This is a genomic window from Kribbella pratensis (assembly GCF_004366075.1).
Classification (GTDB): Bacteria; Actinomycetota; Actinomycetes; order Propionibacteriales; family Kribbellaceae; genus Kribbella; species Kribbella pratensis.
Window position 1 is genome coordinate 1 of sequence record NZ_SODU01000006.1, and the last position, 57222, is coordinate 57222.

57 protein-coding genes are annotated in these 57222 nt (G+C 69.0%); 23 read left to right on the top strand and 34 right to left on the bottom strand.

Annotated features, from left to right (window positions below; translation table 11 throughout):
* From EV137_RS39475 to EV137_RS39485, 3 genes are all read left to right on the top strand, one after another.
* Window positions 1–902: biotin/lipoyl-containing protein (locus EV137_RS39475; RefSeq protein WP_134133282.1), on the top strand; the 902-nt coding region annotated here is incomplete at its 5' end.
* Window positions 902–1306 carry a VOC family protein gene (locus EV137_RS39480; protein WP_134133284.1) on the top strand — a complete coding sequence of 135 codons (405 nt, stop codon included), beginning with the start codon at window positions 902–904 and terminating at the stop codon, window positions 1304–1306. The genes EV137_RS39475 and EV137_RS39480, both read left to right, overlap by 1 nt.
* A gap of 109 nt (window positions 1307–1415) precedes the next feature.
* Window positions 1416–2267 (top strand): peptidylprolyl isomerase, encoded by an 852-nt coding sequence (locus EV137_RS39485; RefSeq protein WP_134004047.1) that lies wholly within the window; start codon window positions 1416–1418, stop codon window positions 2265–2267.
* A gap of 86 nt (window positions 2268–2353) precedes the next feature.
* Here EV137_RS39485 and EV137_RS39490 read toward each other — a convergent pair whose 3' ends face one another.
* The 3 genes from EV137_RS39490 to EV137_RS39500 form a co-directional block, all read right to left on the bottom strand.
* The gene (locus tag EV137_RS39490; protein WP_134133285.1) at window positions 2354–3520 is read right to left on the bottom strand and encodes a glycoside hydrolase family 76 protein; all 1167 of its coding nucleotides are present in this window, start codon (window positions 3518–3520) and stop codon (window positions 2354–2356) included.
* Between the two features lie 110 nt (window positions 3521–3630).
* Window positions 3631–4815, bottom strand: coding sequence for a SpoIID/LytB domain-containing protein (locus tag EV137_RS39495; protein ID WP_134133286.1), 1185 nt, complete (start codon window positions 4813–4815; stop codon window positions 3631–3633).
* Window positions 4812–6185, bottom strand: a complete 1374-nt coding sequence (locus tag EV137_RS39500) for a peptidoglycan recognition protein family protein (protein ID WP_134133288.1) — start codon at window positions 6183–6185, stop codon at window positions 4812–4814. The genes EV137_RS39495 and EV137_RS39500 overlap by 4 nt, the downstream gene beginning before the upstream one ends.
* 175 nt (window positions 6186–6360) lie before the next feature.
* Between EV137_RS39500 and EV137_RS40930 the strand changes: the two genes are divergently transcribed.
* Window positions 6361–7206 (top strand): hypothetical protein, encoded by an 846-nt coding sequence (locus EV137_RS40930; protein ID WP_166680157.1) that lies wholly within the window; start codon window positions 6361–6363, stop codon window positions 7204–7206.
* Between the two features lie 57 nt (window positions 7207–7263).
* On the opposite strand, the gene EV137_RS39510 is transcribed toward EV137_RS40930, so the two are convergent.
* The 5 genes from EV137_RS39510 to EV137_RS39530 are packed head-to-tail and all read right to left on the bottom strand — an operon-like array spanning window position 7264 to window position 11396.
* Entirely contained in the window at window positions 7264–7863 is a 600-nt protein-coding gene (locus EV137_RS39510) for a hypothetical protein (RefSeq protein WP_134133289.1), read from the bottom strand.
* A gap of 48 nt (window positions 7864–7911) precedes the next feature.
* The gene (locus EV137_RS39515) at window positions 7912–8154 is read right to left on the bottom strand and encodes a hypothetical protein (protein WP_134133290.1); all 243 of its coding nucleotides are present in this window, start codon (window positions 8152–8154) and stop codon (window positions 7912–7914) included.
* A 23-nt stretch (window positions 8155–8177) separates the two neighbouring features.
* Entirely contained in the window at window positions 8178–9068 is an 891-nt protein-coding gene (locus EV137_RS39520) for a hypothetical protein (protein WP_238175867.1), read from the bottom strand.
* 21 nt (window positions 9069–9089) lie between these two features.
* Window positions 9090–9965, bottom strand: coding sequence for a hypothetical protein (locus EV137_RS39525; RefSeq protein ID WP_238175868.1), 876 nt, complete (start codon window positions 9963–9965; stop codon window positions 9090–9092).
* A 51-nt stretch (window positions 9966–10016) separates the two neighbouring features.
* The gene (locus EV137_RS39530; protein ID WP_134004039.1) at window positions 10017–11396 is read right to left on the bottom strand and encodes an NAD(P)H-quinone dehydrogenase; all 1380 of its coding nucleotides are present in this window, start codon (window positions 11394–11396) and stop codon (window positions 10017–10019) included.
* Between the two features lie 31 nt (window positions 11397–11427).
* On the opposite strand from EV137_RS39530, the gene EV137_RS39535 reads away from it, so the two are divergent.
* Window positions 11428–11889: a gamma-glutamylcyclotransferase family protein gene (locus EV137_RS39535; protein WP_133785189.1), complete on the top strand. Its 462-nt coding sequence runs from the start codon at window positions 11428–11430 to the stop codon at window positions 11887–11889.
* 9 nt (window positions 11890–11898) lie between these two features.
* On the top strand, window positions 11899–13533 hold the full coding sequence (locus tag EV137_RS39540) for a phospho-sugar mutase (protein ID WP_134133292.1): 1635 nt from the start codon (window positions 11899–11901) through the stop codon (window positions 13531–13533).
* A 38-nt stretch (window positions 13534–13571) separates the two neighbouring features.
* Here EV137_RS39540 and EV137_RS39545 read toward each other — a convergent pair whose 3' ends face one another.
* The 4 genes from EV137_RS39545 to EV137_RS39560 form a co-directional block, all read right to left on the bottom strand.
* On the bottom strand, window positions 13572–14021 hold the full coding sequence (locus EV137_RS39545; protein ID WP_133785185.1) for a hypothetical protein: 450 nt from the start codon (window positions 14019–14021) through the stop codon (window positions 13572–13574).
* Between the two features lie 155 nt (window positions 14022–14176).
* Window positions 14177–15139: a neutral zinc metallopeptidase gene (locus tag EV137_RS39550; RefSeq protein ID WP_134004033.1), complete on the bottom strand. Its 963-nt coding sequence runs from the start codon at window positions 15137–15139 to the stop codon at window positions 14177–14179.
* A 112-nt stretch (window positions 15140–15251) separates the two neighbouring features.
* Window positions 15252–16148, bottom strand: a complete 897-nt coding sequence (locus tag EV137_RS39555) for an alpha/beta hydrolase (RefSeq protein WP_238175869.1) — start codon at window positions 16146–16148, stop codon at window positions 15252–15254.
* Between the two features lie 7 nt (window positions 16149–16155).
* Complete coding sequence (locus EV137_RS39560) at window positions 16156–16716, bottom strand: PH domain-containing protein (protein WP_134133293.1); 561 nt, start codon at window positions 16714–16716, stop codon at window positions 16156–16158.
* Between the two features lie 46 nt (window positions 16717–16762).
* Here EV137_RS39560 and deoC point away from each other — a divergent pair, with 46 nt between their 5' ends.
* From deoC to EV137_RS39580, 4 genes are read left to right on the top strand one after another with little or no spacing between them, the layout of a single operon-like run.
* Window positions 16763–17719, top strand: a complete 957-nt coding sequence (gene deoC, locus EV137_RS39565) for a deoxyribose-phosphate aldolase (RefSeq protein ID WP_134004029.1) — start codon at window positions 16763–16765, stop codon at window positions 17717–17719.
* Between the two features lie 5 nt (window positions 17720–17724).
* Window positions 17725–19161, top strand: coding sequence for an aldehyde dehydrogenase family protein (locus EV137_RS39570; protein WP_134133294.1), 1437 nt, complete (start codon window positions 17725–17727; stop codon window positions 19159–19161).
* A complete protein-coding gene (locus EV137_RS39575; protein ID WP_134133296.1) occupies window positions 19151–20035 on the top strand; it encodes an aldehyde dehydrogenase family protein in 885 nt (294 codons plus the stop codon). The genes EV137_RS39570 and EV137_RS39575 overlap by 11 nt, the downstream gene beginning before the upstream one ends.
* Complete coding sequence (locus EV137_RS39580) at window positions 20036–21049, top strand: S66 family peptidase (RefSeq protein ID WP_134133297.1); 1014 nt, start codon at window positions 20036–20038, stop codon at window positions 21047–21049. It begins immediately after the preceding gene.
* A 408-nt stretch (window positions 21050–21457) separates the two neighbouring features.
* Here EV137_RS39580 and EV137_RS39585 read toward each other — a convergent pair whose 3' ends face one another.
* Complete coding sequence (locus EV137_RS39585) at window positions 21458–22054, bottom strand: hypothetical protein (RefSeq protein WP_134133298.1); 597 nt, start codon at window positions 22052–22054, stop codon at window positions 21458–21460.
* Window positions 22055–22071: 17 nt separating this feature from the next.
* Window positions 22072–23082 (bottom strand): serine/threonine-protein kinase, encoded by a 1011-nt coding sequence (locus EV137_RS39590; RefSeq protein ID WP_134133300.1) that lies wholly within the window; start codon window positions 23080–23082, stop codon window positions 22072–22074.
* A 49-nt stretch (window positions 23083–23131) separates the two neighbouring features.
* Here EV137_RS39590 and EV137_RS39595 point away from each other — a divergent pair, with 49 nt between their 5' ends.
* The gene (locus EV137_RS39595; RefSeq protein WP_133785166.1) at window positions 23132–23671 is read left to right on the top strand and encodes an RNA polymerase sigma factor; all 540 of its coding nucleotides are present in this window, start codon (window positions 23132–23134) and stop codon (window positions 23669–23671) included.
* 8 nt (window positions 23672–23679) lie between these two features.
* Here EV137_RS39595 and pepN read toward each other — a convergent pair whose 3' ends face one another.
* Genes pepN through EV137_RS39610 form a run of 3 tightly spaced genes read right to left on the bottom strand, consistent with a single transcriptional unit; the run spans window position 23680 to window position 27630 of the window.
* Window positions 23680–26121, bottom strand: a complete 2442-nt coding sequence (pepN, locus tag EV137_RS39600) for an aminopeptidase N (RefSeq protein ID WP_134133301.1) — start codon at window positions 26119–26121, stop codon at window positions 23680–23682.
* Window positions 26122–26136: 15 nt separating this feature from the next.
* On the bottom strand, window positions 26137–26520 hold the full coding sequence (locus tag EV137_RS39605; protein WP_134133303.1) for a hypothetical protein: 384 nt from the start codon (window positions 26518–26520) through the stop codon (window positions 26137–26139).
* A 9-nt stretch (window positions 26521–26529) separates the two neighbouring features.
* The gene (locus EV137_RS39610; RefSeq protein WP_134133304.1) at window positions 26530–27630 is read right to left on the bottom strand and encodes an FAD-dependent oxidoreductase; all 1101 of its coding nucleotides are present in this window, start codon (window positions 27628–27630) and stop codon (window positions 26530–26532) included.
* Between the two features lie 71 nt (window positions 27631–27701).
* On the opposite strand from EV137_RS39610, the gene EV137_RS39615 reads away from it, so the two are divergent.
* Window positions 27702–28403, top strand: coding sequence for a TetR/AcrR family transcriptional regulator (locus tag EV137_RS39615; protein WP_202871356.1), 702 nt, complete (start codon window positions 27702–27704; stop codon window positions 28401–28403).
* Here EV137_RS39615 and EV137_RS39620 read toward each other — a convergent pair.
* Window positions 28400–29275: a LysR family transcriptional regulator gene (locus EV137_RS39620; protein WP_134133305.1), complete on the bottom strand. Its 876-nt coding sequence runs from the start codon at window positions 29273–29275 to the stop codon at window positions 28400–28402. The two genes, EV137_RS39615 and EV137_RS39620, sit on opposite strands and share 4 nt — an antisense overlap.
* An 82-nt stretch (window positions 29276–29357) precedes the next feature.
* Between EV137_RS39620 and EV137_RS39625 the strand changes: the two genes are divergently transcribed.
* Together EV137_RS39625 and EV137_RS39630 are read left to right on the top strand one after the other, a co-directional pair.
* Window positions 29358–30101, top strand: coding sequence for a sulfite exporter TauE/SafE family protein (locus EV137_RS39625; RefSeq protein WP_134004011.1), 744 nt, complete (start codon window positions 29358–29360; stop codon window positions 30099–30101).
* Window positions 30098–30355 (top strand): hypothetical protein, encoded by a 258-nt coding sequence (locus tag EV137_RS39630; protein ID WP_134133307.1) that lies wholly within the window; start codon window positions 30098–30100, stop codon window positions 30353–30355. Before EV137_RS39625 ends, EV137_RS39630 begins: the two co-directional genes overlap by 4 nt.
* Here EV137_RS39630 and EV137_RS39635 read toward each other — a convergent pair whose 3' ends face one another.
* The 8 genes from EV137_RS39635 to EV137_RS39670 all read right to left on the bottom strand — a co-directional run bounded on the left by EV137_RS39635 (window position 30356) and on the right by EV137_RS39670 (window position 37910).
* The gene (locus EV137_RS39635; protein WP_134133308.1) at window positions 30356–30850 is read right to left on the bottom strand and encodes a YkvA family protein; all 495 of its coding nucleotides are present in this window, start codon (window positions 30848–30850) and stop codon (window positions 30356–30358) included.
* Window positions 30851–30871: 21 nt separating this feature from the next.
* Entirely contained in the window at window positions 30872–31171 is a 300-nt protein-coding gene (locus EV137_RS41715) for an aldo/keto reductase (protein WP_166680158.1), read from the bottom strand.
* Between the two features lie 133 nt (window positions 31172–31304).
* Window positions 31305–31721, bottom strand: coding sequence for a DUF3592 domain-containing protein (locus EV137_RS39645; protein WP_134133309.1), 417 nt, complete (start codon window positions 31719–31721; stop codon window positions 31305–31307).
* Entirely contained in the window at window positions 31722–33170 is a 1449-nt protein-coding gene (gene xylB, locus EV137_RS39650) for a xylulokinase (protein WP_202871357.1), read from the bottom strand.
* Between the two features lie 10 nt (window positions 33171–33180).
* Complete coding sequence (locus EV137_RS39655; protein WP_134133310.1) at window positions 33181–34647, bottom strand: mannitol dehydrogenase family protein; 1467 nt, start codon at window positions 34645–34647, stop codon at window positions 33181–33183.
* A complete protein-coding gene (locus tag EV137_RS39660; protein ID WP_134133312.1) occupies window positions 34644–35489 on the bottom strand; it encodes a carbohydrate ABC transporter permease in 846 nt (281 codons plus the stop codon). Before EV137_RS39660 ends, EV137_RS39655 begins: the two co-directional genes overlap by 4 nt.
* Window positions 35490–35565: 76 nt before the next feature.
* Window positions 35566–36531: a carbohydrate ABC transporter permease gene (locus EV137_RS39665; protein ID WP_134003997.1), complete on the bottom strand. Its 966-nt coding sequence runs from the start codon at window positions 36529–36531 to the stop codon at window positions 35566–35568.
* An 11-nt stretch (window positions 36532–36542) separates the two neighbouring features.
* Window positions 36543–37910 (bottom strand): ABC transporter substrate-binding protein, encoded by a 1368-nt coding sequence (locus EV137_RS39670; protein WP_134133313.1) that lies wholly within the window; start codon window positions 37908–37910, stop codon window positions 36543–36545.
* A 185-nt stretch (window positions 37911–38095) separates the two neighbouring features.
* On the opposite strand from EV137_RS39670, the gene EV137_RS39675 reads away from it, so the two are divergent.
* A complete protein-coding gene (locus EV137_RS39675; RefSeq protein WP_202871358.1) occupies window positions 38096–39043 on the top strand; it encodes a sugar-binding transcriptional regulator in 948 nt (315 codons plus the stop codon).
* A 6-nt stretch (window positions 39044–39049) separates the two neighbouring features.
* Complete coding sequence (locus tag EV137_RS39680) at window positions 39050–39838, top strand: phosphotransferase (RefSeq protein ID WP_134133314.1); 789 nt, start codon at window positions 39050–39052, stop codon at window positions 39836–39838.
* Here EV137_RS39680 and EV137_RS39685 read toward each other — a convergent pair.
* Window positions 39795–40229 (bottom strand): hypothetical protein, encoded by a 435-nt coding sequence (locus tag EV137_RS39685; protein ID WP_134133316.1) that lies wholly within the window; start codon window positions 40227–40229, stop codon window positions 39795–39797. The two genes, EV137_RS39680 and EV137_RS39685, sit on opposite strands and share 44 nt — an antisense overlap.
* Window positions 40230–40288: 59 nt before the next feature.
* Here EV137_RS39685 and EV137_RS39690 point away from each other — a divergent pair, with 59 nt between their 5' ends.
* Together EV137_RS39690 and EV137_RS39695 are read left to right on the top strand one after the other, a co-directional pair.
* Window positions 40289–40888, top strand: a complete 600-nt coding sequence (locus EV137_RS39690; protein ID WP_134133317.1) for an ATP-binding protein — start codon at window positions 40289–40291, stop codon at window positions 40886–40888.
* 49 nt (window positions 40889–40937) lie between these two features.
* Window positions 40938–41600, top strand: a complete 663-nt coding sequence (locus EV137_RS39695; RefSeq protein ID WP_134133319.1) for a hypothetical protein — start codon at window positions 40938–40940, stop codon at window positions 41598–41600.
* Between the two features lie 4 nt (window positions 41601–41604).
* Here EV137_RS39695 and EV137_RS39700 read toward each other — a convergent pair whose 3' ends face one another.
* The 6 genes from EV137_RS39700 to EV137_RS39725 all read right to left on the bottom strand — a co-directional run bounded on the left by EV137_RS39700 (window position 41605) and on the right by EV137_RS39725 (window position 48474).
* On the bottom strand, window positions 41605–42882 hold the full coding sequence (locus EV137_RS39700; protein ID WP_202871359.1) for a thymidine phosphorylase: 1278 nt from the start codon (window positions 42880–42882) through the stop codon (window positions 41605–41607).
* Entirely contained in the window at window positions 42879–43286 is a 408-nt protein-coding gene (locus tag EV137_RS39705) for a cytidine deaminase (protein ID WP_134133322.1), read from the bottom strand. The genes EV137_RS39700 and EV137_RS39705 overlap by 4 nt, the downstream gene beginning before the upstream one ends.
* Window positions 43264–44553 carry an ABC transporter permease gene (locus EV137_RS39710; protein WP_134003981.1) on the bottom strand — a complete coding sequence of 430 codons (1290 nt, stop codon included), beginning with the start codon at window positions 44551–44553 and terminating at the stop codon, window positions 43264–43266. The genes EV137_RS39705 and EV137_RS39710 overlap by 23 nt, the downstream gene beginning before the upstream one ends.
* Window positions 44550–45752, bottom strand: coding sequence for an ABC transporter permease (locus EV137_RS39715; protein WP_134133323.1), 1203 nt, complete (start codon window positions 45750–45752; stop codon window positions 44550–44552). The genes EV137_RS39710 and EV137_RS39715 overlap by 4 nt, the downstream gene beginning before the upstream one ends.
* Entirely contained in the window at window positions 45752–47302 is a 1551-nt protein-coding gene (locus EV137_RS39720; RefSeq protein WP_134133324.1) for an ABC transporter ATP-binding protein, read from the bottom strand. The genes EV137_RS39715 and EV137_RS39720 overlap by 1 nt, the downstream gene beginning before the upstream one ends.
* A gap of 95 nt (window positions 47303–47397) precedes the next feature.
* Complete coding sequence (locus EV137_RS39725) at window positions 47398–48474, bottom strand: BMP family lipoprotein (RefSeq protein WP_134003975.1); 1077 nt, start codon at window positions 48472–48474, stop codon at window positions 47398–47400.
* Between the two features lie 300 nt (window positions 48475–48774).
* Here EV137_RS39725 and EV137_RS39730 point away from each other — a divergent pair, with 300 nt between their 5' ends.
* The 3 genes from EV137_RS39730 (at window position 48775) to EV137_RS39740 (ending at window position 51001) form a co-directional block, all read left to right on the top strand.
* Window positions 48775–49956, top strand: coding sequence for an amidohydrolase (locus EV137_RS39730; RefSeq protein WP_238175870.1), 1182 nt, complete (start codon window positions 48775–48777; stop codon window positions 49954–49956).
* Between the two features lie 383 nt (window positions 49957–50339).
* Window positions 50340–50624, top strand: coding sequence for a hypothetical protein (locus EV137_RS39735; protein ID WP_134133325.1), 285 nt, complete (start codon window positions 50340–50342; stop codon window positions 50622–50624).
* A complete protein-coding gene (locus EV137_RS39740; protein ID WP_134133327.1) occupies window positions 50621–51001 on the top strand; it encodes a hypothetical protein in 381 nt (126 codons plus the stop codon). Before EV137_RS39735 ends, EV137_RS39740 begins: the two co-directional genes overlap by 4 nt.
* Before the next feature lie 132 nt (window positions 51002–51133).
* Here the strand turns inward: EV137_RS39740 and EV137_RS39745 are convergent, their stop codons facing one another.
* On the bottom strand, window positions 51134–52708 hold the full coding sequence (locus EV137_RS39745) for an acyl-CoA mutase large subunit family protein (protein WP_134133328.1): 1575 nt from the start codon (window positions 52706–52708) through the stop codon (window positions 51134–51136).
* A 154-nt stretch (window positions 52709–52862) separates the two neighbouring features.
* Between EV137_RS39745 and EV137_RS39750 the strand changes: the two genes are divergently transcribed.
* On the top strand, window positions 52863–55958 hold the full coding sequence (locus EV137_RS39750) for a M14 family metallopeptidase (RefSeq protein ID WP_134133329.1): 3096 nt from the start codon (window positions 52863–52865) through the stop codon (window positions 55956–55958).
* A 123-nt stretch (window positions 55959–56081) separates the two neighbouring features.
* Window positions 56082–57206, top strand: a complete 1125-nt coding sequence (locus tag EV137_RS39755) for a glycosyltransferase family 4 protein (protein ID WP_202871362.1) — start codon at window positions 56082–56084, stop codon at window positions 57204–57206.
* Window positions 57207–57222 lie beyond the last annotated feature (16 nt).

The window sequence follows — 57222 nt, forward strand, 5'->3', positions numbered from 1 at the left end:
TCGAGGTGAACACGCGACTGCAGGTCGAGCACCCGGTCTCCGAGGAGGTCACCGGGCTCGACCTGGTCCGGGAGATGTTCCGGATCGCCAACGGCAAGGAGCTCGGATACGGCGACCCGGAGATCTCCGGGCACTCGATCGAGTTCCGGATCAACGCCGAGGACGGCGGGCGCGGATTCCTGCCCGCTCCGGGGACGTTGACGCGCTGGCACGCGCCGTCAGGTCCGGGTGTCCGTCTGGACGGCGGGTACGACCAGGGCGAGAGGGTGCCGGGCGCGTTCGATTCACTGGTCGCGAAGCTCATCGTCACCGGGCGGGACCGGACGCAGGCGCTGGAGCGGTCGCGCCGGGCGTTGCGTGAGTTCGTCGTCGAGGGCATGCCGACGGTCATCCCGTTCCACGCCGCGGTCGTCTCCGACCCGGCCTTCGTCGGGACGGACGGGTTCAAGGTCCACACCCGCTGGATCGAGACCGAGTACGACAACCAGCTCACGCCGTACGAGGGCCCGACCGCCGAGGCGCCGTCCGACGCCGAGCGCGAGAAGGTCACCGTCGAGGTCGGGGGCAAGCGGCTCGAGGTCGTTCTGCCCGCCGGGCTCGGTGCGATCGGTGCCGCACCCGCTGCCGGCGGGTCGAAGAAGAAGCCGTCGCGGCGGGCGGGCGGGACGAAGAGCTCGGCCGCGTCCGGCGACGCGCTGACGTCGCCGATGCAGGGCACGATCGTCAAGATCGCCGTCGAGGAAGGCGCGACCGTCGCCGAGGGCGACCTGATCGTGGTCCTCGAGGCGATGAAGATGGAGCAGCCCCTGAACGCCCACAAGGCCGGCACCGTTACCGGCCTCAGTGCGGAGGTAGGCGCCACGGTCTCGGCGGGCGCCGCCATCTGCGAGATCAAGGACTGATGCCCTCCGAGCCCGTGCAGGACGCCGACGACGGTGCGGCGTACCTGCCGGTGCCGGTGATCGATGCGGTGGCGATCGACTGTACGGATCCGGAGCGGCTCGGGCAGTTCTGGCAGGCACTGCTCGGCGGCGAACTGCGTCCCGAGCACGACGGCGTCGTCGAGCTTCACGGCGGACGGGTGCGACTGGACTTCGCGCGGGTCTCCGAAGGCAAACGGGTCCGCAAGAACCGCCTCCACCTGGATCTCTACGTCCCTCCGGACACCAAGGACCGCTCCATCGCCCACGCCCTGAGCCTCGGCGCCACCCGAGCCGACGACATCTACGACGGCGGCCTCTGGCAGGTCCTCCGCGATCCCGAGGGCAACGAGTTCTGCCTGGTCTGGGGCGCCGGCTCGCCCTGACAGCGCCTGTGGTGACCCCCGCTGGGAATTGGTCTGTCGGGATTGACAGACAGTTCTCAGGTTTTCGCTGTAGGTTCCCTGCAGGTGTCTCGGTGAGGAGGGTTACTGCATGTCCAAGAAGACCCATCAGCAGCAGCTGGCGGCGCGGAAGGCGAAGCGGCAGGCTGAGCGGGAGCTCGAGCGGCGGCGACAGCGGCGGAATCTGGGGATCACCATGACTGCGGTCGCGGCGGTGGTCGTGGTTCTCGTGGGGGTTTTCGTGGTGTTCGGGGTGGGTGGCGACGACAAGCCGGCCGCCTCCTCCGCGTCGGCGGCGCCGGAGAACAAGCCGGCCAGCATCCCGACCGCGATGGCACCGGCCCCGAAGCGCGCGACGCCGCTCGCGTCCGAGGTCAACTGCACGTACAAGAAGTCCGCCGAGCCGGCCGCGAAGAAGGTCAACGCGCCGGCCGACGGGAAGGTCAAGGCGTCGGGTACGTCGAAGGTCAGCCTGAACACGTCCATCGGCGACCTGCAGCTCACCCTGGACAGCGCACTCGCGCCCTGCACGGTGAAGAGCTTCCTGAGCCTGGTCGGCCAGAAGTACTTCGACAACACGAAGTGCCACCGGCTGACAGTCGGTGAAGGCCTGCAGGTGCTGCAGTGCGGCGACCCGAGCGGGAGCGGCTCCGGCGGACCGGGCTACAGCTTCGCGGACGAGGTGTACCCGACCCTGAAGTACGGCCGCGGCACCCTCGCGATGGCGAACTCCGGCGCGAACACGAACGGCAGCCAGTTCTTCATCGTGTACGGCGACGCCTCCGGGCTCACCCCGCAGTACACGGCGTTCGGGACGATCGACGAGCCGAGCGTGAAGCTGATCGACAAGGTCGCGGAGGCCGGCGTCACGCCGCAGAACGGCCCCCAGGACGGTACGCCGATCACGCCGGTGGAGATCAAGACAGCATCAGCAGCAGCCTGAGAGAGAACCACCGCGCCGCTCGCCCCCTGCGGGGACGGGCGGCGCGGTGTTGTCAGGCGCGGTGGGTGTTGGCTGTTTCCTTGGCGTCAGGCCAGCAGGTGGTACTGCGAGCGCGGCCACGCCAGGAGCGCGTGGACCTGGGTGATACCGGACTGCTGAAGGAGCTCGACCGATCCCTCACGGAACTTGTAGAGGTTCGTCGCGGGGTCCCGGGTGGTGTTCCAGTTGTAGTCGGCGTACGACTGCATCGCCTTGCGGTAGCGGGGATCCGGCGCGACCGAGTCCAGGATCAACAGGTTCTTGAACCAGATCGAGTTGAACGCCGCACCGTTCTTCGCCAGGATCTCGGGCGTGTTGTAGAACGCCAGCGAGGCGTTGGCGACCGACTTCGCGTCGCGCAGGTACTGGACGTTACCCGTTGCCTTGAACAACAACACGCCGGCGCCGAGCATCACGCCCTGGTTGTAGCTCCACTGCGTCTTCTCGATGTTGCCGGCCAGGTCGATGTGGTCCCAGTACAGCCCGTTCGGCGCGAGCATGCAGTCCTGCGCCCACTGGTACATCCGCTGGGCCCAGGTCAGGTACGACTTGTCCCGCGTCAGCAGGTACAGGTGCGCCCCGAGCTCGGCACCCGGGCCGTTCGACACCGTGTTGCGGTCCTGGCTCCACGGCGCCTGGGTCCAGTACACGCCACCGGCGCACGGGTGCGACGGATCCGTGTCCCAGCCGTGGACGACGAGCGCGAAGATGTCTTTGGCGCGAGCGAGTGCAGCACGGTCACCAGTCCGCTTGAACCGCTGGATCAGGTTCAGCCCGATCCACTCGTTGTCGTCGTAGAACTTGTCGCCGCCCTGACCGTTCGGCGGCCGGACGTACGAGTCGTACCCGGGCGGCGTCGTCCCGGCGTTCCAGTAGAACTCGTACGCCGCGAGCCGCCGATCGGCCTCCGCGGAGCCGGCGCGGCCCGCACCCGGTACGCCGGCCAGGTCCTCGGCCGCGATCGCCGCCTGCGAGTACGGCCAGACGTACGAGTACGGGTTGCTCTGGGTGTTCGGGTACTCCTCCAGCAGCAGCCCCTTGCCGGCGTCGAAGTACTTGTTGATCGCGTCGTACGACGCACGCGCCCGAGCGGCTGCGGTCGGGTCGGTCCCGGCGTCGGCGGCACTGGCCGTGGTCATGTTCAGCGACCCGAGGACCGCGACCGCGAGTACTCCGGCGGCCAGACGAGTTGATATACCAATCTTTCTGCGCATCGGCCTGCTCCTCCTGGGCGGTGGTTGACAGCGATGTCATGTTTAACCGGAGCACAGACACCCCGTCAATGCCTCAGCCATCAGGCACTCGGAGCAGAACGGTTGGTATATCAAGGCGTGCGGGCCGGGAAGCTGATCCACGCGGACCGCAGGTGGAGCCGGATCCGCACCTGGTCGGCCGTCAGCACACGTTTTCCGCGCGACCCGGCCGCCTCGACGGTGAGTGCCCGCCCGCCGCCCGGGCCGACACCGGTCCGTTTCAGGACACGGACGTAGCGGATCGAGCCGACGTCGAAGACCGCCTGCATCTCGGCGGCCGTCCGGGTCACGGTCCACGTCACGTTCGGGTTCCCGTTCTTCGGGTACGCGTCCCAGCCGTCCACCTTGGTGAGCTGGTACGGCGCATCGCCCGCCGCCGTCGCTCCGCCGTTCGACGAGGAGAATTCCGCGATGATCGGATTGCCCTTGTAGAGCCGGACCTGTCCCGCGGTCGCCGCGATCGCGTTGTTCGTCGACGTCTCCTCCGAGTCGTATCCGCCGTACACCTGGCAGGACGTCGTGTCGCACAAGTCATACGCTTTCCGCGCCGCGCGGGCCCGGTGGAACACCGAATAGGTGCGGGCGGCAACGGCCTGCGCCTGCAACGCGGCCGGCCGCCAGCTCGACACCGACTCCCGGGGTACGACACCCCGCAGGTAGTACTCGAGCGGCAGCACGTTCACCGTGTCCAGATGCGCCCCGGACACGTCGATCGCCCGCAGCGCACCGCGATACCGGCGTACGGCGCCACTCGGCAGGACCAGCCCGATCACGGCCGCGCCCTCGAACTGCGCCATCCCCGTGAACGTCTTGTAGAGCTTCCATTTCCGGGTCTTCGCGTCGTACGAGCTGACCTTCGCGCCGTGCTCGCCGTTCGGGTCGATCGACCACTGATTCCTGGTCGATGCCCTGGGCAACGCGTACACCTTGCCGGTGGCCAGCGAGCGGACCGCGAGCCCGCTCACCGCACCGACCCGCACGCCGTCGGTCGTGTCGGCGCTGACCCGGACCCTGATGCTGCCGGTCGCCTTCCCGGTCGTCGTCCCCGGGTAGTAGAAGTCGAGGATCTGCTTCGCCGGCTTCCCCGCCAGCGCCGCACCCTGCGCGCCGTACTGCGACAGTCCGCGGCCGTGCCCGAATCCACGCCCGTTGATCGTCGTGTCCGGCGCCGCGTCCGGGACGACCTCGCGCGCCTGGGCCGTCGCACTGATCGCCGTGGACGACAGCACCACCAGCGCGATCGCACGTTTCCTCATGATGGTCTCCCGTAGACAAGATGGACCTGACGGTCGCGCCGGTCCCAGACCAGCCAGCCACGCTGGAACTTCTGCCGCGCTCCGCCCGCGACCTGATAGGCATCCGTGATCGGCAGCCCGAGCCGCGCGCTGCCGGCCCCGAGCCGCCGGTACCGGGTCCGGAAAGCGCCGGACGTGGAATGCGGGCCGGTGGCAACGGAGTAGAAGACGTCGCGGGTGCCGAAGTACGTCGCCCAGCCGGTCCGGGTCCGGTGCTCGCCCCAGAACGGCTGGCCGAGGCTCCGGAAACCGAGTTTCCGTGCGTACTCGTAGATCGGGGTCGAGAAACTCCCGCTCATCAAGGTGTTCACGCGCTGCTTCAGCCAGCCGAGCTTGTTGTAGAGCTGGGTTCCCGGGCACGCGGTCGCCTTGGTGTCGCGGTGTCCGGAAACCGTGTGCAGGCGGCTTCCGTCGAGCAAGATCGTGGCCAGCGGCGACCGGTAGTTGGCGTCCAGTTTCCACGCGATCACACGGGCCGTGGACTCCAGCATCGCCGGCGGCGGTGCCGTCTGCTCGAAGTTTCCGATCACCGCGACGCCGAACGAGTTCGCGTTGAACGACGACGTGTGCGCGCCGAGCACCGGCAGCTGCGCACCGCCGTACCGGCCCTCGAAGACCCGGCCGAAGCGGTCGACGAGGAAGTTGTACCCGAGGTCGCACCAGCCGCGGCTCTTCACGTGGTACGCGTACATCGCCCGCACCATCGCCGGAACCTGCGTGCGGGTGTAGTCGTTCCGATCGGCGGTGTGGTGGACGAACGCCGCCAGCACAGTCTTCGTGTACTTCGGCCGCACGCACGAGGCACCGTTCAGCGCGCGGAGCCTTTCGTCCGCGCCCCACCGTTTCCGGCTCACCATCAACGGCATCGGGTACGGCGCCCTGCTCGACGCCGCCTCGATCGGGCCGCCCGGCTCCTCGGAGTCGGAGCCGAGCACGCCGGGCTGGATCAGCACCACCTTGGCGTCGGAGACCGCCCCGGCAGCAGTCACCGCACTCGCCTGCACACCCGTGGCGTTACCGACCCACAACGGCTCGGTGCCGGCGCGCTCAATTCCTTCGGGCTCCGATGGATCGGGACCGTGATCGTCCTCGATCTGCAGCGGCTGCCAATCGGTCCATTGCCCGTCACGTTGGACGCGAACCTTCGCCGTCACTCCCTGGACGCCTGCGGGCCAGGTGATGCCGACCATGCCGAACGGTGTGGTCACGGCTCGGACGGACGGGCCGTCGAGCGGGATCTCCTGGTAGGAGCGATCGGGCGGCTCGTGCGGTAGCGGGACCAAGGCAGCCGCCGTCAGCACGAGCGGCACTAGTCGCGCAGTCTTGCCCATGGCTGTATTGCCCACATTTGGCCTTCCGGCGCGGGGACGGACAGTCGCTGGGCGGCGCGCTTCTCGATTATGCGCCGACGGTGACCGCTTTCCCGGGATTACGTCACCCTGCGTGGCGTGGCCCGTCTTGAGGGGTTGGATAGGCTCTCCCCAAAGCCCCCGAGAGAGGCCCGACATGGAATTCATCCTGATCATCGCCGTGGTGGTGATCGCGGTTCTGGCGTACCGCTCGTACCGTCGGACCCAGCTGCAGACCAAGCAGCAGCACGAGATCACGGCCGCCGAGCTCGAGTCGGTGAAGCGGACCGCCGACGAGGACATCACGCGGTTCGGCGAGGAGCTGCAGGACCTCGACCTGGAGATGGTCGGCAAGGACCTCGGCGACGGTGCGCGGCAGGACTACCAGCGCGCGCTGGACTCCTACGAATCCGCGAAGCAGGCCGTCGGCCAGGTCACCGAGGCAGATCAGATCAAGCACGTGATCGAGATCCTCGAGGACGGCCGGTACGCCGCTGCCTGTGTGCGCGCCCGTGTGGCCGGCGAACCGCTGCCGCAGCGTCGCCCGTCGTGCTTCTTCAACCCGCAGCACGGCCCGTCCGTGGTCGACGTGATGTGGGCGCCGCCAGGTGGCGCGCAGCGCGAGGTGCCGGCCTGTGCGGCCGACGCCGAGCGGGTCCGCGCCGGCGCCGAGCCGGACGTCCGCAAGGTCATGGTCGGCCCGCAGCGGGTGCCGTACTGGGAGGCCGGCCCGGCCTACTCGCCGTACGCGCAGGGCATGTTCGGCGCGCTCGGCGGTGTGATGACCGGCATGTTCCTCGGCACGATGCTCGGCGGCATGTTCGCCGGCGGCGGGTACGGCGACTACGCGGCCGGCTATGACGGCGGCGGAGACTTCGGCGGCGACGGCGGAGGCGATGGCGGCGGTGACGGTGGGGGCGACTACAACCCGTTCGACGGTGGCGACGGCGGCGACGGCGGCGGCTTCGACTTCGGCGGCGGAGACTTCGGCGGCGACTTCTAGAGCGTGAACGCGACAGGGCCCCGGTGACCAGCTGGTCACCGGGGCCTTGTGCTGTCCTCACTCGCCGAACAGCGGCGGGATCGCCTCGTCGGTCCGGAGGTAGTCGACGGGGTCGGTGAAGGTGCCGGGCACCCTGCCGAGGCCCTTGATCACAGTCGACGCTCCTCCTGCGTGGCCTACGGCGTACAGGTAGGCCGAACCCGTCTCCTTGTCGATCGCGGTGAGCAGGGTGCTCTGCACGCCGCACCTCTGGGCGACCAGGTTCTCGAACGTCTGCCAGGTGGACGTGCGGAGCTTCTTCACGACTGGCAGCACCTTGGGATCCCGCGCGATCCGGATCGTGTACAGGGCACCGCCGCGGGCGTTCGCGAGGAAGGTGTCGTAGGTCTTGGTCTGGCTGATCAGCGTCATCGTCTTCACCGACGCGAAGCCGGTGTAGCGGGCCAGGTCACCGTACTCGCCGCTCCAGCGGTACATCACGCCGTCGTTCCGCAGGCCGTACGTGGCCCTCCAGTAGGGCGCGCCCGGGACGGAGTAGACCGAGGTCTGGACGACGTGGTAACCCTGCCAGCCCTTGCTGCCGTTGCTGATCCCGTTCTGCGGCGTCCCGTCGGACTTGGTGCCGTACCAGGCCGAGTACAGCGCCGAGTTGAGCACGAGCTCACCGCTGGTGGACCTGCCGGACGGCGGTGTGACTCGCGTGGTCTAGGTCGCGCTGAACTTGGCGACACCAGGAGTGAACAGATGAGGGCCGGCCGTGCGCTTGGAGGTGATCGGTGCCGTCGCGGTGACGTCGGTGTTGGCGATGTCACCGCCGCTCGTGATCGATCCGACGGTCATCGTGCAGGCGGCGGACGCGGATGCGCTCGCCGTAGTGGCGGGAAGAGTTGCCAGGGACCCCAGCAGTACGGCGGAGGCCGCGACCGCGGAAGCGCGCTTCAGGCTCATCAGAGGTTCCTTTTGTGAGTTTCTCACTCGCCGAACAGCGGGGCGTTTCCCTCGGCGGTGTTCAGGAAGTAGACCGGGTCCTTGAAGTCACCGGGCACCTTGCCCAGGCCCTTGATCACGGTCGAGGCTCCGTTGGCGTGACCAACGGCGTACAGGAAGGCCGAGCCGGTGTCCTTGTCGATGCCGGCAAGCAGCGTGCTCTGCGTGCCGCACTTCTCCGCCACCAGGTACTCGAAGCCCTGCCAGGTCGAGGTGCGGACCTTCTTGACGATCGGCGTACCCGTGACCGGGATGTGGATCGTGTAGAGCGCGCCGCCGTTCGTCGTGGCCAGGAAGGTGTCGTACGTCGGCGTCTCGCTGATCAGCGCCATCGTCTTCACCGACGAGTAGCCCGGCCAGCGCGTCACCACCCGGCCCGTGTACCGGTAGAGGACCCCGTCGCCGCGCAGCCGGTAGTCCGCCGTCCGGTCGACCTTGCCCCAGTACCACGAGGACTCGATCGCCTTGTAGCCGATGTACCCGACGCCGCGGGACTTCAGCGAGGTGAACGGCTTGCCCGCGGAGTCCACGCCGTACGCGCCGGCGTACAGAGTTCCGCTGACGATCACGTCGCCGTACACCGTGTAGTCCGCCCCGACGCCGAGCGAGTCGGTCCAGGTCGAGGCGAGCTTCGCGAGTCCCGGGGAGAACATGTGCGGGCCGGTGGACCGCTTGACGGTGGCCGGCGAGGTCGCGGTGACCGTGGCGTTGGCCATGTCCCCGGCGGCCGTGATCGAGCCGAGGTTGATCGAGCAGGCGGCGGTCGCGCCGGCGGTCGCGGTACCGGCTGCGGTCGCGGTGCCGGCCGGCAGTGCGGCCAACCCGCCGAGGAGCAGAGCGGAGGCCGCCGCTGCGGAAGCCCGGTTCAGTTTCATCGAAATGCCTTTCAGGAGTGGTTATTCGCCGTTGCGAGGTGGTGCGCCGTCGAGGCGCCACAGTGAGACGAGGGGGTCCTTGAAGGTGCCGGAGACCTTGCCGAGGCCCTGGATCACGGTCGACGTGCCGTTCGCGTGCCCGACGGCGTACAGGTAGGCGCTGCCGGTGTCCTTGTCGATTGCCGTGAGCAACGTGCTCTGCGTGCCGCAGCGCTCGGCCACGAGTGTCTCGAAGCCCTGCCAGGTCGAGGTGCGGATCTTCTTCACGGTCGGCTGCAGCCGGGTGTCCGCGGGAATGTGGATCGTGTACAGCGCGCCGCCGCGCGTGGTGGCGAGGAACGTGTCGTACGTCTTGGTCTCGCTGATCAGCGTCATCGCCTTCACCGCGGAGAACCCGGCGTACTGGCGGACGTTCTTCCAGCTGGTCCAGCGGAACAGGACGCCGTCGTTGCGCAGGCCGTAGCGCGCGATCCGGGTCGCCGGCGAGCCGTAGGTGGCCTGTTCGAACATCGTGAACTTGTCCCAGCCGCCCCCGACCGGATTCTGGTAGTTGTACAGCTCGCCGGTCATCTCGTCGTAGCCCCAGGACACCTGGTACAGGTGTGATCCGAGGACGACGTACCCGTCGTTCGAGCCGGCGTCCCAGCGCCAGGTCGAGCTGACCCGCGCTGCTCCTGGCGAGAACAGATGAGGTCCGGCGACGGTCTTCGCGGTCGGTGGCGTCCCGGCAGTGATGGTCGTGTTGGGCGCGTCACCGCCGCTCGTCACCGGCTGGAGCTGCATCTTGCAGGCAGCCGACGCGGCAGCGGTCGCCGTACCCGGGGCGATGGTGGTCAGTGCACCCAGCAGTACGGCGGCCGTTGCTGCGGTGGAGGCTCGTCTCAGGTAGCTCTTCACACCTCAGACGATGCAGCCTCCGCCGCCAAAGTTGCGGCGAGTTGATCGAGCTCAGCTGCGGAGGTGCAGGCGGCGGGCGGCTTCGGCGACCGAGCCGGAGACCGAGGGGTAGACGGTGAAGGCCTGTGCCACCTGGTCGACCGTCAGGCGGGCGCCGACGGCCAGCGAGATGGGGTGGATGAGTTCGCTGGCTCGCGGGGCCACCACCACACCGCCGACGACGATGCCGGTGTTGGGGAGGCAGAAGAGTTTGACGAAACCGTCGCGGACACCCTGCATCTTGGCGCGGGCGTTGTCGGCCAGCGGCACCTTGACGACCATCGCCGTACTGCCGCCCGCGTCGACGACCGCCTGGGTCAGGCCGACCGTCGCGATCTCGGGGGCCGTGAAGACGTTGGCGGAGACCGTTGACTGGTCCAACGGGGTGACGGCATCGCCGAGCGCGTGCGCCATCGCGATCCGGCCCTGCATGGCGGCCACCGAGGCCAGCATCAGTACGCCGGTGCAGTCGCCGGCCGCGTAGACGCCGCGGGCCGTGGTCCGGGAGACCCGGTCGACCTGGACGAAGCCGCCGTCGGTCAGCGACACGCCCGACTCGACCAGATTCATGTCGTCGGTGTTCGGCAGCGAGCCGACCGCGAGCAGGGCGTGCGAGCCCTCGACCTTCCGGCCGTCGGTCAACGTCACCACGACACCGTCGCTCTGCCGCTTGACCGACTCGGCCCGGGACTTGCCCAGGACCGTGAGTCCGCGCCGCTTGAACACGTCCTCGAGGACTGCTGCCGCGTCAGCGTCTTCACCGGGCAGCACCCGGTCCCGCGACGACACCAGGACGACGTCGCTGCCGAGCGCGTCGTACGCGCTGGCGAACTCCGCACCGGTGACACCGGAGCCGACCACGATCAGCCGCTCGGGCAGTTCGTCGAGCTCGTAGACCTGCTCCCAGGTCAGGATCCGCTCGCCGTCCGGCTCGGAGCCCTGGAGGATGCGAGGCCTTGCTCCAGTGGCGATCAGGATCACGTCGGCGTCCAGGCGCTCGTCGCCGACGACCACGGTCTCCGGCCCGTCCAGGCGGCCGCGGCCCTTGACGATCCGGACCTTGTCGCGGTCCAGCCGGCGCTCGATGCCCTCGGACTGGGCGGTGGCCAGCGCCTTCACCCGTTTGTTGACGACGGAGAGATCGACACGCACGGAGTTCGCCGGGTCGTCGTCGCCGTCGTCCAGCCGGACGCCCAGCTCCCCGGCCTCCTCCACCTCGGTCATCACCTCCGCGGTGGCGATCAGGGTTTTGCTCGGTACGCAGTCGGTGAGCACGGCGGAACCGCCGATCCCGTCGGAATCGACGACCGTCACCTCCCCGCCCAGCTGGGCGGCCGCACTGGCCGCTTCGTACCCGCCTGGACCGCCTCCGATGATCACAACTCGCGCCACGGGAGGTCATTCTTCCGTATCCTCTGATTCCGTGACCCTGTACGCCGCGTTTGCGTCGAATCTGGACCCGAACCTGATGTCCGAGCGGTGCCCGTACTCGCCCCTGCGCGGGACCGGCTGGATCACCGGCTGGCGCCTCACCTTCGGCGGCGAGGAGCTCGGCTGGGAGGGCGCGATGGCCACCGTGGTCGAGGACCCGGCCGACCCCACCAACCAGGTCTTCGTGGCGCTCTACGACATCCACCCCAAGGACGTCGAGCGCCTCGACGAGTGGGAAGCGATCGACCAGGGCATCTACCGCAAGATCCAGGTCCGGGTGCAGACCCTGGACGGCGAGCAACTGGCCTGGATGTACGTCCTGAACGCCTACGAGGGCGGCCTGCCCTCGGCCCGCTACCTGGGCATCCTGGCCGAGGCCGCCGAGGCGGCCGGGGCACCCGACGACTACGTGGCGGACATCCGCTCACGGCCTTGTCAGTCGTCGGGTCATTAGAGTGCCCATGTGACAGATGATCTGAAGGGCGCCGCCGAAGCTTGGCTGCGCGAGGACCCCGACCCCGACACCCGCGCCGAGCTCCAGGGGCTGCTGGACGCCGGAGACACCACGGAGCTGGCCGACCGCTTCTCCGGCACCCTGGAGTTCGGTACGGCGGGACTGCGCGGTGCCGTCGGCGCCGGACCGAACCGGATGAACCGGGTCGTCGTGATCCGTGCCGCCGCCGGACTCGCGGCGTACCTGAAGGCGAAGGGGCTCACCGACGGCCCGGTCCTGATCGGGTACGACGCCCGCCACAAGTCGGACGTGTTCGCGCAGGACACCGCGGCCGTGATGCGCGGCGCCGGCCTGGACGCCGTACTGCTCGACCGGCCGGCCCCGACGCCGGTCGTCGCCTTCGGGATCGGGCATCTGCACGCGGTGGCCGGCGTGGTCGTGACCGCGTCGCACAACCCGCCGCAGGACAACGGCTACAAGGTCTACCTGGGCGACGGTTCGCAGATCGTGCCGCCGGCCGACGCCGAGATCGCGGCCGCGATCGCCGCTGTCGGAACGCTGGCCGACGTACCGCGGGGCGACGACTGGCAGACGACCGGAGACGACCTGCTGAACGCCTACCTGGACCGGATCGCCCAGCTGGTGCCGGCGGATGCACCACGGGATCTCAACGTGGCCTACACGCCGCTGCACGGCGTCGGGCGGACCCTGGTCGAGGCAGCGGTCGCCCGTGCGGGGTTCGCCGTACCGCAGGTGGTGGCATCGCAGGCCGACCCGGATCCGGACTTCCCGACCGTCTCGTTCCCGAACCCGGAGGAGCCGGGCGCGATCGACGCCGCGCTGGAACTGGCGCGCTCGATGGGCGCCGACATCGCGGTGGCGAACGATCCGGACGCGGACCGGTGCGCGGTCGCCGTCCCGGACGCGTCGGCCGCGGGAGGCTGGCGGATGCTGCGCGGCGACGAGCTCGGCGCGCTGCTCGGTGAGTTCCTGCTGTCGTCACGCCCCGACGGCGTGGCGGCCTGCTCGATCGTGTCGTCGTCGCTGCTCGGCAAGATCGCGGCGTCGTACGGCGTCCGGTACGTCGAGACGCTGACCGGGTTCAAGTGGATCGGGCGGGTGCCGGAGCTGGTCTTCGGCTACGAGGAGGCGCTCGGGTACTGCGTGGATCCGGCGGCCGTGAAGGACAAGGACGGCGTGTCGACGCTGGTCCGGGTGCTGCAGCTGGCCGCGCAGGCGAAGGCGGCGGGACGCACGCTGCTCGACCTGCTGGACGACCTCGCGGTCAAGCACGGACTGCACGCGACCGACCAGTTGGCGGCGCGGGTCGAGGACCTGTCGCTGATCGCGCAGGCGATGGACCGGCTGCGCGCGACGCCGCCCACGGCTCTCGGGGCGTACGCGGTCGAGCGGATCGACGACCTGGGCAAGGGGACGGAGTCGTTGCCCCCGACGGACGGGCTGCGGTACACGCTGTCCGACGGCGCACGCGTGGTCGTGCGCCCGTCGGGTACGGAGCCCAAGCTGAAGTGCTATCTCGAGGTGGTCGTCCCGGTCACGACGGACGTCACCGCGGCACGCGCTCAGGCAGCGACCGCGTTGGCAGCCGTCAAGTCGGATCTGGCTGCCGCGGCAGGTATCTAGGCCTCAGCTTCAGAACACCTGGCGGGTGGCTCTGGAGCTCAGCGGGCGGCTGCGGCCGCTTCGGCTTCCTCGGCGTGCAGGGAGCTCTGCAGCGACGAGTGCAGGATGCGGAGCGTGCTGGTGGACTGCATCAGCGCGTCCCGCTCGTCCGGGTTCCGGTTGGCCAGGGCGGTGATGTCGTTGATGCTCGCCTCGATCCGGGCGATCCGGTCCGCGACCGTACCCTCCTGGCTGCTGGCCTTGCGGATCGCGTCCGACGTGACCGTCCAGACGTCCTCCTTGTCGTTGGTACGCCGGGACATGTCCACCATCTGGCTCAGCGCGGCGAGGTCGTGGTCGACCTGGGTGCGCTCCACCGGCACGGTGATCCCCGCGGTCGCCTGGCGCAGCCGGGTGACGTGCCCGGACAGCTCGGACCAGGTGCTCCGGCCGCTCTTGATCTTGTCCAGCACCTTCGCGTACTCGGTGTTGAACTCGTCGTAGTTCACTGTGACTCCTGCCGTTCGATGCTCGACTCAAGAACTCTAGGGCGTCCGCACCCGAAACAAGTAACCACACGATCGCAGATCGTGCAGGTGTCGCCAAAAAGAAACAGCCGCCCGGTACGCCAACGCGTACCGGGCGGCCGAGTTACGTGCTGACGTCAGGAGACGTAGGCAGAGGTTGCGTTGAAGGTGTTGCAGTTGCCCGCGACGGCGTAGCTGCGCGAGGCGTTGAAGCCGGCGAACGACCAGAACCGGTGGTTCTTCAGCGAGCCGTGGTCACGGACGCCACCCGGCTGGTCGCCGGAGTTCGTCACGACGTAGACCCACTGCTGGTACAGGCCACCGCTCATCGGGTAGTACCGCTTGTTCGCGGCGATGCTGGCCGAGCCGAGGCAGGACGCCTGCAGCTCACGACGACGGCTCTCCTCGAGCTGCGCGGCGTAGGTGCTGAAGGCGCGCTGACGCTGCCAGGACGCGTTCAGGATGCCGGTCAGCCACTGGACGTGGTGACCGTACTCGTGCGCCAGCGTGTTGGTCGCGTACGCCCGCGCCAGGGTCGGGCTCGACTTCCAGAAGCTGATGATCTGTGCGGTCGGCATGTAGATCCAGGACCGGCCGTTGTACGCGCAGAAGAACGCGGTGTCGGTCACCGTGCCGCAGTACGAGTTGATCGTGCGCGCCGTGGTGACGACCAGCGTCGGGGCCACCTTGTACGCAGCACCGGCCTGCTTCAGCGGCAGCGCCCACTCGGCGTAGGTGCAGCGGAACAGCTGCGAGAGGTACTGGTTGACACCGGTGTAGGTGCGCAGCGAAACGTTGACCTCCTTGCACTTCGACGGGGTGATCGGCCCCGTCTTGTACAGGCGGTTGTAGCGCACGACGTTCGTCAGCGAGGCCTTCGTGGTCAGGCCGTCACCAGCCGGCGGGTTACCGATGACGATCGGCTGGTGGCCGTTCGGAATCGCCGGGTCGGCGGTCGTCGCCGTTGCGGCCGTCGCAGCCGTCTTGGTCGTGCTGGAGGTCTGCGCGGCCTGGGCGTTCGGCAGCGCCAGCGCGGCGAAGCCGGCCAGGGCACCGACGGTGGCCATGCCACGCAGGGTGTAGCGGGAGAGGTTGACCATGAGCTCCACTCTCGATGTGTCTAGGGACCTGTCGGACCAATCCTGAGTGCACAGGGGTTCACTCAAGGGTTGAACACGGGCTCTGACGCGGCGATTCACGCCACAGTTCCGCTCAGCGGGCGACTTTTTCGCCCAGAAATCGCAGCTGGTCAGGGAGCATGCGCCGCCAGTAGCCAGGAGTGTGTACGCCGGCCTGCTGCCCGCCGGACGCCTGCAACTGCTCGCGGAGCTCCCGGGCGGCGTCGGCGAACGGGTCGTCGCGGCCGCAGTCGATGCGGACGGCAACGTCGCGGAATCCGCTCGGCCGGTCGAACACCTGGCTGCGTTCGAAATCCGCGGCGTCGTCGAACGCTCCCGGCTGTACGTCGGCATACCTGTGCCACAGCGCCGGGCTGAGCGCGCCGACCGCGACCGCTCGCGCGGACGGGCCGACCCGGCGCTGCCAGTAGTGCAGGGCGACCCACAGCAGGGCGCCGTACCCGCCCATCGACCAGCCGAGGACGCCGAACCGGCTGGTCTGCAGCCCCCGACGGGTCAGCAGCGGGAGGAACTCCTGGTCGAGCATGAACCCGGGATCGTTGCCGTCCGCCCGGCGATGCCAGTAGCTGTCCCGTCCGCCGTCCACGGTTGCCAGCGCGAACGGCGGCGTACCGGCCCGGACCGCGGCGGTCAGGTAGCGGTCGATGCCGAGATCGTTGACGGCCGACGTGTGGTCGCCCCCACGACCGTGCAGGACGAGGACGACGGGCAGCTCGGCCGAGGCGTCGTACCCGTCCGGATAGATGATGCTGTAGCCGACCTTCGTACGGCGGCCGAACGAGTCGAAGCTCCCGGACACCACCGGGCCCGCGGGTACGTCGGGTACGACGCCGTCCTGGCCGGTGAGACCGAGAAGGTCGTGCACCCGGGCGCGGCCGGGGACGACGCCCGTTTCCAGCGCGGCCACCGCGGCGACGCCGGCCACCGCCGCCGCGGCGCCGGTGCGGACGAACGCGCGCCGGGTCAGCACGCGCCGGTCAGCGGACCACGGCGGCGACGACCGCGATCACGGCCAGCACGCCGAAGACGATCAGCTCGGGCGCCGCCCAGCCGCTCACCACCTCACCCTGGGACTTCCCGGCGTACTGCTCCTGGTGGTGCTCGATCCGGTTGACGACGAAGTCGGCCTTGGAGATCGAACTGTCCGCGGAGAGCTTGCGACCGCCGACCCGTTGCTTGCGAAGGTCGCGCATGACCAGTTGGACACCGGGGGCGCGGAAACGGTTGCCGTCGGTGTGGATCCGGAGGATGTCGGTCACGTCGACGCCGGTCACCTTCGACCACGGGATCTGGTGGTCGCGCAGGTGGTTACGCAGCAGCAGGTGCTCGGGGCTGAGGGTCACCGACGGCCGGATCAGCCCGACGTACGCCAGCACGATGAACATCCCGATGACGCTGCCGACCAGCAGCCCGCTCGCGGTCCGCCACTCCAGCAGTATGTCGACCAGGCCGAGCGCCCCGATCACGATCACGATGGACCCGGTGATCCGGTTCGAGGCGGACAGGTACTGCTCGCTCTCCGGCGATTTCGACTTCACCCGCACAAAGTAACCGGCAGTCCGGAACGGCACTAGACTGCCGTGGGTGACCACACTCGACAGCGGCGTCGACAGCTTGGCCGACGTGACCTCGTCCGAGGATCGGCTGCGCCGGTTCCTGCTCGGGCTGCCGGGCGTCGACCAGGTCGGCGCGGAGGCCCGCGCCGCCACCCTGGGCACCCGGTCGATCAAGACCAGCGCGAAGCAGTACGCGCTGGACCTGGCGATCCAGATGATCGACCTGACCACGCTGGAGGGACAGGACACCCCGGGCAAGGTGCGGGCCCTGTGCGCGAAGGCGAAACGGCCCGACCCGGCCGACCCCACGGCTCCGCAGGTCGCCGCGGTCTGTGTGTACCCGGACCTGGTCGCGACCGCGAAGCGCGAGCTGCAGGGCACCGGTATCAACGTCGCGAGTGTCGCAACCGCCTTCCCCAGTGGGCGTTCCAGCCTCGCGATCAAGATCCAGGACACCAAGGACGCGGTCGCGTCCGGCGCCGACGAGGTCGACATGGTGATCGACCGTGGCGCCTTCCTGTCCGGGCGGTACGCGATGGTCTTCGACGAGATCGCCGCGATCCGCGAGGCGGCCGGCGACGCGCACCTGAAGGTGATCCTGGAGACCGGCGAACTGGTCACCTACGACAACGTCCGGCGGGCCTCCTGGCTGGCGATGCTGGCCGGCGCGGACTTCATCAAGACCTCCACCGGCAAGGTGTCCCCCGCGGCCACGCTGCCCGTCACACTGGTGATGCTGGAGGCGGTCCGCGACTACCACGAGGCCACCGGGCTGCACATCGGCGTCAAGCCGGCCGGCGGGATCCGGACCGCGAAGGACGCGATCAAGTACCTGGTCACCGTCAACGAGACGGCCGGCCCGGACTGGCTGGACCCGGAGCTGTTCCGCTTCGGGGCGTCCAGCCTGCTGAACGACCTGCTGATGCAACGCACCAAGCTGGCCACCGGGCACTACCCGGGCCCCGACTACTTCACCTTGGACTGACAGGCATGAGCAGATTCGAGTACGCACCCGCGCCCGAGTCCCGGGCGATCGTGGACATCAAGTCGTCGTACGGGCTGTTCGTCAACGGCCAGTTCGTCGAGGCGACGGACGGGAAGCCGTTCAAGACCGTGTCCCCGGCGTCCGAGGAGGTACTCGCGGAGGTCAGTGAGGCCGGTCCGGCGGATGTCGACAAGGCCGTTCGCGCGGCCCGCAAGGCGTTCGACAAGGTCTGGGGCCCGATGAGCGGCAAGGACCGGGCGAAGTACCTGTTCCGGATCGCGCGGCTGATCCAGGAGCGCTCACGTGAACTCGCGGTGCTGGAGTCGCTGGACAACGGCAAGCCGATCCGCGAGTCCCGCGACGTCGACATCCCGTTGGTGGCCGCGCACTTCTTCTACTACGCGGGCTGGGCCGACAAGCTCGAGTACGCCGGTGTCGGTGACGACCCGCAGCCGTGGGGTGTTGCGGGCCAGGTGATCCCGTGGAACTTCCCGATGCTGATGCTGGCGTGGAAGATCGCGCCCGCCCTGGCCGCCGGCAACACCGTCGTACTGAAGCCGGCCGAGACCACGCCGCTGACTGCCCTCGCGTTCGCGGAGATCTGCCAGCAGGCCGATCTGCCGCCGGGCGTGGTGAACATCGTCACCGGCGCCGGCCGCACCGGTCAGGCGCTGGTCGAGCACCCGGACGTCGACAAGGTCGCGTTCACCGGCTCCACCGACGTCGGCCGCGCGACCGCGAAGTCGGTGGCCGGCACCCGCAAGGCGGTCACGCTCGAGCTCGGCGGCAAGGCGGCGAACATCGTCTTCGAGGACGCGCCGATCGACCAGACCATCGAGGGCATCGTCAACGGCATCTTCTTCAACCAGGGCCACGTCTGCTGCGCGGGTTCGCGGCTGCTGGTCCAGGAGAGCGTGTACGACGAGGTGCTCGCGCGGCTGAAGCGCCGGATGGGGACGCTGCGCGTCGGCGACCCGCTGGACAAGAACACCGACATCGGCGCGATCAACTCGGCGGCGCAGCTGGCGAAGATCCGTGAGCTGTCGCAGATCGGCGAGGACGAGGGCGCCGAGCGCTGGTCGCCGGAGTGCGAGCTGCCGGCCAACGGCTACTGGTTCCCGCCGACCGTGTTCACCGGCGTCTCGCAGGCACACCGGATCGCCCGCGAGGAGATCTTCGGCCCGGTGCTGTCGGTGCTGACCTTCCGGACCCCGGCCGAAGCCGTCGAGAAGGCGAACAACACCCCGTTCGGGCTGTCCGCGGGGATCTGGACCGAGAAGGGTTCCCGGATCCTCTGGATGGCGAACCAGCTGCGCGCCGGCGTGGTCTGGGCGAACACGTTCAACCGCTTCGACCCGACGTCGCCGTTCGGCGGCTACAAGGAGTCGGGCTACGGCCGCGAGGGCGGTCGCCACGGTCTGGAGGCCTACCTTGCCCACTAAGGACACCGCCACCACGCCAAGGCTCGAGGTGCGCAAGACCTACAAGCTCTACATCGGCGGCGCCTTCCCCCGCAGCGAATCCGGCCGGTCGTACGTCGTGAACAATGCCAAGGGCAAGTTCCTGGCGAACGCGTCGCAGGCCTCCCGCAAGGACGCCCGGGACGCGGTCGTCGCGGCCCGCAAGGCGTTCGGCGGCTGGCACGCGCGGACGGCGTACAACCGCGGTCAGGTGCTGTACCGGATCGCCGAGGTGATGGAGGGCCGGCACCAGCAGTTCAGCGCGGAGGTCGCCGCTGGTGAAGGCCTGTCGATCTCGAAGGCTCGGGCGGTCGTCGACGCGTCGATCGACCGCTGGGTCTGGTACGCCGGGTGGGCCGACAAGCTCGCCCAGGTGGTCGGCTCTTCGAACCCGGTCGCGGGACCGTACTTCGACTTCTCGTTGCCCGAGGCAACCGGCGTGGTCGCGGTGCTCGCTCCGCAGGACTCCAGCCTGCTCGGCCTGACCAGTGTGATCGCGCCCGCGATCGTCTCCGGCAACACGGTCGTCGCTGTCTCGTCGTACGAGCGCCCGTTGCCGGCCGTGACGCTGGGCGAGGTGATGGCGACCTCCGACGTACCCGGTGGTGTGGTCAACCTCCTCACCGGGTCGGCGTCCGAGATCGGGCCGTGGCTGGCGTCGCACGACGACGTCAACGCGATCGACCTTTGCGGCATCACGTCCGACGACGAGGCCCGCGACCTTGAGATCGCCGCCGCCGGAAACCTCAAGCGGGTACGCCGTCCCGCCGAGGAGGACTGGTCCGCGGACCAGGGCCTGTCCCGCCTCACGCAGTACCTCGAACTGAAGACCGTCTGGCATCCGATCGGGGTCTGAGTGCTGAAGCCAGGTGACCGGGTCGCGATCGTCTCGCCGTCCCGGGGACTGCCGGAGATCTTTCCCGGGCCGTACGAGCTGGGGCTGCGCCGGCTGCGCGACGACTTCGGACTGGAGCCGGTCGAGTACCCGACCACCCGGAAGCTCGCGAGCACTCCGGAGGAGCGGGCCGCGGATCTGCACGCGGCCTGGTCCGACCCGTCGATCCGCGCGGTGTTCGCGTCGATCGGCGGCGAGGACCAGATCACCGTGCTGAAGCATCTGGATCCGGCGGTGTTCCAGGCGGACCCGAAGCCGTTCTTCGGGTACAGCGACAACACGAACCTGCTGAACTTCCTGTATTCGTTGGGGTTGCCGGGTTTCCACGGCGGCAGTGTGATGGTGCAGTTCGGGCGCGGCGGCGCGATGCACCCGGACACCGAGCGGTCGCTGCGGGCGGCGATGTTCACCGGCGGCGAGTTCGAGCTGACACCTGCGAAGGCCTGGACCGACCACGACCACGACTGGAACGTCCCGGAGAACCTGGAGACCGAACCGCCACTGTTCCCCGGCACCGGCTGGACCTGGAGCAGATCGCGGGCGGTCAGCGGAAAGCTCTGGGGCGGTTGCATCGAGATCCTCGACTGGCAACTGTCCGCCAACCGCTGGATGCTCCCGACCGAGTCGTACGGCGGTGTGCTGTTCGGTGAGACGAGCGAGGAGATGCCGTCGTCCGAGACGGTCTACCGCATCCTCCGCAACTTTGGCGAACGCGGCCTGCTCGAACGCTTCGACGCAGTCCTCTGGGGCCGTCCGAAGTCCACGTCACTCGATCAGGTCCTCACGCCGGAGGAGTCGGTCGCCTACGTCACCGGCCAGTACTTGGCGGTCGACCGCGCGCTCGCGGAGTACAACCCGAACGCGGTCGTCGTGAAGGGCCTCGACATCGGCCACACCGACCCCCAGCAAGTCCTCCCGTACGGCGGCCAGATCCACGTCGACCCAGCCGCGGAACGGATCACGGTCACCTACTGACGTAGCGCGCGGACCAACAGACCCGGTTATCCGGCGCTTGTGACGATCCGTTGGGTGGTGGTTTGCGGAACAAAAACGCCAGCCGGTGACGAAAACGTTCCGGGAAGCGGCGTGAGGCCGGGTGGATGTGACTTGGGGAGGATCTTGTCCCGATTTGGGGGGGAAGATCCACCCCAGATCCGGCGCCGGGCCGCGGGGCCGGCGAAGGCGCCGGTGAACCGGCTCTCCTGCTCGATGCGCGGGCTGCTCGTTTCGGGTGGGCACTCCCCGGTCCGGGTCTGGTCCGCGGGGGTGGGGAATGCAATGCACCTGGAACGTTCAGCAGGATTCCCCAGTCACAGACCCCCTGCACGCGACGGGTTATCCGTTCCCATTGGGGGAGGGGCCGCTTCTGACACGTTGCACGGGTCACCTCACCACCGTGCGGGTCAGGGTCGGGTTCGGGTCGGGGTAGCAGGCTACCGGGGCTGTGGTGGTGACGAACTTCCACTTGATCGTGGCCTGGAAGGTGAGGCCGGGGTCGTCGTAGCTGGTGCCTTTGAGCTTGGTTTCGATGGTGGTGCCGGGGCGGCCGGACTTCAGGCGGACGCTGAGGGTCGGCAGCTGGAAGTTCGCGCCGCCGGGGATCGGGCCGGCGACCTTGATGACGGCGGCGTTTCCCTCGAGCTGCACGGTCGGGGTGGAGTTCAGGCCGGAGCCGCCGTCGAGGTGGGCGCTGACGTAGGACGAGTTCGGCGGGATCGGGACCCGGAGCGTGAGGTCGCGGACCTCCTTGAGCTTGAAGCCCTTGACCTCGCCCGGGAGCGTTCCGGGTTGCAGGTGGACGGCGATGGTGAAGCGGGTGTTGGCGGGGACGGCGGCCGGCGCCTGGGCGTCCACGGCCTGCCGCACCGAGATGGTGTGCCGGCCGAACTTGGTGTCGGCGCGGCAGGCATAGGTGGCAACCGGCGGACTGGTCGGAGCGAGCAAGGCAAGAACCACCGCAAGACTGCAGTAAGTAACCACATGACTACTCTATGCAGTCACTGTCCGAAGAGGAACCATCCGCCGGCACCCGCGGCCACGAACACCACGGGCAGGGCGAGCAGGAACCACGCGCGCCTCCGACGGCGTCGCCGTACCGGTGGATCGGTCGCGACGGTCGTGTCCAGGTCCTCGTCAGTGATCGCGGTGCGCTCGGCCGCACGGAACGGGGCCTCCTGCTCCAGCCGGTACGCCTCTGCCTCCAGGCGTTCGGCCAACGTGTCCGCGCGCTCCCAGCGATCGGTGACGCGGTACGCCAGCGCCCGCGCGAAGATGTCGTCGAGCTGCCCGACCGAGTCGTGCAGCACCGAGCGCAGGCTCGGCGGCGCGAGGTCCGGGTCCCGGTTCAGTACGTCGCCGATCGAGCCGGCGGAGTACGGCGGATGCCCGGTGACGAGTGCGTACGTGACCGCGCCGACCGCGTAGATGTCCGCCCGCTCGTCGAATCCTCCGTCGCCGCGGCCCTGCTCGGGTGCCATGTACGACGGCGTACCGACGGCCTGTGTGAGCCCGGACGCCTCTGCGGCACGTTTGGCCAGACCGAGATCGGCGAGCACGATGCGGTGGGTTCCGCCGCCGACCTCGTCACCCGGTCGCAGCAGCAGGTTCGCCGGGGTGACGTCGCGGTGTACCACGCCCTCGCTGTGCAGGGCAGCCACCGCACGCGCCAGGTCCGCGCCCCACCAGAGCGCGTCCACCGCGTCGAGCGGCCCCTGCCGCAGTACGTCGCCCAGCGTGCCGCCGCCGACGTAGTCCATCACGAAGTACGGACGCCCGTCCGGGAGCTTGCCCAGGTCGAACACCCGGACCACGCGGTCGCTGGAGATCCGCCGCATCAACCGCGCCTCCGACAGGAAGCGTTCGCGTACGTCGGCGCGAGACGCCCAGTTGTCCGCGAGAACCTTGACGGCCACGTCGACGTCCAGGTCGTCGTCGTACCCCCGCCAGACGGTCGCGAACGCGCCCGCGCCGATCTTGTCCCGTAACCGGTAACGCCCGATGACATCCATCCCGGCTATTGTCGGTCACAACCAAGCTCAACGGTGACACTGGGGGACGATGAACGACGAGCTGGAAGAACTGGCGGCTCGGGCGGCGGCAGGAGACCAGACCGTCCTGCCACAACTCCTGCAGATGATCCGGCCGCAGGTGCAGCGGCGGGTGGCCAAGTTCCTGCCGTACCGGGAGGACGCCGAGGAGGCGGTCCAGGACACCCTGCTGCAGGTGGTGAACAAGGTGCACACCTTCAAGGGCACCGGCAGCTTCGCGGGCTGGGTGACGATCGTGGCCACCAACCAGGCCCGGCAGACCTACCGGTCGCTGAAGCGCCGCGCGGTCGAGCAGTCCGCCGAGGTCATGCCGGAGTCGGTCGACCCGCGCACCACCTCGGTCATCGCCGGCTCCCGCCTCGACCTGCTCGAGGCCCTGGAGGCCCTGGAGTCCCACCACCCGCAGCTGGTCCAGCCGCTGGTCCTGCGCGATCTCGGCGCGCTGTCGTACGCCGAGATCGCCGACGAGCTCGACGTCCCGCTCGGCACCGTCAAGGCCCGCATCCATCAGGCCCGCAAGGCCGTCGCGGAACACCTCACCGTGCGCTGACGTCACCCTCAGCCGAACGTACGGCGTACCGCCAGCGCCCGGCGCAGGTCGTCGAGGAAGTCGGCGGTCTGGCGCCGGATGCCGGACACCACGGTCTCGTCCGCGATCAGGGCCTCGGCCGGGGCGATGAGATCCGGATCCACGACGAAGCGTGGTGCCATCCGGTGCGCGGTGAGTCCGAGGACCATTCCGGAGCGGATCTCGCCGGTGTGCGGGATGTCGGTGAAGAACCGGCGGGCGTACGGCGCGGTGACGGCGGCCTGCGCCGGGTGCCAGAACCCCTCGGCCGCGGCCAGCAGCTCCTTCACGCCGACGGTCGGGTCCGTCATGATCCGCGTCCAGGCTGCCTCCTTGCCGTCGGACAGGGCGGCGCGGCAGCGAGCGGCCTGGTTGACACCTTCGCTGGACCCGTCGCGCGTGAGTTCGGCGTCGATCTCCGCTGAGCCGTAGGCCCCGAGTCGCACCAGCCGCAGGACCAAGGCCCAGCGGAGGTCTGCGTCGATCTCCAGCCCGTCCGGACCGCCGGCATCCTGGAGCCAGGAGGCCAGCAGGTCGGCGTCGTCCGTGGTCGCGATCAGTCCTCGCGCGGTCGCCAGTTGCAGGCTGCTGCCCGGAGCTGTCCTCGCCAGCTTGTCGCGCAGCGCCTCGGCCGCGAGACCGTGGTACCGGTCGTAGTCCAGATAACGACCGAGGACACGAACGTCGAGCCACTGAACGAGGGAGCCGACAGCGACGTCGCTCTCCTCGTTCGGCAAGGCGACCGTGAACAGTTCCAGCGCCTGCCGGGGATCGAGCTCGGCGTCCGCGACCGCGTCCCGGATCGAGTTCCAGATCACCGCCCGCGTCGTGCCGTCCGCGATCGCGGGCAGCACCGCGGGAAGGTTGGCGAGGCTGGTCGCATCCAGCCGGATCTTCGCCCAGGTGTCATCCCCCGCATCCGGCACCAGCACGCCGGCATCGTTGCCCAGCACAACCTCTACCGAGTCGTCAGCGATCACCGCGTCGACCGATGCGGCTGATCCGTCGGCGTCGTACGCGCCGACGCTCAGCTTGTGCAGGCGGCGGGACGCGTCCGGGCTGCTCCGGTGCAGCACGACCGCGGCGCCGGTCCGCTCGACGGTGATCGTGTCCAGCCCGGCAGTCCGCAACCATTGGTCGGACCAAGTGTCGAGGTCCCGCGCCCCCGCCTCGGTGAGCTTCGCGATGAACTCGTGCAGATCCGCGTTCCCGTACTCGTGCGCCTCCAAGTGCGCGTTCACGCCCTTGAGAAACACGTCGTCACCGAGGTACTTCGCCAGCTGCTTGAGGACCGCCGCGCCCTTCGCGTACGAGATCCCGTCGAAGTCGTCCAGCGACTGCCGCGCGTCCTTCAGGCTGTCCGGCGCGACCGGATGGGTCGAGCTGCTCTGATCCGTGTGCAGCCCCCACCACTTGCGGACGAACGCGAAATCGACCCAGTTGCCTTGGTAGCTGGTCGCGTCCTCGGCCACGCGGTGCGCCATGTACTCGGCGAACGACTCGTTCAGCCACATGTCGTTCCACCACTTCATCGTGACCAGGTCGCCGAACCACATGTGCGCCATCTCGTGCACGACGATCCGCGCCCGGGTACTGCGTTCCGCTTCGGTGGCCTGCCCGCGGAACACCAGGCTGTCGGTGAACGTCACGCAGCCCGGGTTCTCCATCGCGCCCATGTTGAAGTCCGGGACGAACACCTGCCAGTATTCGCCGAACGGGTACCGCTGCCGGAACAGCCGGTGGTACTCGTCGAACGCCTCGCGGGTGGTCCGGAACAGATCCTCGGCGTCCCGGTCGAGGTACTCCTTCAACGACTGCCGGCAGGCGAGTCCGAGCGGAATTCCGTCGTACTCGCCGCGGAGCTGGTGGTACGGGCCGGCGACCAGCGTGACGAAGTACGTCGACAGCGGCTTGGTCTCGGCGAGCGTCCACTCCCCCGGCGCGGTCCGGGTGGCGGCGCCGTTCCCCAGGACCACCCAGTCCTCGGGGCACTTCACGGTCACGGTGTACGGCGCTTTGAGGTCGGGCTGGTCGAAGCACGGGAAGTACCGCGGCGCGGACTCGAGTGAGGACATGCCGTAGGTGTAGACACGACCGTCGGCCGCGTCGACCGAGCGCACCAGGCCCTCACCGTCCGCGGAGTACTTCAGCTCGGCGGTGACGACGACCTCGTTCTCCGCCTGCAGCCCGGTGAGCGGAAACCGGCCGCCGTCGAGCGCGGCGGGATCGAGCGCCTGCCCGTTGAGCTCGACGCTGATCAGCCGCTCGGGCTTCACGTCCACCCAGCTCGTGCTGCTGGTGGCGCCGAACCGGATCCGGCTCGTCGTGACGAACGTGTCCCCGTCACCGGTCAGGTCGAACGCGACCTCGTACGACCGCAGGGCCAGGTCCGTCGCCCGCTGCCGGGCCTCTTCAACTGTCAAAGCGCGCATGAGTGCACGCTATCTCTACGAGCCGGTCGTCTTCCGGCGCGCGGTATCTGCTGCCAGCGAAGCGACGGCGCGGATCTGGTCGTTCGACGTGCTCTCCAGCACCTCCGCGAGCAACTCGGCGTCTTCCGGTTCGGCCAGCGTCGTCAGCACGTTCAGCGCACTCAGATGATCGAATCCGGCCGGGACGTCCGCGCCCGCATCGGCAGGCGGCCGGGCCACGATCCCCCGGGCGACCTGCCGCACCTCATCGGCCATCGGTTCGAGCGGGTTTCCGCCACTGACCTGCGTGTACGCCGCGGCCACCTGGTACATGTTCAACGCTCGGCACACCATGCCGAGGTTCTGGCTGTGCAGCAACGCACCGAACGCCTGCAGGGGAATCGCCTCGTCCGGATTCATACCGAAACGCTAGTCGACGGGGTCCGGCTGGAAGAACCGCAGCACCTTCTGGGCCGCGTCCGGTCCGGAAATCATCTCCAGCGCCCTCGCGGACAGCTTCGCGGCCTCGGTGCTGCGAGCCAGCATGACCGGCTCGTAGGCCGCCACTGCGGCGTCCAGGTCAGTCGGATGCGCGGCGCTGGCGAGGGCGAGCTCGGCTCCGTCCAGCATGGCCGCGTTCGCTCCCTCTCCTACCGGCGGCATCAGATGCGCGGCATCGCCGAGCAGCGTGATCCCGGACCGGCGCGGCCAGGTCAGGCCGATCGGCAGTACGGCGATCTTGCGCACCACGAACGGTTCGTCGCAGGCCTGCACCAGCCGCCCGAAGCGGGGATCCCAGCCGTCGACCAACCGGGCAGGATCAGTGCGTTCGTCGACCAGGTCCTCCGGGCCCTGCTGCGACAGGCTGACTCCGATACTGCCGTCGCCGTGCCGCTGGGCGGACAGCCGCAGGTCCGGACCGAAGACCCAGAAGTTGCCGCGGCCAACCATCTCGGCGAGTTCGGGGTGGGTGCGATCCGCGTCGTGGATGGAGCTCTGCAGCGCGATGGTCCCGGCGTACTCGGGTTCGGCGTCGGTCAGCAACCGCCGTACCCGGGAGTTCGCGCCGTCGGCGCCGACCAGCAGGTCGGCCTCCACCAGGCTGCCGTCGGTGAAATGTACGACGTACCCGCCGGCCGACCGTGGCTCCGCGTGGCTGAAGGCGCGGCCCCAGCTGATCGCGCCGGCCGGGAGCGAGTCGACGAGCAGGTCGCGCAGGTCGGCGCGGTCGATCTCCGGACGCGCCATCGGCGCATCGTCCGGGGTGTCCTGCTGGAAAAGCAGCTTGCCGGTGTGATCCAGCATCCGATGGTCCTGCCCCTCACGCCGGGCCGCGGCGAGGAACTCGCTCTCGAGCCCGGCCGTACGCAGGGCGAGCTGACCGGTGTCGGCGTGCAGGTCGAGCATGCCGCCCTGGGTCCGGGCCCGGCGGGAGGCATCCCGCTCGAAGACGACGGCGTCGATGCCGTGGACGTGCAGGACCCGCGCGAGCGTCAGCCCGCCGGGGCCGCCGCCGATGATCGCGATCATGGTCAACTCCCTTCGATACGCTGTATTGGCAATATACACTGTATCGAACGAGGCAATGTATCGTGCGACAGGTGGCAGACACTCCGTCGATCTGGGAGCGGCCCGAGCCGCCCGAGCGGCGGGCCCCCAGCCCGCTGAGCCGGGAGCGGATCGTCCGCGCCGCCGTGACGCTGGCCGACGCCGAGGGCCTCGACGCGGTCTCGCTGCGCAAGGTCGCGGCGGAACTCGACGCCGGTCCGATGCGGCTGTACCGCTACATCGGCACCAAGGACGAACTGCTCGACCTGATGGTCGACGCGGTGTACGCCGAGATTCCGCCACCGTCCGGATCCGGCTGGCGCGAAGTGGCGCGGTCGTACGCGCACGGGATCCGCGAGGCCGGCTTGCGGCACGAGTGGCTGGCCGATCTGCTCGACGGACGGCCGCGCTTCGGCCCGGCGGCCGTTATCCACGCCGAGGCCACCCTGACCGCGCTACGGGCGGCCGGCCTGCGGGAGATCGACACGATCATGAGCACGGTCGAGGTCGTCTCCACCTATCTGCGCGGGGCGCTTCGGACCGAGGTCGGCGAGCGGCGGGCCGAACGTGCCTCCGGTCTCGACGAGCGTGAATGGCAGCACGCGATGGCGCCGCACCTGCTCGCGATGTTCGCCACCGGCGACTATCCGATGATGTCCGAGGCGATGCACGACGCCGAGCACCGCGATCCCACGGAGCGGTTCGAGCTGGGCCTGGGCTACCTGCTGGACGGCATCGAGCAGAGCCTGTCCTAGCGGGTGGCGGCTGCGTGCAGGTGGGTCGCGAGAAGGTAGGCAGGCTCGGGGGCATTCGCGGCGTAGCAGAGCAAGTGCCGGCGGGTGGACCAGGAGTCCTGGAGCGGGCAGATCTCGACGGCGGTGCTGGCGTCGACGGCTCGACGGGGCACAATCGCGAGCCCTGCGCCCGCGGTGGCCAAGGTGATCAGGGCATGCAGGGTGGGTACGACGGTGCGGTAGCGCGGCGCCGGCGCGTGCGGTCCGAGGCGATCGTCCATCCACTGGCTGAGCGGCGAGTTCGGGACGAGACCGACGAGGGGATGCTCGGCAACCTCGGCGTACGCGATCGAGGCGCGGCCGGAGAGGGTGCCGCCGGCCTGGCCGATCACGACCAGCGAGTCGTCGGCCAGCGGTTCGGTCCGCAACGGGGTCGGCTCGTCGTCGAGGATCACGCCGAGATCCGCCTCACCGGCCGCGAGCAGGCGAACGCTGCGGATCGTACGGCGCTCGCTCACGTTCACGTCGTACTCCGGATGGTCGCGGAGGAACGTGGCGAGGGCGGCGGGGACGAGCTGGTGCATCGCGGACCCGCCCGCGACGAGTCGGATCGGCGCTGACCGCGACACGGCGTACGACGCGACCGCGCTGTCCAGGCGGGTGGTCTCGGCTAGGACCTCGCGGGCGTGCCGGGCCAGCGTGGCGCCGGCCGGAGTCAGGCGGACACCACGGCGCTCACGCACGAGCAGAGGTACGCCCGCCTGCGCTTCGAGCGCTCTGACCCGCGCGCTCGCCGAAGGCAGGCTGAGGTGCATCAGGCGCGCGCCGCCGGTGATCGAGCCCTCTGCAGCGATATGGGTGAACAGCCGGAGATCGTCGAGGTCGTACCGCATGGGACCAGCCTACGGCTCAGACTAAGGCTGGCTACGGGGATCGCGCATTGTGGAGTGCACGCCGAACCCGGATCCTCGAAGGGTGCTCCTGATTCTCCTGGCCGGTGTCGCGGCCGGCGCGCTGAATGCCGTCGGCGGTGGTGGGAGCTTTGTGGCACTCGCAGCACTGGTCGCCGCCGGGATGCCGCCGGTCACCGCGAACGCGACCACGACCGTCGCCCTGCTGCCCGGGAACGCGACCAGCGCGTGGGTCTACCGCCGCGAGCTCGAGGGCTTCCATCGCCCGTCGCCCGCCCGCCTCACGCTCGCGAGTGTGCTCGGCGGTGCGCTCGGCGCCGGACTCCTGCTGGTGTTGCCGTCAGCATCGTTCGACGCGGCAGTGCCGTGGTTGCTGGCGTTCGCGACCGTCGTACTGGCGTTCGGCAAGCGGCTCACGGCGGCGCTGCGGCTAGGACGGCCGGGGCCGGCAGTGATCCTGGCCGGGCAGTTCGTGCTGGCGATCTACGGCGGGTACTTCGGCGGCGCGGTCGGGCTGATGATGCTCGCGTTCTGGACCGCGACGACCACCCTCGATCCGGCGCGCGGGAACCCGCTGCGGGTCGTGCAGGTCGCGGCGGTCTACCTGACAGCGGCGGTGATCTTCGTGTTCGCGGCCGACGTACTCTCGCAGCCGTTGCACCTGGTCGCGCTGCTGGCCGGTGCCGTGATCGGCGGGTACGCCGGGGCGCATCTCGTCCGGCGACTGCCGCCGACAATCCTCCGCGGGCTGGTCCTCACCACGGCTGTCCTGATGACCGGACTGTTCTTCGTGCGGGCGTTCGGATGAGGCCCGCTCAGCTGGCGATGGCCTACCAGGCCTGCGAGGTCGCGGACCTGGCCGCCGCGATGGTCGACTTGGACGATCCGATCGACGCCGCAGCCCAGGCGACTCGCGTGCTCGCGGCAGCTCAGCAACTGGTGGCGGCCGCGGCCCGGCTCACCAGTCCTGCAATGCCGACGGACGCTCTCCAACTGTTTGTCTACGAGCATCCCGAGGAGGCCGCCGAGGACCTCGCGGACTGGATCCGACGGCGCGCGTAGCTACGGGTTGGCGCGGCGGCCGCGGGGCGGGTCCTGGTGTGGGAGCTGCTCGCGCTCGCGGCGCAGGTACAGGCCGGCCGCGGTCGACACGCTGGTGAGCAGCCAGACCGCGACTCCCGCGTCGTCGGTGACGCCAATGATCGGCAGCAGGTCCGGGAGGATGTCGATCGGCGAGATCAGGTAGACGAGCGCGAGCAGCCAGAGGAACGTCCGGCTCTTCGGAAGGTCGGCGTACGTGCCTCGACGGACGTCCCGGAGCAGCCGCGGCAGCGCCTTGGCGCGGTCGATCACGTTGCCGACCGGCACCGGTTCGCCGTTGGCGATCTTCCGCCGACGGATCGCCCGTCGGCGCACCACACCCAGCGCCCCGACCCCGGCGCCGATCACGAGCAGCCCGATCCCGACCGCGACGGCAGGCAGCCCGACAACGTCATCGTCGCGCATCAGCAACGTCAGCAGCCCGATCAGCCCGAGCAACCCGCCGAAGTACACCATCTACCCACTGTAGAGCGCGGTTCAGCCGACCGGACCCAATGCAGCGAGGCGGGCGAGGTGGTCCGGAGTCAGTTCGAGCCCGGCGGCCGCGACATTCTCCTCGAGATGCCCGATCGAGCTGGTCCCCGGGATCGGTACGGCGGGATCGATCCGGTGCAGCTGCAGGAGATCGATCCGCTCGACCTGTAGCCGCCGCAGACACAGCTCCGCAGCCTGCCGCAGGTACTCCGGCCGCCCGCACGGCGTCCACGCGGCGGGTGACGGGCGGGTGTGACCCACCTTGGTGGCGATCAGCACGTCGCCGGCCTGGTCACGCGGCACCGGTCGGGCCGCACGGTCCTTTACGCCCGCTCCGCGGCGGCCGAGGCGCTCCTTGTCGCCGGCGCCTGATCTTTCCGGAAGAAATTCGTCACCGGACGCACAATTCTTTCCGGAAACCCACGCCGGGCAGGCGTTACGGCCAGAGCCCGACGATGCCGTAGGCGAGGAACCCGGCGGCGATGAGTCCGAGGATGACGCCCGGGATCCAGTAGTCGAACCCGTAGTCGGCAGCCTGCATGCGGCTCGGCTTCTTCGGGTCGTACACGACCTGGATCGTGTCCCCGGGGTCGGCGTCCTCGTAGTTCGAGGTGTCGTCGGTGACCGTCTCCCCGGCGAGCGTCCGGTACCTGACCGTGATGGACGACGACTTACCGTTGGACTCGTCCAGGACGGTCGCGCTGACCACCTCACCGCGGTGCCTCAGCAGGTACAGGTCGTGGATCTCGAAGTACCCGATCCCGATGAACACCGCCGCTGCCACCAGGCTCACAGCGGCCTCGAGTCGATCGTCGCCGCGGTGCTTGCCGCGGTGTGACCGAGGCCCGCTCACCTACTGGTTGTAGGGCTGGGCGAGGAGGGGGCGGGTGTTGTTGAGGACCTGTTCGTAGTTGGCGCGGATGGTGGTGGCGTCGACGGTGATGGCGGGCTCGGGTTTGCCGACCGGGATCTGCCAGGTGGGCGGGGTCGCGGCGCCGGACAGGGCCCAGGCGGCTTGGCGGGCTGCGCCCAGGGCGACGTACTCGGCCGGCTCGGGGAGGACGACCTCGGCACCGAGGAGGGCCGGCGCGAGAGCCTGTACGGCGCGGGAGCGGGCGCCGCCGCCGAGAAGCAGGACGCGCTGGACCGGCAGGCCCTGGTCGCGGAGCGCGTCGACGGCGTCGGCGAGGCCGCAGAGCAGACCCTCGACCGCGGCGCGGGCCATCGTCGCGGGCTGCATCGTCGCGCGGGTCAGGCCGTAGATCAGGCCGGTCGAGTGCGGGAGGTCCGGCGTACGTTCGCCGTCCAGGAACGGGAGCAGGACCAGGCCGTCACTCCCAGGTGAGGTCAGCGCGGCCTCGTCGAAGGCGGAGAGCTCCAGGCCGAGCATCTGCGCGGTCGCGGACATCACGCGGGCCGCGTTCAGCGTGCAGACGAGCGGCAGGTACTCGCCGGTGGCGTCCGCGAAGCCGGCCACCAGGCCGGTCGGGTCAGCGGTCGGGTGCGTCGACCGCGCGAACGCCGTACCGCTGGTGCCGAGGGACACGGCGACGTCGCCGGGCTGGAGGTCGAGGCCGAGCGCGGCGGCCGCGTTGTCACCGGTGCCGGCCGCGATCGCCGCGCCGAAGGAAGTCTGGCCGACGATCTCGGCCGGTCCGGCGACACGCGGTAGCGCGAGCTGACGACCGAACGCGAGCTCGACCAGATCAGTCCGGTAGTCGTTCGTGGTCGGTGACCACCACCCGGTCCCGGACGCGTCGCCGCGATCGGTGGTGATCCCCTCGATGCCGTGCCGGTCGGCGGCGAGCCGATGCGTCATCCAGTCGTGGGGCAGGACGACGGCGGCCGCCCGGCGCGCGGCGTCGCGACGTACCTCGGCCGCACCTCGCGCGGCCTCGTCCCGCAGCCAGCGCAGCTTCGTGACGGTGAAGCTCGGGACCGGAACTGAGCCGATCGCCTCGGCCCACGCCTCCGGCCCCCCGAGCTCGGCGATCAGCTCGGTGGTGGCGTCGGCGGAGCTGGTGTCGTTCCAGAGGACGGCCGGGTGGACGACCTCACCGGAGTCGTCCAGCAGGACCATCCCGTGCTGCTGACCGCCGATCGCGACCGCCTCGACGCCGTCGAGCAGACCGTCGGAAGCGATCTGCCACGCCTGCCACCACGCTTCCGGGTCGACCTGCGTCCCGTCCGGGTGCGGTGCCCGGCCTTCCCGCAGTACCGCTCCGGTCTCCGCGTCGCACACGACCACCTTGGTCGCCTGGGTGGAGCAGTCCACCCCGGCAACCAGCCTCAGCTCAGTCATGGCGTCCAGACTAGAGGGCTTCCAACGTTGCCCGCGCGCCGATCTCGTGGAGTGACTTCAGGGCCGCCCTGTACTGCGTGACGAACTGCTCGTTCTGCGCGAGGTCACCGAACAGGTCGGGGTCCGAGATGAACACCAGCGGATCGTCCCGGTTGTGCTGCGCCCGCTCGACCAGCTTGTCGCGCAACCGGTCGACGACCTCGATCGGCTCACCCTGCTCGTCGACACCCTCGGCGTACCGCGCCCAGGACGCGACCACGAGCACCGAGCGCTTGATCTCCCGCCCGGCCGCGAGTTGCTCGCGCACCACCGGTAGCAGCCACTTCGGGATCCGGTCGGAGCTCTCCGCGCACAGCCGCGCCAGCGTGTCCCGTACTTCGGGGTTCGCGAACCGCTCGATCAGCTGGTGCTTGTAGCGGTCCAGATCGACCCCGGGCACCGGCGGCAACGTCGGCGTACCTTCGTGGTCCATGTAGCCGAGCAGAAAGTCGACGTACAGCTTGTCCTGGCAGACCTCGTGGGCGTACCGGTACCCGTCCAGGTACCCGAGGTAGCACAGCGCCTGATGCGAGGCGTTCAGCAGCCGCAACTTCATGAACTCGTACGGCTCGACGTCCTCGACGATCTGGACGCCGACCTCCTCGTACGGCGGGCGCTCGCCACCGAAGTCGTCCTCGAGCACCCACTGCGTGAACGGCTCGCACACCACCGGCCAGCCGTCCTCGACCCCGAACCGCTCGGCCAGCGCCTCCCGGTCGGCATCCGCGGTGACCGGCGTGATCCGGTCGACCATGCAGTTCGGGAACCGCACCTCGTTCTCGAGGAACTCCGCCACCGACGGATCCTTCAACCTGGCGAACGACGACAGCATCTTCCGCGCCACGTGCCCGTTGCCCGGGATGTTGTCGCACGACATCACGGTGAACGGCGGTACGCCGGCCTCGCGCCGCCGGCGCAGCGCCTCGACGATGAACCCGAACGCGCTCCCCGGCGTCGCGCCCGGCTCGAGGTCCGCGGCCAGCGCCGGATCGGAAGCGTCGAGCTCCCCCGTCACCTGGTTCACGTGGTACCCGCCCTCGGTGATCGTCAGCGAGACGATCCGGGTGGCCGGGTCGACGAGACGGTCGAGGACCGCGGACGGGTCGTCCGGCGCGAACAGGTAGTCGACGATCGACCCGATCACGCGCGGCTCGAGCGTCCCGTCCGGATGCTTGATCACCAACGTATAGAGACAGTCCTGGGCGGCCAGTACGTCGGCCATCCGCCGGTCGTGCGGCAGCACGCCGACGCCGACGATCCCCCAGTCCAGCGCCTTGCCGTCGTTCATCAGCCGGTCCAGGTACATCGCCTGGTGCGCCCGGTGGAAGCCACCGACCCCGAAGTGCACGATCCCCGGCGTCACCGCCGTACGGTCGTACGACGGGACGGCGACCTCGTTGCCGAGCGCACCCAACGACGCGGTGTTCAGTACCGTCACTTGACCGCCCCCAGCGACAGGCCCTGGACGAGCTTGTCCTGGGCCGCGAACCCGGCGATCAGCACCGGCAGCGACACCACGATGGACGCGGCACAAACTTTGGCGAGGAACAACCCTTGACTGGTCACGAACCCAGTCAAGAACACCGGAGCCGTCTGCGCCACTGTGCCGGTCAGCACCCGGGCGAACAGCAGCTCGTTCCAGCTGAAGATGAAGCAGATCAGCGCGGCCGACGCGATCCCCGGTGTGACGATCGGCGCCACCACGGAGCGCAGCGTGCGGGGCAGGTTCGCCCCGTCGACCGAGGCCGCCTCGAGGATCTCCACCGGCACCTCGGACAGGAAGCTGCGCAGCATCCAGACCGCGATCGGCAGGTTCATCGAGGTGTACAGGATGATCAGCAGCCAGATGTTGTCCAGGAACCCGACCGACTGCGCGAACAGGTAGATCGGCAGCAGCCCGGCCACCACCGGCAGCATCTTGGTGGACAGGAAGAAGAACAGCACGTCCGTCCACTTCTTCACCGGCCGGATCGACAGCGCGTACGCCGCCGGGAACGCGAGCAGGATGACCAGCGCCGTGGACAGGATGCTCGCCGTCAGCGAGTTCGCGATCGACGGCCACGGGCCCGTGTCGAAGAACGACTTGTAGCCGTCCAGCGTCAGCGGCGCCCCCAGGTCCGGCGGGTTCTTCGCCGCGTCCTCCTCGCTGTGGAACGAGGTCAGCAGCATCCACAGCACCGGCAGCACGAACAAGATCCCGACGATCCACGCCAGCCCGCCCAGGAAGAACCCACCACCACGGCTCTTCTTCCCGGTAACGATCGTCACCTGGGAGCTCATCGTCGTCCTCGCTTCGCTCCGGGCGCCGACGAGGCACCGAGCGCACTGTGTTGGATTGTGAATTCGCTTCGCTCATTCACCGTCCGGTCTCCTCTCGGAACAGCGTGGACACCGAGCGCAGCGCGAAGGTGGCGATGGCGATCGTGCCGATCACCACGATCACACCGGCCGCGGACGCCCGGCCGTAGTCGTGCGCGGTGTAGAAGGTCTGGTAGATCGTGTACGGGAGGTTCGCCGTACCGAGGCCGCCGGACGTGATCGTGAAGACCGCGTCGAAGTTCTGGACGACGTAGATCGACCCGAGCAGCGCGGACAGCTCCAGGTACTGGCGCAGGTGCGGCAGTGTCATGTAGCGGAAGATCTCCCACTGGTTCGCGCCGTCGATGCCGGCCGCCTCGATCACGTCCAGCGGACGGCTCTGCAGACCGGCCAGCAGGATCAGCATCATGAACGGCGTCCACTGCCAGACCAGCGCGAAGATGATCGACCACAACGGCTGGTTGCTGATCCAGTCCGGCTGCGGCGCGTTGTCACCGAACAACCACTTCAGCACGCCGTTGAACAGGCCGTACGTCGGGTTGTACAGCGCATGCTTCCACAACAGGGCCGCGGCCACCGGTACGACGAGGAACGGCGTGATCATCATCGTCCGGACCACACCCCGGCCGCGGAACTTGCGGTCCAGCAGCAGGGCGATCAGCAGCCCGAACACCAGGCTGATGAGGACGACGCCCGCGGTCAGCAGGATCGTCACCCAGATCGCGTGCCGGGTGTTCGCGTCGGTGATCACCCGGCGGAAGTTGTCGATCCCGGCGAAGCCGCGCTCGTCGGGGTAGTACGCGTTCCAGTCCATGAAGGACACGACGATCGTGACCACGAACGGCAGCTGGGTCACGATGATCATGAACACCAGCGCGGGCAGCAACGGACCTCGTCGGGCCCAGTCGCCGGTCCTGCGCATCAGCGTGCTTTCGGAACCCGGCGGCGGCGTCGCGTGCCGGCGCCGCGGCGCCTTGGTGTCAGGTTTCGCTTCTACAGACATGACCCGGCCCCTTACTTCGCTTGCCGCGAGCGGTACCGCTCGGCGACGTCGTCGGCGAGCACCTGCCCGCGTTTCAGTGCCTCCTCGACGCTCATCCGTCCCGCGATCGCCGAACTCACGTCCTGACTGACCTGGGTCCCGAGGTCCGGGAACTCCGGGATGTCGATGAACTGGATCCCCGGCGCGGGCCGCGGCTGGGTGCCCGGGTCCTTCGGGTCCGCGTTCTCGATCGCGCTCTTGGTCGGCTCCGCGAACGCCGACGCCTCCTTGACGTACGCCGGGAGCTCGTAGGTCGACGCGCGCTTGCCGGCCGGAACGTTGGACCAGCCAACCTTCTCGCCGACGAGCTTCTCGTAGTCCTTGCCGGACGCCCAGGAGATGAACTTCCAGGCGTTGTCCTTCTTCTTCGAGGCTTCCTGGATGCCCCACGCCCACGCGTACAGCCAGCCGGAACTGTCGGTCTTCACGACCGGCGCGGGCGCGTAGCCCATCTTGCCCTTGACCGGCGAGTTCGGCGCCTCGAGCGAACCGGCCGCCGAGGTGGCGTCGTACCACATCGCGACGTTGCCCTGGATGGTGTTGTTCAGGCACTCGGTGAAGCCCGCCTGCGGCGCGCCCGCCTCACCGTGCGCGCGGACCAGGTCGACGTAGAACTTGGTCGCCTCGGTGAACTCCGGCGAGTCGACCTTTGCCTGCCAGTCCTGGGTGAACCAGGTGCCGCCGAAGGTGTTCACCACCGTCGTGAGCGGCGCGAACAACTGGCCCCAGCCGGGTTGGCCACGCAGGCAGATACCGCGCATCCCCGGCTGCGCGTTGTCCACCTTGGCCGCGATGTCGGCGACCTCCTGCCAGGTCGGCTTGTCCGGCATCGTCACGCCCTTGGCCGCCAGGATGTCCTTGCGGTACATCAGGAACGACGACTCGCCGTAGAACGGTTCGCCGTAGATCTTGCCGTCGTCCGCGGTCATCGACTGCGTCATCGACTTCAGTACGTCGTCCTGGTCGAACGACGGGTCCTTGTCGATGTAGTCCGACAACGGCGCGATCCACTTGCTCTTGGCATAGATCGGGATCTCGAAGTTGCTCACCGACGCCACGTCGTACTGACCGGCCTGGCTGGAGAACTCCTGGCTGATCTTGTCCCGGACGTCGTTCTCCGGCAGCACGGTGAAGTTCACCTTGATGCCGGTCTGTTTGGTGAAGTTGTCGGCGGTGAGTTTCTGCAGATCGACCATCTGCGGGTTGTTCACCATCAAGACGTTGATGCTGTCGCTGCCACCACCGCCGCCACCGCCACCACCCCAGCCGGCGCAGCCGCTGACCGCACTCACCAGGACTGCGACTCCGACCGCGCCGATGCGTTTGCGCCTACTGACCACGAGCCACTCCCTTGACCCAACCCCCCGCCGAGTGAAGCGAGGCGGTGCTGTTGGCTTTTGGTTTTGGCGTGCTCATTTGAGCACGGCTCTGCTCACACCATGAGTAGACCGGGAAGGCACTTGACCTGTCAAGGGTCTGTGCAACACTTGGGGACACGTGTGCTCATATGAGCGGGGAGGCGTTGATGGAGACGTTCGGGCCGGCACAGCTGGTGCTCACCGCGTCGATCGCGCGGCGCTACTACGTCGACGGCCGGTCGAAGGTGGAGATCGCGGACGAGTTCCGGCTCAGCCGGTTCAAAGTCGCGCGATTGCTCGACCAGGCACGCAGCAGTGGGCTGGTGCGGATCGAGATCAGCCATCCAGGCGCCATCGATCTCGACCTGTCCGCCCGCCTGCAGGAGGCCCTCGGGCTGCGCCGGGCGATCGTGGTGGACACCCCCGAGATCGACGAGCCCGCCCTTCGGACGCAACTCGGGAAGGCCGCGGCGGATCTGCTGTCGGAGATCGTCACGCCCGAGGACGTGCTCGGGCTGGCGTGGGCGCGGGCGGTGACCGCGATGACCGAGCAACTCACCTCACTCGCGCCGGTTCCGGTCGTCCAGTTGACGGGCGCGCTGACCCGTCCGGACGTCGAGGCGAACTCCGTCGAGCTCGTGCGGCACACCGCGCGCCTGTCGGGCGGACCGGCGTACCTGTTCTATGCGCCGCTCGTCGTGCCGGACGCGGCGACAGCGCGAGCGTTGCGGCAGCAGCCGGAGGTCGCGGAGGCGATCAGCCATTTCGACTCGGTGACGAAGGCCGTCGTCGGCCTCGGGTCGTGGGCGGCGGGACAGTCGACGCTGTACGACGCGATGGACGAGAAGGCCTGTGAACAGCTCCAGAAGCGCGGGGTCGTGGCGGACATCTCGGGCGTTTTCGTGGACGCGGACGGCGCGCCGGTGCAGAGCCGGGTCACAGATCGGGTGATCGCGATCAACGCCGAACAGATGGACCAGATCGACGAGGTGATCGCGATCCCGTACGGGCTCGCGAAGGTCGCGGCGGTGCGGGCCGCCGTACGCAGCGGGCTGGTGAACGCGATCGTTACCCACGCACCCCTGGCGAAGGCCCTCCTGGAGCAGTCAGACTGACCGGCGATGCCTGCTGCTGAGGTCGTGTTGGTCGGAGGTACGGCGAACCGCGGGTTGGTGGTGCGGGTCGGGGATACCGTCCGGCGACCGCTGCGCGCCAGTAGTACGGCGACGCATGCGCTGCTGCAGCACCTGGAAAGCGTCGGATTCAAGGGGGCGCCGGCGTTCCTCGGGGTGGACTCGCAGGGGCGGGAGGTCCTCTCGTACCTGCCCGGAGAGACCGTTACAGCGCCGTACCCCTCCTGGTCCATGACGGACAAGGCGCTCGACAGTGTGGCGGTGCTCCTGCGGTCGTACCACCAGGCGGTTGCGGACTTCCGGCCCGCCGGGCTCGAGTGGGCCGAGCCAGTGCCTGCCGGCTACGTGACCGGGCTGATCAGCCACAACGATCCGAACCTCGACAACGTGGTGTTCCGCGACGGCGTCGCGGTCGCACTCATCGACTTCGACCTGGCCGGACCTGGGTCGGCCCTGTGGGACGTCGCGACCGCCGTTCGACTGTGGGCACCGCTGCGCCCGGACGCGGACATCCATGACGTACGGCGCGGGCAGTCGCTCGCTCGTCTGCGCCGCTTCGCGAACGCGTACGGCCTGACCGACGCGGACCGCCTCCGCCTGGTCGACGCCGCCGCCGACAACCACATCTGGTGCATGGACTACGTCCGCCGAGGCTCCGAAGCCGGCCACCCCTGGTTCCACCAACGCTGGACAACGGGCGAAGCGGAGCTCACCGACCGCACCAACCGCTGGTTCAAACAGTCGGCGGCCGCACTCCGTCAGGCGCTTCTGGATTGAGCTCCCGCTCCGCCTCCTGCCTGCCCTCGTAGTACTTGTCCTGCAACCGCTGGACGAACGGCGGGATGAAGATCGACGCGATGCTCGGAAAGTTGCCCCACCCGTCGTCGCCCAGCGCGTACACCACGAACTCGGCACAGAGCAGGGCGATCACGACGATCCAGCCGCTCCGGCAGATTCGTGGCCCTTCGGCGGACATCAGCCCGCGCCGCGTGACTGCTCCGATGCCGAACATGACCCCGATCAGCAGGAACACGCTTCCCCGCGCGATCAGGTACCACTGGTCGGCTTCGGCGTACGCGGCGTACCCGCGAAAGACGAGCACCGCGGACACAACCGCCAATACCGCCATCACCGCGTAGAACGCAGCCCCCAGCTTCATCTTCGGCATACCTGACTATCGCAGGTGGGGATTGGCTGTTACTGCAGGAAGTGGAAGAGAATGTCCCGGTGCGTTCACGGGTGGTGTTGCTGGCGGGGCCTTCGGGGGCGGGGAAGTCGCGCCTTGCGGAGCAGGTCCGGCTACCCGTCGTACGGCTGGACGACTTCTACCGCGACGGCGACGACGACGCGATGCCCCGATCGCCGCTCGGCATCGTCGATTGGGACGATCCACGCTCCTGGGACGGCGATCGTGCGGTCGCGGCCCTGGAGCAGTTGTGTACGACGGGAACCGCCGATCTCCCGATCTACGACATCGCGGCCGACGGCACCGTCGGTCACCGACCGGTCACCACCGGCGACTCGCCGCTGATCGTTGCTGAAGGCATCTTCGCCGACCAGATCACCGGCGCGCTCCGCGACCGCGACCTGCTGGCGACCGCGATCTGCGTGTACCACCACCGCCTCGTCACGTTCGTCCGGCGGTTCCAGCGCGACCTCCGCGAGCACCGCAAACCCCCGCTGACGCTGCTCCGCCGCGGTCTGCTGCTGCTCCGCGACGACCCGCAGGTGGTCCGCCGTTGCGTCGCCGCGGGCTGCGAACCGCTGCATCCGAAGGCCGCCCGCGCCCGGATCGAGACGCTTCTCACGCAGGCGACGTCTCAGTAGTCCCGACTCGTTCGCCTGAAGTTCACCCAACTCTGTTGGTATCGGGACCATGAGGCGGAATGGGCCGGCCGTTGCCGTCGCGGTGATCGCGGCACTGCTGGGCGTGACCGCCTGCGGGACCGCGGACGGTACGTCGGCCGTCGCTGCCCAGACGCCGGCCACGAAGCATTCCGCGCTGTCCGGGACGACGGACAAGTCCGCGAAGAGCACTCTCGCCGGGCTGGTCGCGCTTCCCCGCGGGTACGTCGCGGATCCGCGCAACGTCACCGGTCCGTTCACTGCGTCGTCGTACCTGAACACCTGGTCCGCCGACCCGGCGCTGGACCGCGCCCTGCTGCTGAACGCGAGCTTCGTCGAGGGGTACCGGGCAACCCGGCTCAGCCCCGACAAGAAGAAGCGCTACACCGTGCAACTGTTCAAGACCGGCTCGGCCGCCAAGGCGAAGGCGCTGCAGAAGGGCCTGTGGAACCAAGACGTCCACGACCACCCCTTCACGATCCCGAACGCGCTCTCCGACGCCCGGGTCGAGTACGACGGCAGCACCGACCAGACGGTCGCCCTCGCCGAGGCCAGCCTCGCAGTGGGCCCGATCGTCGTAGAACTCACGGTCCGCGAGGTCAGTGCCCTAGGCACCCACCTCACGCCCGACACCACCCTCATCACTGCCCTCGCCAAAGAGCAGCACACCCGCCTGACCACAACCTCCAGCTGAGGCCTCAGCCGATGCGGTCGATCACCAGCGGGCCGGGCTCGTAGGAGTCGGCGACGGCGATTGCGTCCGTGAGGGACTCCAGGGCGCGGTCGATGCGGGCCGGGTCGTCGGTGTGGAGGGTCAGCAGCGGCTGCCCTTCCTGGATGCGGTCGCCCGGCTTGGCGTGCATCTCCACGCCTGCCACCGGCGACACCGGGTCCTCCTTGCGCGCCCGGCCCGCGCCGAGGCGCCAGGCTGCGACGCCGACCGCGAGGGCGTCGAGCTTGGCGAGTACGCCGGACGACGGGGCCGGTACGACGTGCTGCTCGGGAGCGACCGGGAGCTCGGCGGACGGGTCGCCGCCCTGGGCGGAGATCATCGTCCGCCAGGCGTCCATCGCCGTACCGTCGCGAAGCTTCTCGGCCGGGTCGACGCCGGTCACCCCGGCCGCGGCGAGCATCTCGTTGGCCAGGGCAACGGTCAGCTCGACGACGTCGGCGGGTCCGCCACCGGCCAGGACCTCGACCGATTCGCGAACCTCCAAGGCGTTTCCGGCGGTCAGCCCGAGCGGGACGGACATGTCGGTGAGCAGCGCGACAGTCTTCACACCCGCATCGGTGCCCAAGGCAACCATGGTCTCGGCGAGCTCGCGGGCATCCGCCAGGTCCTTCATGAACGCGCCGGACCCGACCTTCACGTCCAGCACCAGCGCGCCGGTACCTTCGGCGATCTTCTTGCTCATGATCGAGCTGGCGATCAACGGGATCGCCTCGACCGTCCCGGTCACGTCGCGCAGCGCGTACAGCTTCTTGTCCGCCGGCGCCAGACCGTCACCAGCCGCACAGATCACCGCGCCGACGTCCTCCAACTGCTGCATCAGCTCGTCGTTCGACAGCGACGCCCGCCAGCCCGGGATCGACTCCAGCTTGTCCAGCGTGCCGCCGGTGTGTCCGAGCCCGCGGCCGGACAGCTGCGGTACGGCGACACCGCAGGCGGCCACCAACGGGGCCAGGGGCAACGTGATCTTGTCGCCGACACCGCCCGTCGAATGCTTGTCCGCGGTCGGCCGGGACAGCTTGCCGAAGTCCATCCGCTCGCCGGAGGCGATCATCGCCGCGGTCCAGCGGGCGATCTCGCGCCGGTTCATCCCGTTCAGCAGGATCGCCATCGCCAGCGCGGACATCTGCTCGTCGGCGACGTCGCCCTTGGTGTAGGCGTCGATCACCCAGTCGATCTGCCCGTCGCTCAGCTCGCCCTTGTCGCGCTTGGCCCGGATGACATCCACCGCGTCGAAACTCATCATTCCTCCAGAAACTCGGGCCCGAACGCGTCCGGCAGCAGTTCGCGCAGCGGCCGGACCCCGGTCGCGGTCTCGATCAGCAGCCCCGGGCCGCCGTTCTCGTGCAGCAGTTGCCGGCACCGTCCGCACGGCGTCAGCAGATGCTCGTGCTGATCCACGCAGGTGAACGCGACCAGCCGTCCGCCTCCGGTCCGGTGCAGGTCCGACACCAGCCCGCACTCGGCGCACAACGTCAGTCCGTACGACGCGTTCTCCACGTTGCATCCGGCAACGATCCGCCCGTCGTCGGCGTACGCCGCCGCTCCCACCGGGAAGTGCGAGTACGGCGCGTACGCGCGGTGCATCATCTCGACGGCGACCGCGCGCAACGCCGGCCAGTCGACCTCACTCGGTGACGTAGGGCTCACCGTCCGCCTTCGGTGCTCTGACCCGGCCGACCAGGCCGGCGACTGCGATGATGGTGGCCAGGTACGGCGCCATCAGCAGCAGCTCGCCCGGGATGGGGGTCTGGATGATCTGCAGCTGGGACTGCAGCTGGGTCGCGAAACCGAAGAACAGGGCCGCGACCATCGCGCCGATCGGGTGCCAGCGGCCCATGATCAGCGCGGCCAGCGCGATGAACCCGTTGCCCGCGGTCATCTCCTTGGCGAACGAACCGGCGTACCCGACGGTGAAGAACGCGCCGCCGAGACCGGCGAGGACGCCGGCCGCGAGGACTGCGGAGTACCGGATCCGCTTGACCTTGATGCCGACCGTGTCGGCCGCCTTCGGGTGCTCGCCGACCGCGCGGATCCGCAGGCCCCAGCGGGTCTCGAAGAGCACGAACGTGACGACCGCGACCGCGAGGTAGGTCAGGTAGACAAGGATCGTCTGGTTGAACAGGATCGGCCCGATGAACGGGATGTCGGCCAGGCCCGGGATCTTCACCGCCGACAGCACGTTCGGCGTGTTCAGCTTCTCCGCTTCCGGCTGCATGAACTGGTCGAAGAGGAAGCCGGTGATGCCGGTCGCGAACACCACCAGGACGACACCGAGGACGACCTGGTTGACCAGGTACTTGATCGAGAACACCGCCAGCAGCGCGGCCATCAGCACGCCGCTCGCAGCCGCCGCGATCAGGGCGGCGGTGGCGCTGTTCGTCGTGCTCGACACCAGCGCGGCGGTGAACGCGCCGACCAGGAACTGCCCCTCGATCGCGATGTTGATGACACCGGCCCGCTCGCACAGCACACCGGCCAGCGCGCCGAGGATCAGCGGCGTCGCGAAGTTCAGCGTGCCCTGGAACTGGTTGGCCAGCGGGAACGTCTTGCCCGCGGAGGCCCAGCACAGGAACGCGCCGATGAACGCGACCCCCAGTACGGCGGCCAGCCAGCCGGCGTACCGCTGCGGGACCTGGCGCAGGATGTACGCGACGGCGGCGCCCACGCCGAGGATCCCGAGGACGATGGCGACCGGCTGGGCAGGCAGTCCGAGCAGGTTGTGCTCGAGGTCGCCGGAGACCAACTGGAAGGTCGCCTTGCCGCTCTTGGTGAAGGCCGCCAGCCCGAGGCCGATCAGCGCGAACACCAGCATGACGCCGCCGACGCGCAGCCGGCGGGTGCGGTCGGCCGGGGCCTCGATGACCTGCGGTTTCGCGGGCGCTGCCGGTACGGCGTCCGGCGTTGTCTCGGTCATCCGTTCCAGCCTTTCGCGAGAACCGCGCCCACTCCGCGTTCCTTCGGCAGGAAGCGGAAGATCGAGCGCACCAGTGCCGGGGCCGCGACGAACAGCACGATCACGGCCTGCAGGACAGTGGTCAGGGTCAGCGGCGTCTGCGTGATCAGCTGCATCTGCAGACCGCCCGCGTTCAGGGCGCCGAACAGCAGACCTGCCAGCACGGTGCCGAGCGGCGTACCGCGGCCGAGCAGCGCGACGGTGATCGCGTCGAACCCGACCGAGGCCGCGACCCCGTCGGTCAGCGGCAGGTCGGTGCCGAGCACCTGCTGGGTCCCGGCCAGACCGGCGAGAGCACCGGCCACGACCATCGCGATCACGTACGCGCGGCCGACCGACATACCGGCCGTCCGGGAGGCGTCCGCGTTCGCGCCGACCGCGCGGAGCTCGAAGCCGATCGTCGAGCGGTTCAGCAGCCACCAGACGAAGACCGCGGCGACCAGCGCCACCAGGAAGCCGACGTGCAACCGGGTGTCGCCGAACTTCGGGTACTGCGCGTTGCTGTCGACGATCGGGGAGATCGGGTCGGTCCGCCCTGGCCGCTGGAACGTCGACGTGGTGAGCAGCCAGGCGAGCAGGTAGATCGCGACGTAGTTCAGCATGATCGTCACGATCACCTCGTGCGCGCCGGTCCGGGCCTTCAGCAGGCCGACCACGCCACCCCAGAGCGCGCCGCCGATCAGGCCGGCGACGATCGCCACGATCAGGTGCAGGACGGGCGGCAGGTGCCACGCGAATCCGACGTACGACGCCAGGATCGCGCCGGCGATCAGCTGCCCCTGCGCGCCGATGTTGAACAGCCCGGTGCGGAACGCCAGCGAGACTGCCAGACCGCCGCAGATCAACGGCGTTGCCTGGGTCAACGACTCGCTGATCGGCGTCCAGCCGCCCAGGGCGCCGACGGCGAGCGACTTGTACGCCTCGCCGACCGCGGTCAGGGCCGCGGAGAGGGTGTCCATCGGCGCGGCGCCGAAATACCCGACCGCCTTCTGCACCTGGTCGTCGCCGATGATGATCAGGATCGCCCCGACCAGCAGGGCCAGCACGATCGCGCTCAGCGAGACCAGGCCCTGGACCGCCCACGACGGCAGGCCCGCCCCCCGCTGCGGCTCCTTGGCCGGCGGCGCCGGCACCGGAGCGGCCTCTGTCTCAGTGCTCATCAGATGGTTCCCAAGGTCGTCGGGTTCTCGATCGCCACTTCGTGCGCCTCCGACTTCGAGGCGCCGGCCATCATCAGGCCCAGTTCGTCGCGCGGGGTGTCCGCCGGTACGACGCCGACGACCTTCCCGCGGTACATCACCGCGACCCGGTCCGCCAGCGCGGCGATCTCGTCCAGCTCGGTGGACACGATCAGCACCGCCGTACCTTTGTCGCGCTCCTTCACGATTCGGCTGTGCAGGAACTCGATCGAGCCGACGTCCACACCGCGGGTCGGCTGCGAGGCGACCAGCAGCTTCAGCGGGCGGGACAGCTCGCGGGCCAGCACGACCTTCTGCTGGTTGCCGCCGGACAGCGACGACACCGTCTGGTCGATGCCCTGGGTGCGGATGTCGAACTCCTCCACCCGGGCCTGCGCGTTCTTCTCGATCTCGTCGGTGCGCAGCATCATCCCGTTGCCGAACGGCGCCTCCCGGAACAGGTCCAGGACCAGGTTCTCGGCGACCGAGAACGACCCGACGAAACCGTCGTGCGCGCGGTCCTCCGGGACGTACCCGATGCCGGCGTCGAGACGTTGCCGGGTCGACCTGCCGGTCAGGTCCCGGCCGTCCAGCGAGATGGTCCCGGCCGCGATCGGCGTCAGCCCGAGCAGCGCCTCGGCGAGCTCCGTCTGACCGTTGCCCTGGACACCGGCCACCGCGAGGATCTCACCGGCCCGGACCTCGAGGTCGACGCCGTCGACGGCGGTGAACCCACGCTCGTCGATCACGGTCAGGCCCTCGACCCGCAGTACGGCGTCCTTCGGCTCGGCCGGCTCCTTGTCCACGACCAGGTCGACGGCGCGGCCGACCATCAGCTCGGCGAGCTCCTCCTCGGACGCGGACGGCTCGGCCTGCCCGACCACCTTGCCGCGGCGGATCACGGTGATCTTGTCCGCGATCGCCTTGACCTCTTTGAGCTTGTGGGTGATGAAGACGATCGAGGTGCCGTTCTCCTTGAGCTGGCGCATGACGCCGATCAGCTCGTCGATCTCGGCCGGCGTCAGCACCGCGGTCGGCTCGTCCAGGATCAGCACCCGGGCGTCGTTGGTGAGCGCCTTGATGATCTCCACCCGCTGCTGGACCCCGACCGGGATGTCCTCCACCAGCGCCTCGGGGTCGACCTCGAACCCGTACCGGTCGGACAGCTCGAGGACCAGGGCGTCGGCCTTCTTCCGGTCCAGTACGCCGCCGGCCCGGACGTTCTCCCGGCCGAGCATGATGTTCTCGGCGACCGTGAACACCGGGACCAGCATGAAGTGCTGGTGGACCATGCCGATACCGTGCTTGATCGCGTCGCTCGGCGAGGTGATCTGCACCTTCTCGCCGTCGATCACGATCTCGCCCGAGTCGGGCTGCAGCAACCCGTAGAGCATGTTCATCAAGGTGCTCTTGCCGGCCCCGTTCTCACCGAGCAGGCAGTGGATCTCCCCCGGCTCGATGACCAGGTCGATGTGGTCGTTGGCGACCAGCGAGCCGAAACTCTTGGTCAGGCCGGACAGCTCGAGGTGCATGCGGGCAGCCTCCCCTTCAGACGGCGAGCCAGGAAGGCGACGACCTGTAGGTCTGCCTTCCTGGCTCGCACCGTACTACGCAAGTGAGCAGTGGTTCAGGATGCCTTCGGCTGAACCTTCGACTGCACGGTGATCTTGCCGCTGATGATGTCGGCCTTGATCTGGTCCAGCTCGGACTTCACGTCCGCCGGGACCTTGCTGTCGAACTCGTGGAACGGAGCCAGCGACGTACCGCCGTTCTCCAGCGTTCCGGTGAACTGGCTGTTGTCGAACTTGTTGTCGACGACCGACACGACCGCGTCCTTCACGGCCACGTCCATGCCCTTCTGGACGCTGCTGAGCAGCACCGAGCAGTACTCCGCCGCGCTCACGCAGCCGTCGGTGTCGACCCAGATCGCGTTCACCTTGCCGTTGCTGGCCTTGGCCGCCTGCAGGCCGCCCAGACCCGACGGGCCGGCCACCGGGAAGATCACGTCGGCGCCCTGGGTGATCAGGTTCTGCGCGTTGTTCTGGCCCTTGGCCTTGTCCTCGAAGTCGCCGGTGAACAGCCCCGCCTGCTTGGCGTCGTCCCAGCCCAGGACCTGGACGTTCTTGCCCTTCTTCTCGTTGAAGTAGCGCACGCCCTCGGCGAAGCCGTCCATGAAGATGGTCACGGTCGGGATCTTCAGACCGCCGAAGGTGCCGACCTTGCCGGACTTCGACATCGCCGCGGCCAGGTAGCCAGCCTGGAAGCTGGACTGCGCCGTGTTGAACAGCAGCGGCTTCAGGTTGTCGATCGGTTTGGCCGGGGCCGAGTCGACGATCGCGAACTTGATGCCGGTGTTCGCCGCGGCCGCCTTCTCGGTGGCGTCCTCGAGCTTGAAGCCGACGGCAACGATCACGTTGCACTTGGCGTTCACCATCGCGGTCATGTTGGTCGGGTAGTCGTTGTCCGACTTCGACTCCGCCTTGACCTCGGTCAGGCCCTTGTCCTTCACCGCGTCCTGCAGACCCTTGTACGAGGTCTGGTTGAACGACTTGTCGTCGAAGCCCCCGGAGTCGGAGACCATGCAGGCCTTGAAGTCCTTGTTGGCGCCGCCGCCTGCGTCGCTATCGGTCGGCTTGCTGCCACACGCGGCGACGGCGAGCGTCAGCACGCCCACGATCGCCGTTCCCCGCACGTACTTCTTCACCGGAAGTCTCCTTCTTCGACCAGATACGTTGACACGCCGCACGCCTTCCCCCACGTGCCGCATCCGCAGACTATAGGGCGCGGTCAGTGTTTCTTTGAACGTCAAGCAGGCCTCGATACCGGAAAGTGACCGGCATCCGCGTCACATTTCGACAACTTCTCCGGTGCGGTGACCGCCCGCGCTTCCCACGTCACAGCGTGCACGCTCCGTGGCCGCGCTCACCGAGCGTGGCGATCACGGCCGGTGAACGCGGCGGGACCTCGAAGTGGCCCGGCGTACCGCTGGTGTCACAATCTCCGGGTGAGTCATCAGTTACTGGTCGCGGACGTGCTGGCGCGAGTCGAGGCCGTCCGTGAGGACATGGTCGACGTACGGCGCGAGTTGCACGCGCACCCCGAGCTCGGGTGGCACGAGGTGCGGACGACCGAGCTGCTCGAGAAGCGGCTCGTCGAGGCCGGGCTGTCGCCGCGGGTGCTGCCCACCGGAACCGGGCTGATCTGCGACATCGGGTCCGGCGACACGTGCGTCGCGCTGCGGGCCGACATCGACGCGCTGCCCGTGCCGGACGGCGTGGAGGCGCCGTGGCGGTCGACCCTCGACGGGGTGGCTCACGCGTGCGGTCACGACGTACACACGGCCGCGCTGCTCGGCGCGGCGCTTGTGCTGGCCGGCATGGCACGCGACGGGCAGCTGGACCGGCGGGTCCGGGTGATCTTCCAGCCGGCCGAGGAGGTGATGCCGGGCGGTGCGCTCGGGGTGATCGCAGCGGGCGGGCTGGACGGCGTACGGCGTATTTATGGTGTGCACTGCGATCCGCGACTGCAGGTCGGGCAGGTCGGACTGCGGGTGGGCGCGCTGACGGCGGCCGCGGACCGGATCCTGGCGCGGCTGACCGGTCCGGGTGGTCACACCTCGCGGCCCCACCTGACCGCCGATCTCGTGTACGCGCTCGCAACGCTGGTCTCCGAGCTCCCGGCCGCTCTCTCCCGCCGGGTCGACCCCCGCGCGGGCATGTCCCTCGTCTGGGGCCGCATCACCGCCGGCTCGGCGGCCAACGCGATCCCGTCCCGCGGCGAGGCCGAAGGCACCCTCCGCTGCCTCGACGCCAACGCATGGCGCCTCGCGGAGGAGCTCATCCCGTCGCTGGCCGCGCAGATCGTCCGCCCGTACGGCGTGTCGGTCGACACGGAGGTCACGCACGGCGTGCCACCCGTCGTGAACGACCCGACCGCGATCGGCATCCTGCAGAACGCCGTACAGCAGACCCTCGGCTCCAGCGCCGTCGCCCAAACCGACCAGAGCCTCGGCGGCGAAGACTTCGCCTGGTACCTCGAAGACATCCCCGGCGCCATGGCCCGCCTAGGCGTCCGCCCACCCACCCAAGAAACCGCCGCCGACCTCCACACCCCCGGCTTCGACCCCTCCGAAGAAGCCATCACCGTAGGCACCACCCTCCTGACCACCACCGCCCTCCTCGACTAAAACCGGACACCGCTCCGCGGCGACAGCCTTCTCCCGCCTTGGCGTCCGCGCAGCACGTGATGCCACCTGACCTTCCGGCGCCATGACACCTGGTGACGCGGAAAGAGGGCACCGCTTCGCGGCGGCTGTCCTTTACCGCCTTCGGCGGGTGCGCATCATGCCCAGCAGAGGGATGTCCTGGCGAATGCGCACCACCGACGCCCGCTGACGACCAGGTATGGAACGAGGATCGCCGTGGGCACCACTCTCCTCACCACCACCGCCCTCGACTGATTTATCCACAGGGACGGAGACCTGCGGTTGCATGCACCGCAGCCGCCCAGCCAAGCTGAGGTCGCCGCAATGGATAGCGGAGCGCGGTAGGACTCGAGAAGGATGATGGTATGACTGACAAGGACAAGCTCTCGGTGACTGTCGACCCGGACGTCGCAGCAGCCGCACGAGCAGCCGTGTCCTCCGGGCGGTCCGGCAGCGTCAGCGCCTGGGTCAACGAAGCACTGCACCGGCAGATGGATCATGAACGCCGGCTCCAGGCGATGGATCGATTCCTGGCGGCCTACGAAGCCGAGCACGGCGTCATTGCCGACGAGGAGATGGCGGAGGCCGTGCGCTCTGCCCGGGCCGATGCAATTGTTGTCCGCGGCAAGCGTTCCCACGGCGCCGCATGACTCTGGTCTTGGATGCGGGCGCCTTCGTGGCAGCCGAGCGCGGCGACCGTCGGATGATCGCGCTCATGAAGGCAGAACGGCTGGCCGGGAGGACACCGGTCACTCATGGCGGAGTTGTCGGGCAGGTTTGGTGCGAAGGCGCCGGTCGTCAGGCACCGATCGCCCGGCTACTCGACGCCGTCGATGTCGCGCCGTTGGACGACGAGCTCGGGCGGCGGGCCGGGGCATTGCTGAGGCTCACAGGGGGACGCGACGTCATCGACGCGTCCGTCGTCCTGCTGGCGTGCGACGGCGATACGATCCTTACCTCCGATCCGGTCGACCTCACGGCGCTGGCAGCCGAGGCTGGAACTCATCTGGACTTGCTGGCCGTCTGATCAGAAGGTGTCACCCGGCCTGCTCCGCGTGCCCTGCCCCACCGCACTCGGCGCCGGCACACCCGCCCGACAGCACCTCACGCGCATGCCGCCGGAGGCGGCCGACAGACAGCCGCCGCGGAGTGGTGTCCCCTAGAAGGTGTCGGCGGGGATGTAGACGCCCCAGACGTCTCGGAGGGTGTTGCAGACTTCGCCTACGGTGGCTCGGGCTTTGAGGGCGTCCTTCATCGGGTAGAGGCAGTTGTCGTTGCCTTCGGCAGCTTTTTTGAGGGCGGCCAGGGCCTCGTCGACCGCGGTCTGGTCGCGGGTGGTGCGGAGGGTAGCGAGGCGGGCCACCTGCTGGGCCTCGATGGTGGGGTCGACGCGGAGCGGTTCGTACGGATCCTCTTCGGCGATCCTGAACTTGTTCATGCCGACGACGACCCGCTCGGCCGAGTCGATCTCCTGGGCGATCTGGTACGCCGAGCGCTCGATCTCCTGTTTCTGGTACCCCTTCTCGATCGCTGCGACGGCACCGCCGTACTCCTCGACCCGGTCCATGAGCTCGAGCGCCGCGGCCTCGACCTCGTCGGTGAGCGACTCGACGACGTACGAGCCGGCGAACGGGTCGACCGTCGCGGTGACGTCGGTCTCGTACGCGAGAACCTGCTGCGTGCGCAGCGCGAGACGGGCTGCTTTCTCGGTCGGGAGCGCGATCGCTTCGTCGTACGAGTTGGTGTGCAGGGACTGGGTTCCACCGAGTACGGCGGCCAGACCCTGGATCGCGACCCGCACCAGGTTCACCTCGGGCTGCTGCGCGGTCAACTGCACGCCGGCGGTCTGAGTATGGAAGCGCAACATCAGCGACTTCGGGTTGCGAGCGCCGAAGGAATCCCGCATCACCCGCGCCCAGATCCGCCGTGCCGCGCGGAACTTCGCGACCTCCTCGAGCAGCGTCGTACGGGCGACGAAGAAGAACGACAGCCGCGGCGCGAACTCGTCCACGTCCAGCCCGGACGCGACCGCGGTTCGGACGTACTCGATGCCGTTCGCCAAGGTGAACGCGATCTCCTGCGCGGGCGTCGCACCGGCCTCGGCCATGTGGTAGCCGGAGATCGAGATCGTGTTCCACCGCGGCAACTCGGTCTGGCAGTACGCGAAGATGTCGCTGATCAGCCGCAGCGACTCCTTCGGCGGGTAGATGTAGGTGCCGCGGGCGATGTATTCCTTCAGTACGTCGTTCTGGATCGTGCCGGTGAGCTTGTCGGCAGAGACCCCCTGCTCCTCGGCCACCAACTGGTAGAGCAGGAGCAGCACCGATCCGGGTGCGTTGATCGTCATCGAGGTGGACACCTGGTCCAGCGGGATCTTGTCGAACAGCACCCGCATGTCGTCGATCGAGTCGATCGCCACCCCGACCTTGCCGACCTCGCCGTGCGCGATCGGCGCGTCGGAGTCGTACCCCATCTGGGTCGGCAGGTCGAACGCGACCGACAGGCCCATGGTCCCGTGGTCGATCAGCTGGTGGTACCGCTGGTTCGACTCGGCCGCCGTGCCGAACCCGGCGTACTGCCGCATCGTCCACGGCCGCTGGGTGTACATCGTCGGGTACACGCCCCGGGTGTACGGGAACTGCCCCGGCTCCCCCAGCTTCGCCCCGGCGTCGAACCCTTCCAGCGGCCCGTACACCGGCGCGACCTCGAACCCCGACTCGCTCCGATGACTCATCCCCCCACGGTAGGTCGAACCACACTCCCACTGGTATGCACAGCCCGGGTGAGATCGAGCACGCCAGATGATCGCAGGCCGTTGGCTGTTGACTTGTGACCTGGGTCACAGGAGGCTGCGACAGAGTATGCACCGTCGACCGGGGAGGGGCGACATGCGTAGATCTCCTGTTCTCATCGCAGTACTAGCCGTCGTAGCGGGGGCTTTGGCCGCCGGGCCGGCAGCGACCGCGGCATCCGGGCCAGGGGGTGACGGCCTGGAGGTCTACGTCGGCGAACTGGATCCGCAACAGCTGCAGAAGCTGGCGGACATCGGCGTGGATCGCGAAGGCCTGACCACCGGCCGGACGGCCGACGGCAAGGCCAAGGTCGAAGTCGTCATCACCGACCGGCAGGCCGACAAGCTCCGCTCCGACGGCGTCGACCTGAAGGTCAAGAAGGTCAAGGGCCGCGACGCCTCCGACGAGGCCGCCCGGCTCGCCGCGGCCGGCACGGTGTTCCGCCCGTACAGCGGGGCGGGTGGCCTCGCCGAGGAGCTGAGCACGACAGCGGCCGCCAACCCGGCGCTGACCAAGCTGGTCAGGATCGGTACGACGGTGCAGGGCAAGCCGATGCTCGCCGTCAAGGTGACCAAGGACGCCCGCTCGTTGACGGACGGCGCGCGCCGGTCGGCGCTGTACATGGGCGCCCAGCACGCGCGCGAGTGGATCACCCCCGAGATGGTCCGCCGGCTGCTGCACCACGTCCTCGACAACTACGGCACCGACGCCGACATCACCAAGCTGGTCAACACCACCGAGCTGTGGTTCATGCCGGTGGCCAACCCCGACGGCTACGACTACACGTTCACCGGGGACCGGCTGTGGCGGAAGAACCTGCGCGACAACAACGGCGACGGGGTCACCGCCCCCGGCGACGGTGTCGACCTGAACCGCAACCTCGCGACCAAGTGGGGTTACGACAACGAGGGCTCGTCCCCCGATCCGATCAGTGACACCTACCGCGGCACCGGCCCGAACTCCGAGCCGGAGACCAAGGCCCTCGACGGACTGTTCGACCGGGTCCGCTTCACCGAGCTGATCAACTACCACTCGGCCGCGCAGCTCCTGCTGTACGGCGTCGGCTGGCAGGTCAGCACGCCGTCGCCCGACGACATCATCTCCGCGGCGATGACCGGTGACGACGCGAACCCGGCCGTCCCCGGCTACGACCCGGACATCTCCGCCGAGCTCTACACCACCAACGGCGAGACCGACGGGCACGCGACCAACAGGTACGGCACGCTCGCGGTCACGCCGGAGATGTCGACCTGCCAGACCGCGTCGGCCGTCGACCCCAACGACCAGTGGAAGCCCGAGGACTGCGTCAGCGTCTTCACGTTCCCCGACGACGAGCGCCTGATCCAGGCCGAGTTCGCCAAGAACATACCGTTCGCGCTGTCGGTCGCGAAGTCCGCCCAGGACCCCGACGACCCGGTCTCCGTGGTCGGCCAGAAGGCCGCCGACCTGGTCGCCGACCCGTTCACGGTCTCGTACGGCACCACCCAGCCGGTCGCGGTCACGGCCAAGCGGGCGTTGAAGAACCTGCGGATCAACTACCGGATCAACGGCGGCGACACCATCGACGACAAGGTGTCGGAGTGGCAGGGCGGCGAGCGGTACGGCAACAGCGACGACCATTACTACGCCGAGTTCCGCGGGACCGTCCGCCGTACCAAGCCTGGTGACTCGGTCGAGGTGTGGTTCACCGGCAGCAAGGTGGGGACCGGAGCGGTCAGCAGTGAGCACTTCACCTACAAGGTCGCCACCGACATCGGCGGGCAGGTCCTCATCCTGGCCGCTGAGGATGTCACCGGCCTCAGCCCGGTCCAGGGTGTCACCAGCGCGAAGTACGCCGACAAGTACGCCGCCGCGCTCACCGCGGCCGGGTACACCTCGGACGTGTACGACGTGGACGCGCACAGCCGGACCGCGCCGCACCACCTCGGCGTTCTCTCGCACTACAAGGCCGTCGTGTGGGAGACCGGCGACGACATCATCCCGCGGGAAGTCGGCCAGGTCGGAGGTACGGCGGCTGAGCTGGCGCTCGATCTCGAGCTGTCCGTCCGCGACTACCTCAACGAGGGCGGAAAGCTCCTCCACACCGGAAAGTACGCCAGCTACGCGAGCGGTCAGGACGGCTCGTACTGGTACAACCCGTTCGAGGAGCAGCAGGGCGAGTGCACCACGCCAACGCTGTATCCGTGTATCCAACTGCTGAACGACTTCGAGCAGTACTGGCTCGGTGCCTACAGCTACGTCGACAACAGCGGTAGCGACGCCAACGGGGACCCGTTCCCCATCCGCGGAGTGTCCGGCGCCTTCAACGGGTACGCCGGAACCCTCAACGGCGGCGACTCGGCGAACAACCAGGACCACACAGCGGCGTTCGTGCTGACGTCGAGTGTGTTGCCGGCGGCACAGTTCCCACAGTTCGCCAGCTCGGCGCCACTGAAGTGGGATCGGCCCGGCTCTGCGCCCTTCGAGCCGGTCACGGGTTCGCAGTACGTGTACAGCCAGCGAGGCGACATCAGCTACAAACGGCTGACCCGCACGGTGGATCTGACCAGCGTGACGGCCGCTTCCGGGCCGTCGCTGGGGTTCAAGATCTCCTACGACACCGAGGCGGACTGGGACTACGTCTTCGTCGAGGCCCACACCGTCGGACAGGACGACTGGACGACGCTGCCGGACAGGAACGGCCACACATCGCAGGACACCGGCGAGAGCTGCCCGGCCGGTTGGGTGACTCTGCATCCACAGCTCGGGCACTACCAGGGCACGGGCTGCTCACCGGGCGGCACCACCGGCAACTGGTACGCGGCAACCGGTTCCAGTGCGGGCTGGCAGGACTGGAGCGTCGACCTGGCGCCGTACGCCGGGAAGCAGGTCGAGCTCTCCATCAGCTACGTCAGTGACTGGGGTACCCAGGGCCTCGGTGCCTTCGTCGACGACACCACTGTCACGGCCGGCACGACCGTGCAGACGTCGTTCGAGACGGACTTCGGCGGTTGGACCGTGGCCGGTCCGCCACCTGGGTCGGCGGCCAACCCGAACGACTGGATCCGCACCACCACCGCCTTCCTCGAAGGAGCAGGCGTCACGACCAGCGACACCGTGTACGTCGGATTCGGCGCCGAAGGCCTCACCACCCAGGCAATGCGCAACGACCTGGTCCGCCGGTCGATGCTGCACCTGTTCAGCACCCCGTAACCGACCGCCGGCCACCCCGGTTCAGCGACCGGGGTGGCCGGCGCCAACCTGTTCGACAGGGCATCGACGGCGGGTCATGGGAGTGTCGCCCAGGGTTCATGGTCGGTGAGGAACCTTCGAGATGTGCGAATCGTGATGGTTGCCGAGACCTTCCTGCCGCAGATCAATGGCGTGGCGAACACGGCTCGCCACGTCGCCGACCGGCTGCGTGCCCGCGGGCACGAACTGCTGATCATCGCCCCCGGACCGGGCCCCGACAGCTACGGCGACGTCCCGGTGCTCCGCGCCCGGAGCTTCCGTACGCCGGGCTACAAGGAGTACCCGGTCGGCCTGCCGGATCCGTCGATCGAGCGGGCGATGGCCGACTTCCGGCCCGACCTCGTGCATCTCGCCTCACCGTTCATCATCGGCGCGTACGGGCTGCGTGCGGCCCGCAAGCTCGGCGTACCGACGGTCGCGATCTTCCAGACCGACATCGCCGGGTTCGCCCGCCAGTACCCCTGGTACGCCGCCGCGGACCGCGGGATCTGGCGCTGGGTACGGCGTACCCATTCGCGCGCCGACCGGACGCTCGCGCCCTCGTCCGCTTCCGTCGACGCACTCGTGCAAGGCGGCGTTCCGCGGGTGCACCTGTGGGGCCGCGGCGTGAACCTTGACCTGTTCGATCCCAAGCACCGCGACGAGGACTGGCGCCGGCAGATCTCCCCGGACGGACGGCCGATCGTCGGGTACGTCGGCCGGCTGGCGGCCGAGAAGAAGGTACGGCGGCTCGCGGAACTGACCGACCTGGACTGCCGGATCGTGATCGTCGGCGACGGCCCCGACCGCGCTGCCCTGGAGCATGCGTTGCCGACAGCAACCTTCCTCGGGATGCGCCGGGGTCCCGACCTGGCGTCGATCTTCGCCGGGCTGGACGTGTTCGTGCACACCGGCGAGCACGAGACGTTCTGCCAGACGATCCAGGAGGCGCAGGCCTCCGGCGTCGCGACCGTCGGCCCGGCCGCGGGCGGCCCGCTCGACCTGATCCACCCGGGCGAGAACGGCCTGCTGTTCGAGCCCGGCCGACCCGGGTCGCTGCGGGATGCGGTGAAGACCCTGCTGGATCACCCGACGGCTCGCGGGCGGATGGCCGTGAGCGGCCTGCACCGCGTGCAGTCCCGCACCTGGGGCGCCGTCGTCGACGACCTCGTCGACCGCCACTACGCCGAAGTACTCCAAGAGGCCGCGGCCGTACGGCGGGTGGCATGAGCGAGCGCAGCGAGCT

Coding starts and splice junctions, on each gene's coding strand:
- EV137_RS39550 (WP_134004033.1), bottom strand. CDS start 15,139: ATGGTCAACCTCTCCCGCTACACCCTGCGTGGCATGGCCACCGTCGGT.
- EV137_RS39485 (WP_134004047.1), top strand. CDS start 1,416: ATGTCCAAGAAGACCCATCAGCAGCAGCTGGCGGCGCGGAAGGCGAAG.
- EV137_RS39675 (WP_202871358.1), top strand. CDS start 38,096: ATGGAGACGTTCGGGCCGGCACAGCTGGTGCTCACCGCGTCGATCGCG.
- EV137_RS39500 (WP_134133288.1), bottom strand. CDS start 6,185: ATGGGCAAGACTGCGCGACTAGTGCCGCTCGTGCTGACGGCGGCTGCC.
- EV137_RS39740 (WP_134133327.1), top strand. CDS start 50,621: ATGACTCTGGTCTTGGATGCGGGCGCCTTCGTGGCAGCCGAGCGCGGC.
- EV137_RS39515 (WP_134133290.1), bottom strand. CDS start 8,154: ATGAGCCTGAAGCGCGCTTCCGCGGTCGCGGCCTCCGCCGTACTGCTG.
- EV137_RS39635 (WP_134133308.1), bottom strand. CDS start 30,850: ATGGTGTACTTCGGCGGGTTGCTCGGGCTGATCGGGCTGCTGACGTTG.
- EV137_RS39735 (WP_134133325.1), top strand. CDS start 50,340: ATGACTGACAAGGACAAGCTCTCGGTGACTGTCGACCCGGACGTCGCA.
- EV137_RS39620 (WP_134133305.1), bottom strand. CDS start 29,275: ATGCGGTACGACCTCGACGATCTCCGGCTGTTCACCCATATCGCTGCA.
- EV137_RS39595 (WP_133785166.1), top strand. CDS start 23,132: ATGAACGACGAGCTGGAAGAACTGGCGGCTCGGGCGGCGGCAGGAGAC.
- EV137_RS39700 (WP_202871359.1), bottom strand. CDS start 42,882: ATGATGAGTTTCGACGCGGTGGATGTCATCCGGGCCAAGCGCGACAAG.
- EV137_RS39710 (WP_134003981.1), bottom strand. CDS start 44,553: ATGACCGAGACAACGCCGGACGCCGTACCGGCAGCGCCCGCGAAACCG.
- EV137_RS39570 (WP_134133294.1), top strand. CDS start 17,725: ATGAGCAGATTCGAGTACGCACCCGCGCCCGAGTCCCGGGCGATCGTG.
- EV137_RS39520 (WP_238175867.1), bottom strand. CDS start 9,068: ATGAAACTGAACCGGGCTTCCGCAGCGGCGGCCTCCGCTCTGCTCCTC.
- EV137_RS39665 (WP_134003997.1), bottom strand. CDS start 36,531: ATGTCTGTAGAAGCGAAACCTGACACCAAGGCGCCGCGGCGCCGGCAC.
- EV137_RS39695 (WP_134133319.1), top strand. CDS start 40,938: ATGAGGCGGAATGGGCCGGCCGTTGCCGTCGCGGTGATCGCGGCACTG.
- EV137_RS39480 (WP_134133284.1), top strand. CDS start 902: ATGCCCTCCGAGCCCGTGCAGGACGCCGACGACGGTGCGGCGTACCTG.
- EV137_RS39745 (WP_134133328.1), bottom strand. CDS start 52,708: ATGAGTCATCGGAGCGAGTCGGGGTTCGAGGTCGCGCCGGTGTACGGG.
- EV137_RS39605 (WP_134133303.1), bottom strand. CDS start 26,520: ATGAATCCGGACGAGGCGATTCCCCTGCAGGCGTTCGGTGCGTTGCTG.
- EV137_RS39490 (WP_134133285.1), bottom strand. CDS start 3,520: ATGCGCAGAAAGATTGGTATATCAACTCGTCTGGCCGCCGGAGTACTC.
- EV137_RS39715 (WP_134133323.1), bottom strand. CDS start 45,752: ATGAGCACTGAGACAGAGGCCGCTCCGGTGCCGGCGCCGCCGGCCAAG.
- EV137_RS40930 (WP_166680157.1), top strand. CDS start 6,361: ATGGAATTCATCCTGATCATCGCCGTGGTGGTGATCGCGGTTCTGGCG.
- EV137_RS39495 (WP_134133286.1), bottom strand. CDS start 4,815: ATGAGGAAACGTGCGATCGCGCTGGTGGTGCTGTCGTCCACGGCGATC.
- EV137_RS39680 (WP_134133314.1), top strand. CDS start 39,050: ATGCCTGCTGCTGAGGTCGTGTTGGTCGGAGGTACGGCGAACCGCGGG.
- EV137_RS39610 (WP_134133304.1), bottom strand. CDS start 27,630: ATGATCGCGATCATCGGCGGCGGCCCCGGCGGGCTGACGCTCGCGCGG.
- EV137_RS39660 (WP_134133312.1), bottom strand. CDS start 35,489: ATGAGCTCCCAGGTGACGATCGTTACCGGGAAGAAGAGCCGTGGTGGT.
- EV137_RS39750 (WP_134133329.1), top strand. CDS start 52,863: ATGCGTAGATCTCCTGTTCTCATCGCAGTACTAGCCGTCGTAGCGGGG.
- EV137_RS39590 (WP_134133300.1), bottom strand. CDS start 23,082: ATGGATGTCATCGGGCGTTACCGGTTACGGGACAAGATCGGCGCGGGC.
- EV137_RS39720 (WP_134133324.1), bottom strand. CDS start 47,302: ATGCACCTCGAGCTGTCCGGCCTGACCAAGAGTTTCGGCTCGCTGGTC.
- pepN (WP_134133301.1), bottom strand. CDS start 26,121: ATGCGCGCTTTGACAGTTGAAGAGGCCCGGCAGCGGGCGACGGACCTG.
- EV137_RS39630 (WP_134133307.1), top strand. CDS start 30,098: ATGAGGCCCGCTCAGCTGGCGATGGCCTACCAGGCCTGCGAGGTCGCG.
- EV137_RS39685 (WP_134133316.1), bottom strand. CDS start 40,229: ATGCCGAAGATGAAGCTGGGGGCTGCGTTCTACGCGGTGATGGCGGTA.
- xylB (WP_202871357.1), bottom strand. CDS start 33,170: ATGACTGAGCTGAGGCTGGTTGCCGGGGTGGACTGCTCCACCCAGGCG.